The organism is Bradyrhizobium sp. USDA 336 (assembly GCF_044908355.1).
Classification (GTDB): domain Bacteria; phylum Pseudomonadota; class Alphaproteobacteria; order Rhizobiales; family Xanthobacteraceae; genus Bradyrhizobium; species Bradyrhizobium yuanmingense.
The window spans coordinates 3,610,285-3,663,916 of the sequence record NZ_JBIYDC010000002.1 but is presented as its reverse complement, the minus strand read 5'-3'; the positions used below and the strand labels follow the sequence as shown (position 1 = coordinate 3,663,916).

General features: G+C 65.0%; 58 protein-coding genes, 2 pseudogenes and 1 riboswitch (1 of these 61 cut by a window edge). Of the genes and pseudogenes, 24 read left to right on the top strand and 36 right to left on the bottom strand.

Annotated elements, in window-relative coordinates:
• Positions 1-140: 140 nt before the first annotated feature.
• Together ABIA45_RS18165 and bfr are read left to right on the top strand one after the other, a co-directional pair.
• Positions 141-413 (top strand): bacterioferritin-associated ferredoxin, encoded by a 273-nt coding sequence (locus ABIA45_RS18165; protein WP_036013202.1) that lies wholly within the window; start codon positions 141-143, stop codon positions 411-413.
• 133 nt (positions 414-546) lie between these two features.
• Entirely contained in the window at positions 547-1,035 is a 489-nt protein-coding gene (bfr, locus tag ABIA45_RS18160) for a bacterioferritin (RefSeq protein WP_036013205.1), read from the top strand.
• Positions 1,036-1,129: 94 nt separating this feature from the next.
• Here the strand turns inward: bfr and ABIA45_RS18155 are convergent, their stop codons facing one another.
• Positions 1,130-1,732 carry an MSMEG_1061 family FMN-dependent PPOX-type flavoprotein gene (locus tag ABIA45_RS18155; RefSeq protein ID WP_036042123.1) on the bottom strand — a complete coding sequence of 201 codons (603 nt, stop codon included), beginning with the start codon at positions 1,730-1,732 and terminating at the stop codon, positions 1,130-1,132.
• A 77-nt stretch (positions 1,733-1,809) separates the two neighbouring features.
• A complete protein-coding gene (locus ABIA45_RS18150; RefSeq protein ID WP_271541860.1) occupies positions 1,810-2,163 on the bottom strand; it encodes a hypothetical protein in 354 nt (117 codons plus the stop codon).
• A 259-nt stretch (positions 2,164-2,422) separates the two neighbouring features.
• Here ABIA45_RS18150 and ABIA45_RS18145 point away from each other — a divergent pair, with 259 nt between their 5' ends.
• The gene (locus ABIA45_RS18145; protein ID WP_157281655.1) at positions 2,423-2,692 is read left to right on the top strand and encodes a DUF2277 domain-containing protein; all 270 of its coding nucleotides are present in this window, start codon (positions 2,423-2,425) and stop codon (positions 2,690-2,692) included.
• 93 nt (positions 2,693-2,785) lie between these two features.
• The gene (locus ABIA45_RS18140) at positions 2,786-3,001 is read left to right on the top strand and encodes a hypothetical protein (protein WP_157281653.1); all 216 of its coding nucleotides are present in this window, start codon (positions 2,786-2,788) and stop codon (positions 2,999-3,001) included.
• On the opposite strand, the gene ABIA45_RS18135 is transcribed toward ABIA45_RS18140, so the two are convergent.
• From ABIA45_RS18135 to ABIA45_RS18125, 3 genes are all read right to left on the bottom strand, one after another.
• Entirely contained in the window at positions 2,998-3,513 is a 516-nt protein-coding gene (locus ABIA45_RS18135; RefSeq protein ID WP_404543145.1) for a collagen-like protein, read from the bottom strand. The genes ABIA45_RS18140 and ABIA45_RS18135 overlap by 4 nt on opposite strands.
• A gap of 168 nt (positions 3,514-3,681) precedes the next feature.
• Entirely contained in the window at positions 3,682-3,930 is a 249-nt protein-coding gene (locus tag ABIA45_RS18130; protein ID WP_157281651.1) for a helix-turn-helix domain-containing protein, read from the bottom strand.
• Between the two features lie 177 nt (positions 3,931-4,107).
• Positions 4,108-4,875 (bottom strand): SDR family NAD(P)-dependent oxidoreductase, encoded by a 768-nt coding sequence (locus ABIA45_RS18125; RefSeq protein ID WP_271542776.1) that lies wholly within the window; start codon positions 4,873-4,875, stop codon positions 4,108-4,110.
• Positions 4,876-4,986: 111 nt separating this feature from the next.
• Here ABIA45_RS18125 and ABIA45_RS18120 point away from each other — a divergent pair, with 111 nt between their 5' ends.
• Positions 4,987-5,472 (top strand): J domain-containing protein, encoded by a 486-nt coding sequence (locus tag ABIA45_RS18120; RefSeq protein ID WP_404653049.1) that lies wholly within the window; start codon positions 4,987-4,989, stop codon positions 5,470-5,472.
• Positions 5,473-5,551: 79 nt separating this feature from the next.
• On the opposite strand, the gene ABIA45_RS18115 is transcribed toward ABIA45_RS18120, so the two are convergent.
• The 3 genes from ABIA45_RS18115 to ABIA45_RS18105 form a co-directional block, all read right to left on the bottom strand.
• Positions 5,552-5,803 (bottom strand): hypothetical protein, encoded by a 252-nt coding sequence (locus ABIA45_RS18115; RefSeq protein WP_271542772.1) that lies wholly within the window; start codon positions 5,801-5,803, stop codon positions 5,552-5,554.
• Between the two features lie 238 nt (positions 5,804-6,041).
• Positions 6,042-6,302, bottom strand: coding sequence for a hypothetical protein (locus tag ABIA45_RS18110; RefSeq protein ID WP_128263765.1), 261 nt, complete (start codon positions 6,300-6,302; stop codon positions 6,042-6,044).
• Between the two features lie 171 nt (positions 6,303-6,473).
• Positions 6,474-6,857: a RidA family protein gene (locus ABIA45_RS18105; RefSeq protein ID WP_157281647.1), complete on the bottom strand. Its 384-nt coding sequence runs from the start codon at positions 6,855-6,857 to the stop codon at positions 6,474-6,476.
• Between the two features lie 511 nt (positions 6,858-7,368).
• Between ABIA45_RS18105 and ABIA45_RS18100 the strand changes: the two genes are divergently transcribed.
• Positions 7,369-7,803 carry a hypothetical protein gene (locus ABIA45_RS18100; RefSeq protein ID WP_036013234.1) on the top strand — a complete coding sequence of 145 codons (435 nt, stop codon included), beginning with the start codon at positions 7,369-7,371 and terminating at the stop codon, positions 7,801-7,803.
• A gap of 143 nt (positions 7,804-7,946) precedes the next feature.
• Here ABIA45_RS18100 and ABIA45_RS18095 read toward each other — a convergent pair whose 3' ends face one another.
• A complete protein-coding gene (locus ABIA45_RS18095) occupies positions 7,947-8,642 on the bottom strand; it encodes a glutathione S-transferase family protein (protein ID WP_404653046.1) in 696 nt (231 codons plus the stop codon).
• A gap of 232 nt (positions 8,643-8,874) precedes the next feature.
• Here ABIA45_RS18095 and ABIA45_RS18090 point away from each other — a divergent pair, with 232 nt between their 5' ends.
• The gene (locus ABIA45_RS18090; protein ID WP_404653045.1) at positions 8,875-9,420 is read left to right on the top strand and encodes a phosphohydrolase; all 546 of its coding nucleotides are present in this window, start codon (positions 8,875-8,877) and stop codon (positions 9,418-9,420) included.
• 13 nt (positions 9,421-9,433) lie between these two features.
• On the opposite strand, the gene ABIA45_RS18085 is transcribed toward ABIA45_RS18090, so the two are convergent.
• The 9 genes from ABIA45_RS18085 to ABIA45_RS18045 form a co-directional block, all read right to left on the bottom strand.
• Positions 9,434-10,084: a glutathione S-transferase family protein gene (locus tag ABIA45_RS18085; RefSeq protein ID WP_404653043.1), complete on the bottom strand. Its 651-nt coding sequence runs from the start codon at positions 10,082-10,084 to the stop codon at positions 9,434-9,436.
• A gap of 336 nt (positions 10,085-10,420) precedes the next feature.
• Positions 10,421-10,933 (bottom strand): mismatch-specific DNA-glycosylase, encoded by a 513-nt coding sequence (locus ABIA45_RS18080; RefSeq protein WP_404653042.1) that lies wholly within the window; start codon positions 10,931-10,933, stop codon positions 10,421-10,423.
• Positions 10,934-11,020: 87 nt separating this feature from the next.
• On the bottom strand, positions 11,021-12,487 hold the full coding sequence (gene dgt / locus ABIA45_RS18075) for a dGTP triphosphohydrolase (protein ID WP_404653040.1): 1,467 nt from the start codon (positions 12,485-12,487) through the stop codon (positions 11,021-11,023).
• Positions 12,488-12,801: 314 nt separating this feature from the next.
• Complete coding sequence (gene thiC, locus ABIA45_RS18070; RefSeq protein WP_404653039.1) at positions 12,802-14,700, bottom strand: phosphomethylpyrimidine synthase ThiC; 1,899 nt, start codon at positions 14,698-14,700, stop codon at positions 12,802-12,804.
• 180 nt (positions 14,701-14,880) lie between these two features.
• Positions 14,881-15,489: a thiamine phosphate synthase gene (locus tag ABIA45_RS18065; RefSeq protein ID WP_404653037.1), complete on the bottom strand. Its 609-nt coding sequence runs from the start codon at positions 15,487-15,489 to the stop codon at positions 14,881-14,883.
• Positions 15,476-16,258: a thiazole synthase gene (locus ABIA45_RS18060; protein ID WP_404653036.1), complete on the bottom strand. Its 783-nt coding sequence runs from the start codon at positions 16,256-16,258 to the stop codon at positions 15,476-15,478. The genes ABIA45_RS18065 and ABIA45_RS18060 overlap by 14 nt, the downstream gene beginning before the upstream one ends.
• 174 nt (positions 16,259-16,432) lie before the next feature.
• Complete coding sequence (thiS, locus tag ABIA45_RS18055; protein WP_157281625.1) at positions 16,433-16,630, bottom strand: sulfur carrier protein ThiS; 198 nt, start codon at positions 16,628-16,630, stop codon at positions 16,433-16,435.
• Positions 16,621-17,631, bottom strand: coding sequence for an FAD-dependent oxidoreductase (locus ABIA45_RS18050; protein ID WP_404653034.1), 1,011 nt, complete (start codon positions 17,629-17,631; stop codon positions 16,621-16,623). The genes thiS and ABIA45_RS18050 overlap by 10 nt, the downstream gene beginning before the upstream one ends.
• A riboswitch (TPP riboswitch) is annotated at positions 17,619-17,747 on the bottom strand. (Overlaps the previous gene by 13 nt.)
• A 180-nt stretch (positions 17,748-17,927) precedes the next feature.
• On the bottom strand, positions 17,928-18,488 hold the full coding sequence (locus ABIA45_RS18045; RefSeq protein WP_271542750.1) for a lytic transglycosylase domain-containing protein: 561 nt from the start codon (positions 18,486-18,488) through the stop codon (positions 17,928-17,930).
• A 230-nt stretch (positions 18,489-18,718) separates the two neighbouring features.
• Here ABIA45_RS18045 and ABIA45_RS18040 point away from each other — a divergent pair, with 230 nt between their 5' ends.
• A complete protein-coding gene (locus ABIA45_RS18040; protein ID WP_404653031.1) occupies positions 18,719-18,919 on the top strand; it encodes a hypothetical protein in 201 nt (66 codons plus the stop codon).
• A 43-nt stretch (positions 18,920-18,962) separates the two neighbouring features.
• Here ABIA45_RS18040 and ABIA45_RS18035 read toward each other — a convergent pair.
• Positions 18,963-19,766 (bottom strand): annotated as a pseudogene (locus tag ABIA45_RS18035) (histidine kinase dimerization/phospho-acceptor domain-containing protein); the annotation flags it as partial.
• A 242-nt stretch (positions 19,767-20,008) separates the two neighbouring features.
• On the opposite strand from ABIA45_RS18035, the pseudogene ABIA45_RS18030 reads away from it, so the two are divergent.
• Positions 20,009-20,537, top strand: a pseudogene (locus tag ABIA45_RS18030) (PRC-barrel domain-containing protein).
• 79 nt (positions 20,538-20,616) lie between these two features.
• Here ABIA45_RS18030 and ABIA45_RS18025 read toward each other — a convergent pair.
• The 7 genes from ABIA45_RS18025 to ABIA45_RS17995 all read right to left on the bottom strand — a co-directional run bounded on the left by ABIA45_RS18025 (position 20,617) and on the right by ABIA45_RS17995 (position 28,956).
• Positions 20,617-21,447 (bottom strand): ABC transporter permease, encoded by an 831-nt coding sequence (locus ABIA45_RS18025; protein WP_271542747.1) that lies wholly within the window; start codon positions 21,445-21,447, stop codon positions 20,617-20,619.
• Entirely contained in the window at positions 21,444-22,706 is a 1,263-nt protein-coding gene (locus ABIA45_RS18020) for an ABC transporter permease (RefSeq protein ID WP_404653029.1), read from the bottom strand. Before ABIA45_RS18020 ends, ABIA45_RS18025 begins: the two co-directional genes overlap by 4 nt.
• Before the next feature lie 6 nt (positions 22,707-22,712).
• Positions 22,713-23,762 carry an ABC transporter substrate-binding protein gene (locus tag ABIA45_RS18015; RefSeq protein WP_404543124.1) on the bottom strand — a complete coding sequence of 350 codons (1,050 nt, stop codon included), beginning with the start codon at positions 23,760-23,762 and terminating at the stop codon, positions 22,713-22,715.
• A 16-nt stretch (positions 23,763-23,778) separates the two neighbouring features.
• Complete coding sequence (locus tag ABIA45_RS18010) at positions 23,779-24,936, bottom strand: ABC transporter ATP-binding protein (RefSeq protein WP_404655695.1); 1,158 nt, start codon at positions 24,934-24,936, stop codon at positions 23,779-23,781.
• A gap of 290 nt (positions 24,937-25,226) precedes the next feature.
• The gene (locus tag ABIA45_RS18005) at positions 25,227-26,795 is read right to left on the bottom strand and encodes a DUF4403 family protein (RefSeq protein ID WP_404653027.1); all 1,569 of its coding nucleotides are present in this window, start codon (positions 26,793-26,795) and stop codon (positions 25,227-25,229) included.
• A gap of 272 nt (positions 26,796-27,067) precedes the next feature.
• Positions 27,068-27,706 (bottom strand): glutaminyl-peptide cyclotransferase, encoded by a 639-nt coding sequence (locus tag ABIA45_RS18000; RefSeq protein ID WP_057026952.1) that lies wholly within the window; start codon positions 27,704-27,706, stop codon positions 27,068-27,070.
• 29 nt (positions 27,707-27,735) lie between these two features.
• Positions 27,736-28,956, bottom strand: a complete 1,221-nt coding sequence (locus ABIA45_RS17995; protein WP_271542738.1) for a helix-turn-helix domain-containing protein — start codon at positions 28,954-28,956, stop codon at positions 27,736-27,738.
• A 90-nt stretch (positions 28,957-29,046) separates the two neighbouring features.
• Here ABIA45_RS17995 and ABIA45_RS17990 point away from each other — a divergent pair, with 90 nt between their 5' ends.
• Both ABIA45_RS17990 and ABIA45_RS17985 read left to right on the top strand, forming a co-directional pair.
• A complete protein-coding gene (locus ABIA45_RS17990) occupies positions 29,047-29,841 on the top strand; it encodes a thioredoxin family protein (protein ID WP_271542736.1) in 795 nt (264 codons plus the stop codon).
• Positions 29,838-30,104 (top strand): hypothetical protein, encoded by a 267-nt coding sequence (locus ABIA45_RS17985; RefSeq protein WP_271542734.1) that lies wholly within the window; start codon positions 29,838-29,840, stop codon positions 30,102-30,104. The genes ABIA45_RS17990 and ABIA45_RS17985 overlap by 4 nt, the downstream gene beginning before the upstream one ends.
• Before the next feature lie 130 nt (positions 30,105-30,234).
• Here ABIA45_RS17985 and ABIA45_RS17980 read toward each other — a convergent pair whose 3' ends face one another.
• The 3 genes from ABIA45_RS17980 to ABIA45_RS17970 form a co-directional block, all read right to left on the bottom strand.
• Entirely contained in the window at positions 30,235-30,573 is a 339-nt protein-coding gene (locus ABIA45_RS17980; RefSeq protein ID WP_271542732.1) for a GIY-YIG nuclease family protein, read from the bottom strand.
• A 197-nt stretch (positions 30,574-30,770) separates the two neighbouring features.
• Positions 30,771-31,187: a c-type cytochrome gene (locus tag ABIA45_RS17975; RefSeq protein ID WP_404543115.1), complete on the bottom strand. Its 417-nt coding sequence runs from the start codon at positions 31,185-31,187 to the stop codon at positions 30,771-30,773.
• A 111-nt stretch (positions 31,188-31,298) separates the two neighbouring features.
• Positions 31,299-32,021, bottom strand: coding sequence for a L,D-transpeptidase (locus tag ABIA45_RS17970; protein WP_157281595.1), 723 nt, complete (start codon positions 32,019-32,021; stop codon positions 31,299-31,301).
• A gap of 273 nt (positions 32,022-32,294) precedes the next feature.
• On the opposite strand from ABIA45_RS17970, the gene ABIA45_RS17965 reads away from it, so the two are divergent.
• The 3 genes from ABIA45_RS17965 to ABIA45_RS17955 all read left to right on the top strand — a co-directional run bounded on the left by ABIA45_RS17965 (position 32,295) and on the right by ABIA45_RS17955 (position 34,856).
• Positions 32,295-33,347, top strand: a complete 1,053-nt coding sequence (locus ABIA45_RS17965) for a glycosyltransferase family 1 protein (RefSeq protein ID WP_271542728.1) — start codon at positions 32,295-32,297, stop codon at positions 33,345-33,347.
• Positions 33,348-33,380: 33 nt separating this feature from the next.
• Positions 33,381-34,070: a methyltransferase domain-containing protein gene (locus tag ABIA45_RS17960; RefSeq protein WP_404653024.1), complete on the top strand. Its 690-nt coding sequence runs from the start codon at positions 33,381-33,383 to the stop codon at positions 34,068-34,070.
• A 126-nt stretch (positions 34,071-34,196) separates the two neighbouring features.
• Positions 34,197-34,856 (top strand): membrane protein, encoded by a 660-nt coding sequence (locus ABIA45_RS17955; protein ID WP_025034507.1) that lies wholly within the window; start codon positions 34,197-34,199, stop codon positions 34,854-34,856.
• A 306-nt stretch (positions 34,857-35,162) separates the two neighbouring features.
• Here the strand turns inward: ABIA45_RS17955 and ABIA45_RS17950 are convergent, their stop codons facing one another.
• Entirely contained in the window at positions 35,163-36,827 is a 1,665-nt protein-coding gene (locus ABIA45_RS17950) for an aminotransferase class III-fold pyridoxal phosphate-dependent enzyme (protein WP_404653022.1), read from the bottom strand.
• Between the two features lie 35 nt (positions 36,828-36,862).
• Between ABIA45_RS17950 and asd the strand changes: the two genes are divergently transcribed.
• Positions 36,863-37,726, top strand: a complete 864-nt coding sequence (asd, locus tag ABIA45_RS17945) for an archaetidylserine decarboxylase (protein WP_128263736.1) — start codon at positions 36,863-36,865, stop codon at positions 37,724-37,726.
• A 68-nt stretch (positions 37,727-37,794) separates the two neighbouring features.
• Complete coding sequence (locus ABIA45_RS17940; protein ID WP_271542719.1) at positions 37,795-38,376, top strand: NUDIX hydrolase; 582 nt, start codon at positions 37,795-37,797, stop codon at positions 38,374-38,376.
• Between the two features lie 207 nt (positions 38,377-38,583).
• Here ABIA45_RS17940 and ABIA45_RS17935 read toward each other — a convergent pair whose 3' ends face one another.
• Entirely contained in the window at positions 38,584-39,360 is a 777-nt protein-coding gene (locus tag ABIA45_RS17935) for a DUF2147 domain-containing protein (protein ID WP_275508675.1), read from the bottom strand.
• Between the two features lie 194 nt (positions 39,361-39,554).
• On the opposite strand from ABIA45_RS17935, the gene ABIA45_RS17930 reads away from it, so the two are divergent.
• Positions 39,555-40,454 (top strand): DUF2147 domain-containing protein, encoded by a 900-nt coding sequence (locus tag ABIA45_RS17930; protein WP_404653020.1) that lies wholly within the window; start codon positions 39,555-39,557, stop codon positions 40,452-40,454.
• Between the two features lie 198 nt (positions 40,455-40,652).
• On the opposite strand, the gene ABIA45_RS17925 is transcribed toward ABIA45_RS17930, so the two are convergent.
• Positions 40,653-40,832, bottom strand: a complete 180-nt coding sequence (locus tag ABIA45_RS17925; RefSeq protein WP_157287790.1) for a hypothetical protein — start codon at positions 40,830-40,832, stop codon at positions 40,653-40,655.
• Between the two features lie 95 nt (positions 40,833-40,927).
• Here ABIA45_RS17925 and ABIA45_RS17920 point away from each other — a divergent pair, with 95 nt between their 5' ends.
• Both ABIA45_RS17920 and ABIA45_RS17915 read left to right on the top strand, forming a co-directional pair.
• Complete coding sequence (locus ABIA45_RS17920) at positions 40,928-42,130, top strand: extensin family protein (protein ID WP_404653019.1); 1,203 nt, start codon at positions 40,928-40,930, stop codon at positions 42,128-42,130.
• A gap of 134 nt (positions 42,131-42,264) precedes the next feature.
• A complete protein-coding gene (locus ABIA45_RS17915; RefSeq protein ID WP_404543109.1) occupies positions 42,265-42,852 on the top strand; it encodes a histidine phosphatase family protein in 588 nt (195 codons plus the stop codon).
• 18 nt (positions 42,853-42,870) lie between these two features.
• Here ABIA45_RS17915 and ABIA45_RS17910 read toward each other — a convergent pair whose 3' ends face one another.
• Both ABIA45_RS17910 and ABIA45_RS17905 read right to left on the bottom strand, forming a co-directional pair.
• The gene (locus ABIA45_RS17910) at positions 42,871-43,212 is read right to left on the bottom strand and encodes a DUF6665 family protein (RefSeq protein WP_036003457.1); all 342 of its coding nucleotides are present in this window, start codon (positions 43,210-43,212) and stop codon (positions 42,871-42,873) included.
• A gap of 41 nt (positions 43,213-43,253) precedes the next feature.
• Positions 43,254-43,889 carry a TetR/AcrR family transcriptional regulator gene (locus ABIA45_RS17905; protein ID WP_225128345.1) on the bottom strand — a complete coding sequence of 212 codons (636 nt, stop codon included), beginning with the start codon at positions 43,887-43,889 and terminating at the stop codon, positions 43,254-43,256.
• Between the two features lie 191 nt (positions 43,890-44,080).
• Here ABIA45_RS17905 and ABIA45_RS17900 point away from each other — a divergent pair, with 191 nt between their 5' ends.
• The 4 genes from ABIA45_RS17900 (at position 44,081) to ABIA45_RS17885 (ending at position 50,785) form a co-directional block, all read left to right on the top strand.
• Positions 44,081-45,394: an HlyD family secretion protein gene (locus ABIA45_RS17900; protein WP_275496971.1), complete on the top strand. Its 1,314-nt coding sequence runs from the start codon at positions 44,081-44,083 to the stop codon at positions 45,392-45,394.
• Positions 45,395-45,596: 202 nt separating this feature from the next.
• Positions 45,597-47,183 (top strand): DHA2 family efflux MFS transporter permease subunit, encoded by a 1,587-nt coding sequence (locus ABIA45_RS17895; protein WP_157287782.1) that lies wholly within the window; start codon positions 45,597-45,599, stop codon positions 47,181-47,183.
• Between the two features lie 349 nt (positions 47,184-47,532).
• On the top strand, positions 47,533-49,332 hold the full coding sequence (locus tag ABIA45_RS17890; RefSeq protein ID WP_404653018.1) for an ABC transporter ATP-binding protein: 1,800 nt from the start codon (positions 47,533-47,535) through the stop codon (positions 49,330-49,332).
• Positions 49,333-49,384: 52 nt separating this feature from the next.
• Complete coding sequence (locus ABIA45_RS17885) at positions 49,385-50,785, top strand: MATE family efflux transporter (protein WP_404653016.1); 1,401 nt, start codon at positions 49,385-49,387, stop codon at positions 50,783-50,785.
• A gap of 31 nt (positions 50,786-50,816) precedes the next feature.
• Here the strand turns inward: ABIA45_RS17885 and ABIA45_RS17880 are convergent, their stop codons facing one another.
• Together ABIA45_RS17880 and ABIA45_RS17875 are read right to left on the bottom strand one after the other, a co-directional pair.
• The gene (locus tag ABIA45_RS17880) at positions 50,817-51,560 is read right to left on the bottom strand and encodes a sulfite exporter TauE/SafE family protein (protein ID WP_404653015.1); all 744 of its coding nucleotides are present in this window, start codon (positions 51,558-51,560) and stop codon (positions 50,817-50,819) included.
• 311 nt (positions 51,561-51,871) lie between these two features.
• Positions 51,872-53,242, bottom strand: a complete 1,371-nt coding sequence (locus tag ABIA45_RS17875; RefSeq protein WP_404653014.1) for a PLP-dependent aminotransferase family protein — start codon at positions 53,240-53,242, stop codon at positions 51,872-51,874.
• A 79-nt stretch (positions 53,243-53,321) separates the two neighbouring features.
• Here ABIA45_RS17875 and ABIA45_RS17870 point away from each other — a divergent pair, with 79 nt between their 5' ends.
• Positions 53,322-53,632, top strand: the 5' portion of a protein-coding gene (locus tag ABIA45_RS17870; protein ID WP_404543100.1) for a DUF983 domain-containing protein. It continues 130 nt past the right edge of the window; the window shows 311 of its 441 coding nt (coding positions 1-311); the start codon lies at positions 53,322-53,324; its stop codon lies beyond the right edge, outside the window.

Here is a 53,632-nt window from a genome sequence, read left to right as displayed (position 1 = left end):
GCGCAAGAGCTTGATTTAGAGCCGTTCTAGGCTTTGATCAGGCCAGTTTGGAATAGCTTCAAATACCTGTTTTTCCTTTTGCATCCGGCCGGCCTGTTAAATATCGATGATGGCGCATCACCGAAGGGCCGGCCGCTTCCATGATCGTTTGTTCCTGTAATGTGCTGAGCGATGATGATATCCGCGCCGCCGTCGCCGAGTCCGACGACGCCGTGCGGCATGCCAAACAGGTCTATGGCTGTCTCGGCTGCAGCGCCGAATGCGGCCGCTGCGCCCGGACGATCAAGAGTATCATCGACGAAGCGCTCGGCCCCTGTGCGCAGTCCTGCTGCGCCGGCTGCCCGCATAGCCACACCGTGGCCGCCAACGACGAGACCGCCGAACCCGCCGAGTTCGCCCTCGCGGCCTGCTGAAAACTTCCGCAATTCCGGCTGAGCTTTTCCCCGGCTGGGTTCCCGTAGCCGGTTGCTCTCGCTCGCAAAGTGATTTAGAAGCGTTCTAAACTCGGTTTGGGACCGATTTGGACTGCAAGAGCTGGAGTGAACCATGCAGGGCGACGCAAAAGTCATCGACTATCTCAACAAGGCGCTGCGTCACGAACTGACTGCGATCAATCAGTACTGGCTGCATTACCGCTTCCTGGACAATTGGGGCCTGCTGGACATGGCCAAGGTCTGGCGCAAGGAGTCCATCGAGGAGATGGAGCACGCCGACAAGCTCACCGAGCGGATCCTGTTCTTCGACGGCTTTCCGAACATGCAGGTGCTCGATCCCCTGCGCATCGGCCAGAACGTCAAGGAGATCATCGAGTGCGATCTCGCCGCCGAGATGAGCGCGCGGGCGCTCTATCAGGAAGCGGCGACCTACTGTCACAGCGCCAAGGACTATGTCACACGCGACCTTTTTGAGAAGCTGATGAGCGACGAGGAGCACCACATCGACTTCCTCGAGACCCAGCTCGATCTGATCGGCCGCATCGGCCTTGAGCTCTACACCCAGAAGCATGTCGGCGGGCTCGAGGGCGAGGGGCACTAAGCGAGGCCCGGCTCCCTCCATCGTCATGGCCGGGCTTGACCCCGGCCATCCACGTGCTGCCGCACGACGTTTCGTTTTGCGGAACCGCTCTCGGCTACAGCTGCGTCTTGTAGAGCTCTTCCACGGCCTCCTGGCTCGCCGGTTCGCCGAGGCCGGTCTGCTCGTGAATGACCGTGACGATGCTCGGCATCACCGAGCGCTGCACCTTCTCCGACGACCACAGCTTCGAGCGCATCAGCGCCTTGCCGCAGTGGAAATAGACCTCGCTGACCGCGACATTCAGCACCGCGCGCGGCGGCTTGCCGAATTCCACCATCGAGGCGAGCAGATCCGGGTCGGCCGACAGCGTGCCGCGGCCGCCGACGCGCAGCGTCTCCTCGATGCCCGGCACGAAGAACAGCAAATGCACGAAGCCTGAGCCTTCGACCACGTTGCGGAAACTGTCGATGCGGTTGTTGCCGGAGCGGTCGGGCATCAGCAGCTGGTTGGGGCCGGCGACGCGGACGAAGCCGATGCCGCCGCCGCGCGGCGAGGCGTCGACGCTGCCGTCCGCTCCCGATGTCGCGAGCACGCAGAATGGCGACATCTCGATGAATTTCTTCGCATGCGCATCGATCGCGGGCCGTGCCTTCGCGATCACGCGCGGGCTCGGCTTGGCATAGATGGTGGCGAGGTCTTCGGCGCTAAGATCGGTCAACGGCGTGCCTCCGCTTCAGCTAGGCTTCAAGCTACCCGATCGGGCCGTCGCCAGCCAATGGAAATCACCAAGGCGCGTTACACCGCATCCGCCGGCACGAAGCAGCTGATGATGATCGAGCCGCGGTGGTGGACGTACCACACCACGGCCTGGCCGATCGGGTTGCCCTGGTTGCGGATGATGGCGCGTTCGGGCACCTCCATCCATTGTCCCTCGATCGGCACCCAATAGGCGCCATTGCGCACGTCGTATTCAGTGCGATGGCCATCGGAGATGTCACAGCAGGGAACCCCGTTCGGCGCGATCACGCTCTTGAACCAGGCGCGGATGTCGGGCGGAACGTGGTCGTATTGGCCATTGTCGCGCGCGAACGCAACGTTAGCCAGCGCTGTCGCCGCAACCAGCCAAACGCACAGTGCGAGCCTGTGCATGCGATCCTCCTCATCGCGTATCGTGCCATGGGCGCGCGATTGTCCTGCGCGTCTTTCCCTATCGTTGGCACGGATTAAGCCTGAGCCGTCACTGCAATGCATGCTCAAATAATATGCGATGCCGGCGCCCCGCTTATGATGCGCTGCGAGATGCAGCTTGTGGCGATGCGCATCCACCAAGTTGGTCGCAGAAGCGAGAAGGGGGATGTAGGATTTCGGCTCGGACCTTCGTCTTCAGGAAAACGCCGGGAGAAAGTGCATGTGCCGCAACATCAAGACGCTGTTCAACTTCGAGCCGCCGGCGACGGAGGATGAGATCCACGCCAGCGCGCTGCAATTCGTGCGAAAGCTGTCGGGTTTCAACAAGCCGTCGCAGGCCAACGAGGTGGCGTTCGAGCGTGCGGTGGCCGAGGTCTCCGAGGCGGCGCGAAAACTCCTGACCTCGCTGCATACCAATGCGCCGGCGCGCGACCGCGAGGTTGAGGCGGAAAAGGCGAAAGAGCGTTCGCGGCTGCGCTTCGGTGCGTGAGCTCAGGCAGCGTGCTCCGTGATCTGGCTCACGGTATCTGCTGCCTCAGCTTGCGATGATGGCGGCCGGGGTTTTGATCGCCCGGAGCACGACATGAGCCACCCCCTTCTTCCTTTGAAAGCAGGTGCCATCGTCTTCACGCTGCTGTGGACCGCGTGGATGATGTGGTGGAGCGGCTCGTTCTCGAGCGCGAATGTGATCATCCTCGCCCTGTGCGGCGCGGCGGTCGGCTATCTCTGGTATCGCGCCATGCGCTGGCAGTTCGAGCGCATGGGCATGCTGCCGCGGCGCGAGGATCGGCCCGACTAGACCCGTCGGCTATCCTTGCCCTGCTTCTTCTTTTTCTTTTTCTTCCGGTGATCGTCGACGTCATCGCCCTCGTCATCGACGGTTGCCTCGTCGGTCTCCTGGACGGCGGCTTCGAGCGCTTCGCGCTCAGCGGCTTCGCGCTCGCGCTGGCGGCGGCGTTCGTCCCAGGCGTCGAAGAGCTGGTCAAGCCAGGGCAGCACCTGCTCGATCGACGGCAATTGGCCGGGCGGACCCGGCTCGCCGCGCGGGCCTTGCGGCCCCGCCGGTCCCTGCGGCCCGGCAGCGCCGGCTGGCCCACGCGGACCGGCTTCGCCCTGTTTGCCTTGCGGACCGGGCTTGCCGGGCGGTCCGGCCTTTCCGACCGGGCCCGGCTTGCCCTGCGGCCCGGGCTTGCCGCGTGCGCCGTCGGGGCCGCGCCGGCCCGGATGGCCCTGTGGCCCCGGCCGTCCCGGCTCGCCTTGCCGCCCGCGAGGCCCCTGAGGCCCCGGCCGTCGTCCCTGGTCGTCTGCCACGCCACCGCTCCCTTCACCTGGAGCAAGCTACTTAGCGGCGTTTGACGACAGCAGCAATTCTGCCCGCGCATCGTGCCAGGCTTGATCAACATCAATCGGCGGCGCGAGCGGCCGCCTCATCGCGCGTGGCTGCGCAGCGCGTCGTCGCTGTCCGACTGATGTCGTGCGCTAATCCTGACAGGCGGGCACGTCGATGCCGGAGGCGGCATAGAGCCTGATCTTGTTGCGCAGCGTGCGCACGGAAAGGCCGAGCACGCGCGAGGCGCGCGTGCGGTTGCCGTCGCAGCGCGCCAGCGTCTGGAGCACGAGCTCACGCTCGACCTCGTCGACGGTGGCGCCGATCAGAAGCGGAACGATCTGATTCGGGGCAAGGAATTGTGCGTCCGGCCCGGACGCGGCGACATGAACAGTGGTCATCAACACACCTCCCGATCAACGCCCGCTTCCATCGTCGGAAGCGGATCGAGAACCAACGACCCCCAAGCCGTGAATCTACGGTGGTCGGGTTTGGTTAATGAAAGGTTAATTGGAGGGGCTGCACCGAATTGATCTTGAGAATGCCCAGATGCCGCCGCGATTGGCGCGAGTCTCGCCTCACACCGTGCGATAGCCGCCGTCCACCATCACGATGGTTCCGGTGACATAGGCCGACAGGTCGGAGGCGAGGAACACCGCGGGACCGACGATGTCCTCGGGCTTGCCGGTGCGCGCCAGCGGGGTGTGATCGATGAAGGCCTGCACCAGCGCCGGATTGGTCGCGCGCGCATTGGCGTTGAGGTTGGTCTCGATGAAGCCGGGGCCGATCGCGTTGACGCGCACGCCTTCCTTGCCGAGCTCGACCGCGAGCGCCTTGGTGAAGCCGAGCACGCCGTGTTTCGAGGTGGTGTAGGCCGCCGAGCTCGGCGTGCGCAGATGCACGAAGGACTGGATCGAGCCGATGTTGACGATGCGGCCTTTGCTGGCGCGCAAGGGCGCGAGGAACGCCTGCGTCACGTTGAAGACGCCGTTCAGATTGAGCGAGATGATGTCGTTCCAGTCCTTCGCCACCGTCTCGGTCTCCGCGGTGAAGGCGTTGCGGCGGGTGATGCCGGCATTGTTGACGAGGATCGAGACCTGCCCGATCTTGTCCGCGATCTGCCTGGCGAGCGCGAAGCAATCCTCGCGCCTGACAACGTCGAGCGCAAAGCTCTCGGCCTTGCCGCCCGCTGTCCGGATCTCCTGCGCCGTCTCCGCCACCGTCTCGGCGTTGACGTCGAGCAGCACGACCTGCGCCCCCTCCCGCGCATAGCCGGCGGCGATCGCCCGGCCGATTCCGGAACCGGCGCCGGTGACGACGGCGATGTGGTTTGCGAGCAGCGCCATGGCAGTTTCCTCCCGTTTTCGTTTCGAAGTTTCTCGAAACGCTAACGCGAAATTAAGGGGTCGGAAACGGCGGCCTTGGCATATTGATCCTGATTGCTAAACGTTGCGCGCATGATGGAACGGCTCGAAACCTGGAAACTCGCTCTGGAACGCCTGCGGTCCGTGCAAGCGCCTGACTGGGCCGAGGCCGGCCGGCTGGTGGCCGAGATCGCGCGGATGAGCAGCGACGTCACGCTGCGCCAGGCTGCCGAGCAGGCGCTGCCGGTGCTGCGCCAGGCCGTCGACAATGACGATCATAGCGTGACGCTGGCGGCGCAGCGCCGCGTCGGTGTCGTGCTCGAGGTCGTGCACGATCTGTCCGCGCCGCGCTTCGGCCGCCGCAACGCCGCGCCGAAGAAGCTTTCCAGTGAGGACCGCGCCCGCAAGGTGCTCGGCCTGCCGCTCGCGGTGCAGCTCACCTGCGAGGACATCAACCAGGCCTATCGCCGCGCCGCCAAGGGCCTGCATCCCGACCACGGCGGCAGCGCCGAAGCCTTCATCGACCTCGCCGCCGCGCGCGACATCCTGATCCATCCCGGCGCGCACAAGGACGCGTGAGCGTCTCGGGCCTTCGAAAAGCAAACCGGGCAAGGACGCCCGCGTCCTTGCCCGGTTCTTCGTCCGCCGATCGATTACCTTACCACTTGCAGCTACCGCTCTTGAGCGCGGCGTCCTTCACCGCGAGCGCATCGACGAAGGTCGGCACGCTGGCGCTGGCGCGGTGATAGCCGGCCGGCCACGGCGTGGTCGGGATGCTCTCGTCCCAGATCTGGCAGAAGCCGGTGTCCTGCCAGCGGATCAGATGATAGCTGGCTTCGGCCGGGCTCGCGGCGACGAACGCGGTGACGGCAAGACCGGCGGCAGCGCACAGCATGGAAATACGACGCATGATCAGCTCCTCAAATGAATGATGTGATGCGCCTCCCGACAATGACGGGGAGGGGTGGTGCGGGACGCGCTTGGCATGCGCCCCGGACAAGATGTGAGTAGTTCCACCCGCCGCCGAGGTTCAAAGAATGTGCGTGGGACAGGTCTGATTGCGGCCGGGGAAACGCTTCAGGCCACGCAAAGCAAAAGGGCGGATCGCCCGCGCGACCCGCCCTTCAAACGCTATTCTCGCGTCCGGCTCAGAGCGTGCACTTCCGCTCGGCGCGCATCTTGATCTGCAAGTCCGAGGCTTGCTGGAAGGTCGGGAGCGGCTTGCTGACGACCTTGTAGGTCGAGACACCAAACTGGAACGGCTTGTACTGCAGGTCCTCGTTCCAGACCTGGCAGATGCCGGTGTTGTCCCAGCGGATCACGTAATAGCCGACCTTCGCGGAGGCGGGCACGGCGAACACGGAACTAGCGATGCCGGCAACGGCACTGAGCGCGAGAAGGCGACGCATGAAGTATCTCCTGGTGGGACATGGGTGGTGGGACATGGGACCGAAAAAATTCGTGCGGTAAAAGCAGGTCCTTTGCAAGCCGGGGAGCTGCCATTCACGGACATGTCAGGCGTGCCATGAGCATTTGGTTTGGACGCGTGCCCGATAGGTCACACGCAGCTGACTAGGCTCCTACTTGGCCAGCGAAGCGACCGCCTCGATCTCGATCAGCATCTTCGGATCGGGCAGCGCCTGCACCACGCATGTGGTGCGCGCCGGGTAGGGCGGCGGGCCGAAGGCGCCGGCATAGAGCGCGTTCATCGCGGCGACGTCCGAGGCGCGGGTCAGGAGCACGTTGACCTTGACGAGATCATGCATGCCGGCGCCGGCCTCGCCCAGCACGCGCTTGATGTTGACGACGACATTGGCGAACTGCGCCTCGAAGCCGTCGGGCAGCGCGCCATTGGCATCGAAGCCGGGAATGCCGGAGACGAACAGGAGGTCGCCAACCCGCGTCGCAAAGGACAGCGGCGGCGCCTTGACGTGCGGCGGGGGCGCGAAATGCTGGATCGGCATGGGATCACCTCGGGACGTGGCTGAGGCAGGAGCGTAGCGGCTGGCGCGGGCTTCTCAAAACACAAAGTGCGAAAACAACCCCATGCACAGTAGGGATAGTGCGGAGATCGTTGGGGTTTTCGGAAATTCGGGATTGCGGAAGTGCGCGTTTGCTCCGTCGGGCAAAACAGGGGTAGTATGGCATGCTGGCGATGGTGGTCTTCGCCTCTCCCCGCGTGCGGCCTGCGCGTGGTGAGAGAGCAGGCCATTCACCCCGTCATTGCGAGGAGTCCTTGCGACGAAGCAATCCAGACTGCCGCCGCGGAGCGATTCTGGATTGCTTCCGCCTTCGCCAAGGCTTCGGCGGACAAGTCGCTGCGCTCGCAATGACGGAGCATGAGGACCTTCCGCAAGTCTCGCCGCCGCCTTGTTTGCGGAAGCGCCCGCCGATCATGTTGCCGCCCCGATCGATCAGGTACATTCGCTCGGTCTGATTCGAATCCTCCTTTAAAAACAGCTCCCGGAGACCCCCATGAAGCTCGCATCCACCCTCCGCGCCGCGTGCGTCGCCATCGTCGCCCTGGCTGGCCTCTCGACGACGGCGCAGGCCGACAGCGGCTTCGTGACGCTGACGATCTACAAGGCGGGCTGGATCATCGGCGGCTCCGGCGGCTCGGGCGTGCTGAACTTCCGCGGCCGCTCGTACGGGCTTTCCACCGGTGGCCTCGACTACGGCCTCGTGTTCGGGGGATCCAAGACCGTGCTGCGCGGCCGCGTCTCCAACATCAACCGTCCCTCCGATGTTGCCGGCGTCTACGGCGCCGCCGGTGCCGGCATCGCCGTCGGCTCCGGCGCCCGCGCCATCGTCCTGACCAACCAGAAGGGCGCGGTGCTGGAGCTGTCGGGCACGCAGGTCGGCCTGATGGCGAATGCGGATCTCAGCGGGCTTGCGATCACGATGCGGTAAAAGACGGTGCCGTAGGGTGGGTTAGCCCTGCGGATGCGCGAAGCGAATTCGCAGGGCGTAACCCACCATTTCTGCCGCCTTGGAAAGAGAGGAGGCGGGTTACGCTTCGGACAGCGCTTCGCGCCGCCCGAGGCTAACCCACCCTACGATTTCCCGACCATCGCATGCACCCGCTCGCAATGCGCGACGATGTTGGCGTGCGCATCGACGAAGGCCTTCAGCGGCGTCGGGATCGAAAAGTAATAGATGTTGGCGATGAAGCCGTAGATGCCGGCATCAACGCTCGTCGGCGCCGCGCCGTGCACGAAGCCTTGCGCCGGCACGATGTCCGTCAGCACCTGCAGATCAGCCAGCCCCCGCGCGTAGGCCTGCTCGGGCGTGTAGCGGCCGATGCCCTGGAAGTGATAGCGCTGCGCGTTGTAGGCCTTCGCCTTCTCGAAGCCGGCAGCCTCGATCTGCGGATGCTGCGCGATGAAGGCGTCGCGGAACGCCGGATAAAAGCGCTCGTCCTTCCAGCGCGAATAGGACATCACCCAGTAGAGATCGTCCAGCATGCGCGTGACGAGATGGTTGGTGCGTCGCTGTTCCGACGACAGGTCGGCATCGATCGTCAGGCGATATTTCGCGATCGCATGCGCGATGATGGTCTCGCTGTCGCCGATGATCTCGCCGTCGTCGACGATGTAAGGCAGCTGCCCGCGCGGCGCGGCCGAGGCATCGAAGACGTGCTCATGCACGAACGGCACGCCCGCGAGCTTGAGGAAGGCGTAGACCTTGAGGCCGTAGCCGTTGTTGTCGGCGACGCCGAAGAGCTCTGGGTAGGAGTAGAGGGTCAGCATGGGCGGGCTCCTCCGGGGTGGCGGAGGCCAGCATGCTAGGGAGGGGAAACGGATGCAATCCTCGTAGCCCGCATGAGCGCAGCGACATGGGGGAATGGGCTCCCGGATATCGCTTACGTAAGAGCGCCATTTGCGAACTGCCTTTTGCGCAATAGGATGACCGCAATCCTCTGGTCCGGGAGATCACGATGGCCATCAACAAGGACAAGATCGACAACGTGAGACCTCGCCCATGACCCGCGACGAATTGGTCGCTGCCTATGCGGCACCCGGCCGCCACTATCACAATCTCGCACATATCGAGGATTGCCTGGCGGCGCTCGCGCGCGCCGAGGGTCTTTCGGCCGCCGAGCGCGAGACGCTGTCGGAAGCGATCTGGTGGCACGACGCCGTCTACGATCCGACGCGAACGGACAACGAGGAGCGCAGCGCGGAGCTCGCCGAGCAGCACGTCCGCGCCGAGCTTCGCCAGGAGGTCGGCCGCCTGATCCGGCTGACCAAAACGCACGACGTTCCCCCGGGCGACCGTCTCGGGGCGATCCTGATCTCGATCGACCTCAGCATTCTCGGCGCCGATAACGCCCGCTACGACGCCTATGCCGCCGCGATCCGTCGGGAGTTCAGCCATGTCGCCGAGGACGACTATCGGGCCGGCCGCGCCCGCGTGCTGCGCTGTTTCGCGGCACGCGAGGTCATCTTTCCCGACCCGGTCTTCGCCGCGACTTTCGACCGCCAAGCCCGTGCCAACCTCGCCCGCGAGCTGGCCAAGCTGAGCTGAAGCGGCAACCCGCTTACGAACGCGCCGCGGCGTTGAACACCGCCAGCTGCGCCTCGAACGCCCGCCTGAACGCCGGCCGCGCCTCGCCGCGAGCGACATAGGCGGCAATGTCGGGGTATTCGTCGAGCAGGCCTGATGTGTTCAGCCGCCGCAGCACCGTCACCATCATGAGATCGCCGGCTCTGAAGGCGCCGTCGAGCCAGTCGGCCTTGCCGAGGCGGCGGGACAATTCGCCGAGCCTGATGCGTACCCGCTCCTGCAAGCCTGGCAGGCGTTCGGCGTACCAGCTCTTGTCGTGCTCGAGCAGCATCGCCATGGAGAGCTCGACGATCGGCGGCTCCACCGTGTTCAGCGCAGCGAACATCCATGCGATCGCGCGGGCGCGCGCGTTGGCGTCCTTTGGCAGCAAGCCGCCGTGACGTTCCGCGATGTGGAGCACGATTGCGCCGGACTCGAACAGCGTGAGATCGCCGTCCTCATAGGTCGGAATCTGCCCGAACGGATGTAGCGCAAGATGTGCGGGCTGCTTCATCGCGGCAAAGGAGAGGAGGCGAACGTCGTAGGGCTGGCCAACCTCTTCCAGCGCCCAGCGCACCCGCATGTCGCGCGCGTGGCCCTTGCCGCGGTCGGGCGAGGATTCGAAGGCGGTGATGGTGGGAGGCATCTGGGGCTCCGGGGTGATCGTTTCCAGAGGACGAACGACGATGCGGTTTTCCGACAGACACTGTGCGAAATATCGGTGGTGGCGTGCCCCGGACGCAGCGCAGCGCGCCCCTGGCGATGCGAAGCATCGTCCAGTGCGGCGTGATGCGCTGCAGAGCCGGGGCCCATGGCGAACGCGCGCCGGGGCTTCTGGGTCCCGGGTCTGCGCTACGCTTGCCCGGGACACGAGAGCAAGGTCCCGTAGGGTGGGCAAAGGCGCTCTTCGCGCGCCGTGCCCACCGTCCTGCCGGACCCATGGAAAGATCGTGGGCACGGCGCAAGAGCGCCTTTGCCCACCCTACGCGGCGATCCACGCCGCCAGCTCGCGCCACGGCTCAATCGTCCAATGCCCGGACGCCGCACCCGACGGCGACGGCAGCACAAAAATTCCCGGTAGGTTTTCATCCCGCGCCTGCCGTCCCAACGCAATCGCAGCTGACGGTCTGCCGTAAAACAAGCTCGCCGCCTTCTTGCTCGTGAACGCAATCGTCCGCGGTCGGTACTTGTCCATCTTCGCCCGAAAGCCCGGCACGTCGATCGTCTCCGCCGCGATCTGGTGATCCATCCCGGCGCCCGTCTTGCAGAGATCAGTGAAGCCGATCCCGAGCTCGATCAGCGAAGCAAACTCGCCCGGCTGATAGCGCCGCGGCGTGATCCCGGCCTCATGGATCGCGCGCCAGAAGCGGTTGCCGGGATGGGCGTAGTAGTGCCCGAGCTCCGCCGAGCGCGTCGAGGCGGCGGTGCCGACGAAGACGAGGCGGAGGTTGGGGCGGAGGAGGTCGGGGAGGCGGTGAGGGCGGGGCTCGGGCAAATTAGGAGTTCCGCGCGCTTGGAATGCAAGCGTGCTCTCATCTGCGATCGATTGATTGTTACGCCGCTGCTGCTTACTCGCCCTCGATCAAAGCGGCTTGTGGACTGTGAGATGATTTGTTCCGTAAAGGCGTCCATAGAACTCGAACGCATATCGGTCGGTCATTCCAGCGATGAAGTCGCAGATCGCACGCATCCGAATCATATCAGGAGCACCTTTGCACAGGGCACGAAAATCGTTTGGCAGTAGTCTGGTCCCATCTTCAGCACTCAAAGCTTGAAAAATCGCAGAGACAATATCCTTTCCTCTGTATTCTACGACCTGCAGTCCAGGAGAGCGAATGATCGCATAGTAGGTTATATTCTTCAGTACTTCGACAAAAAGAAACGTTTCGAACCTGAGTCTTGCATTGTGCAGTTGCGGATACGACCTGTTTGGAACGACCTCAATGCCTGACAAGAAATTTTGCACGAGCCCGGATGTGAATTTCGTGCGTTGATGTCCGTCTTGAATGAGCTTCCTTGACAGAGCTTGGATTTCAGATGCTACGACAACGCGTCCCTGAATCTCCTCAAGCTTTCCGCGCAGGCTGATGGAGTTTTCGGTTGGAGCAAATAATATATCTTGAAAGACCTCCAATAACGCGCGGCGCACGAAATTCGCGTCGATCGTCCGAAAGAACGGTTCATTTTCTGGATACTGCTTCTTCGCCCTCTCAATGATTGTTTGAGCGACGGACGCATAGATATCTTGATCGAGGGCAAATAGACCCATCGGCGTAAGAAAACCGGCTTTGAAATTGTCCTCTAGATCGTACGTCGAATAGGCAATATCGTCCGCTATATCCATTATCGAACATTCGATAGTCTTGAATTTGTCTGGGTGGTTGGTTGTCCCCAATACATTTGTTTTGATGTCTCTGACGAGTTCTTTATCCTCGAAGTAGTATCCTTTCCCCACGCCAGGCTTTCTTCTGTCCCCTGCGCGTAGTGGGATTGCACTGTCATACTTCAAGAGTGCGGCGAGGCTTCGGTAAGTTAAATTCAATCCGTATCTTTGATCATTGAATTCTGGATCGAAGGCCGATGACTCTCCGAACGGAGAGCGAATCTTTTTCTCAAGTCTGGTTACAATCCTAAGGCTCTGAGCGTTGCCCTCGAAGCCGCCATGATCTCTCATGCATTCGTCTAGAGCTTCTTCGCCGTTGTGACCAAACGGCGGATGACCTAAGTCGTGGGCCAAGCCCGCGAACTCTACAATATCCGGCTCGATCTTGTTTTGCTTGCTACGAAATTCAACGGCGGTTGCGTTCAGTCTTATCGCTATCGATTTAGCAATTTGTGCCACTTCCAGCGAGTGAGTTAAGCGATTTCGATAGAAATCAGATTCGTGTCCTGGAAAAACTTGGGTCTTCCCTTGAAGGCGACGAAAGCTGGGAGAGTGAATAAGGCGAGCATAGTCCTGTCGCCATGGAGTGCGGAAGGATTCCGGGGTCTTGCCGCTCTGCTCATCCAGTGGCCGAAGCTTGTCCCCAGGTGAATACAAACCTGGCATCGCAGTTTACTCTAAAAGATGGAACTCTACTTCTTTTTTCGTGCAGCCTTTTTCGTGGCAGCTAATTTACCGCGTTTCTTCGTAGGTCCGGCTGCAGTGTTAAGGGCAACTGAAAACGTGGCTGATAGCCAATCTAGATCCGAGCGGACAGCCCTTCTGAGAGACGTGGCTTCTCGGCTTAAATCGGGGGGCCTCAACTTGGTCGCGCCGCCTGCCATATGCCTCTCCCCAATCAGCTGAGTCGCTATCATAGATGAATTTTTGAAAAAGGCATCGTCAAAGTTGAGGTGTGCGGCGCGACCGTCTTTTAACGTTTACAACACCCGATTACTCTCCTTCACCTTCTCCGCATCGAGATACAAGCTCTCGCCCATCTCCTTGAACTTCGCGCTCATCTTCGCCATGCCGTCCTCGGCCGTGCCCTGCATCGACATGCCCACGCTGTTCGGATCGTTCAGCGTCGCGGCATAGTCGCGCACGTCCTGCGTGATCTTCATCGAGCAGAATTTTGGGCCGCACATCGAGCAGAAATGGGCGACCTTGTGGGCTTCCTTCGGCAGGGTCTCGTCGTGGAAGTTTTTCGCGGTGTCGGGATCGAGGCCGAGGTTGAACTGGTCGGTCCAGCGGAATTCGAACCGCGCGCGGGAGAGGGCGTCGTCGCGCAGTTGCGCGGCGGGGTGGCCCTTGGCGAGGTCGGCGGCGTGGGCGGCGATCTTGTAGGTGATGACGCCGGTCTTGACGTCGTTGCGATCGGGCAGACCGAGATGCTCCTTCGGCGTGACGTAGCAGAGCATGGCACAGCCGAACCAGCCGATCATGGCGGCGCCGATCCCTGAGGTGATGTGGTCGTAGCCCGGCGCGATGTCGGTGGTCAGCGGCCCAAGCGTGTAGAACGGCGCCTCGCCGCACTCCTTCAGCTGCTTGTCCATGTTGATCTTGATCTTGTGCATCGGCACGTGGCCGGGGCCTTCGATCATGACCTGGCAGCCCTTGTCCCACGCGATTTTTGTTAGTTCGCCGAGCGTCTCCAACTCGGCGAACTGCGCGCGGTCGTTGGCGTCGGCGATCGAGCCCGGACGCAGGCCGTCGCCGAGCGAGAACGAGACGTCATACTTGCGCATGAGGTCGCAGATCTCGTCGAAATGCGTATAGAGGAAGCTCTCCTTGTGATGCGCGAGGCACCACTTCGCCATGATCGAGCCACCGCGGCTGACGATGCCGGTGACGCGGCTGGCGGTGAGGTGGATGTACTGCAGGCGCACGCCGGCGTGGATGGTGAAATAGTCGACGCCCTGCTCGCACTGCTCGATCAAGGTGTCCTTGTAGAGCTCCCAGGTGAGCTTGACCGGATCGCCGTTGCACTTCTCCAGCGCCTGGTAGATCGGCACGGTGCCGATCGGCACCGGCGAGTTGCGCAGGATCCACTCGCGCGTGGTGTGGATGTTGCGGCCCGTCGAGAGGTCCATCACGGTGTCGGCGCCCCAGCGGATCGCCCACACCATCTTCTCGACCTCTTCCTCGACCGACGAGGTCACCGCCGAATTGCCGATATTGGCGTTGATCTTGGTCAGGAAGTTACGGCCGATGATCATCGGCTCGAGCTCTGAGTGATTGATGTTCGAGGGGATGATGGCGCGGCCGCGCGCGATCTCGTCGCGGACGAACTCCGGGGTGATGAAGGCGGGCACCGCGGCGCCAAAACTCTCGCCGTCGGCGAGCGCGGCTTCGGCGCGCTCGAGCTGGGCCTTTCGGCCAAGGTTCTCGCGTTCGGCGACGTAGATCATCTCCTTGGTGATGATGCCGGCGCGGGCGAATTCGAGCTGGGTCACCTTGTGGCCGTCGAGCCCGCGCAGCGGCTTGTGATAGGCCGAGAAGGCGCGCGCGGCCTTGTCGGCGGAGACGCTGCCATTGTCCTCCGGCTTGATCTGGCGGCCCTCATATTCCTCGACGCCGCCGCGCTCCAGCACCCATTGCTTGCGGTTGCGGGGCAGGCCGGCGTTGACGTCGATGGTGACGGAGGGGTCGGTGTAGGGGCCGGAGGTGTCGTAGACCGGCAGGTTCGGCTCGCCGGCGCCTTCGGAGAGAATGATCTCGCGCAAGGGCACGCGGATATCAGGCGCGGCGTCGGGCGTTGCGAAGATTTTTCGCGAGGAGGGCAGCGGGCCGGTGGTGACGGCGGGAACGGTTTTTTCGGGATTGGAGCGGATGTTCATGGGATCCTCCGGTTTAATTCGTTAGTTTCGCTGCGCGAGAGGCAAATTCCGGTGTCATCCCCGCGAAGGCGGGGATCCAGTACTCCGAGGCGGTGCAGCTGGAGCCGAGACGCCGCGGAGTACTGGATCGCCCGGTCAAGCCGGGCGATGACAGTTGATGGTGTGGAGAAGGCGTGCGCATCACGCCGCCTCCGCAGCCAAACCGAGCCATTGCCGCACGCGGGCATCGGGGTCGGGGTTCTGGGTGACGTCGCTCACCACCGCGATCGAATCCGCGCCCGCCGCAAAAATCTCCGCGGCGTGCTCGAACTTGATCCCGCCGATGGCGACCAGCGGGATGGTGCCAATGCGCTTTTTCCATTCGGTGATTTTGGGAATGCCCTGCGGCTCGAAGCGCATCGATTTGAGCGTGGTGAAGAAGATCGGGCCGAGCGCGACGTAGTCGGGCTTGGCTTCGAGCGCGGTGGCAAGCTCGGCGTCGTCGTGGGTGGAAATGCCGAGCTTGAGGCCGGCCTCGCGGATCGCGCCGAGGTCGGCCTCGGCCAGGTCCTCCTGGCCGAGATGCAGATATTCTGCGCCGGCGACGATCGCGGCGCGCCAATAATCGTTCACGACCAGCTTGGCCTGCGTGCCCTTGGTGATCGCCAGCGCGTCGCTGACGATCTGCAGCGCCTGGGAATCGTCGAGCTCCTTGGCGCGCAGCTGGATGGTGCCGACGCCGAGCTTGGTCAGGCGCTCGACCCAGGCAAGGCTATCAACCACGGGATAGAAGCGATCAGGATACGGCATGCCAGAACGGGGTCCCAACGACAGGGGTGGAGGGCGAGGCGAAGTCGCGGGCGTTCATCAGCCCGGCCTCGTAAGCGGTGCGGCCGGCCTCACAGCCGAGGCGGAAGGCGTTGGCCATTGCGACGGGATCGGCGGCTTTGGCAATCGCGGTATTGAGCAGCACGGCGTCATAGCCGAGCTCGAACGCCTGCGCGGCGTGAGAAGGCGCGCCCAGGCCCGCGTCGACCACCAGCGTGATGTCCGGCAGCCGCTCGCGCAACAGTTTGAGTGCATCGCGGTTGGTGATGCCCTTCGCGCTGCCGATGGGAGCGGCCCACGGCATCACCACCTTGCACCCCGTTTCGACCAGGCGGCTCGCGACCGAGAGGTCCTCGGTGCAATAGGGGAAGACTTCAAAACCGTCCTTGATCAGGATGCCGGCGGCTTCGACCAGGCCGACGACGTCGGGCTGCAGCGTGTCGTTGTCGGCGATGACCTCGAGTTTGATCCAGTTCGTGCCGAACAATTCGCGGGCGAGCTTGGCCGTCGTCACCGCCTCGCGCACGGTGCGGCATCCCGCGGTGTTCGGCAGCACGGTGACGTCGAGCTCGCGGATCAGCTTCCAGAACGCATCGCCGGTCTTGCCGCCGGCGGATTCGCGCCGCAGCGAGACCGTGACGATGTTGGCGCCGGAGGCGCGGATCGCGCCTTGCATGATCGCAGGCGAGGGATACAGCGCGCTGCCGATCAGGAGGCGGGAGGCGAAGGTTTTGCCGTAGAAGGTCACCATGTGGCAGGTGTCTCCGCAAGTGCAGGAGTCATCCCCGCGAAGGCGGGGATCCAGTACGCCGCAGCAGCGCGGCTGGAACCGTGAAGCCGCGGGGTACTGGATCGCCCGGTCAAGCCGGGCGATGACAGTGGGGTGTAGGGAATGCGCCGGTGGGACAAATAGACAGCCATCACCTCACCCTCCCTGCCGCGGCGTGATGATCTCGATCTCGTCGCCGGCCTTGAGCTGCGTCTCGGCCCAGCGGCTCTTCGGCACGACGTCGTAATTCAGCGCGATGGCGAAATGGCTGCCTTCGTAGTCGAGCTCGGCGAGCAGCGCGTCGACGCTGGCTGCGCTGACCTCGCGCGGCTCACCGTTGACGATCAGGCGCATTGCATTACCTCGTTGTCGATCTGGCCGCGCTCGACATAGGCGAGCGTCAGCTCGGCGAGCGCCGGCGCGATCAGGAAGCCGTGGCGGTAGAGGCCGTTGACGCTGATCTTGCGATCGCGAATGCCGATGCGCGGCAAATTGTCGGGAAAGGCGGGCCGAAGCCCCGAGCCGAACTCGACGATACGGGCCTCGCCGAACGCCGGGTGCACGGTGTAGGCCGCGCCCAAGAGCTCCAGCGCGGAGCGGACGCTGACGCCGGTGTCTTCCGCCTCGATCGAGGTCGCGCCCAGCATGAACAGGCCGTTCTCGCGCGGGATCACGTAGAGCGGCCAGCGCGGGTGGATCAGCCGCACCGGGCGCGCCAGCTGCACCTCGTCCGTCTCGATCAGGATCATCTCGCCCTTGACGCCGCGAAGCTCGCTCTGCTCGTCGCGGGCACCAAGGCCGCGGCAGTCGATGACGATGCCGTCAAGCTCGTTCGCAGTGACGTCGCTGCAGAACTTGATGGTGCCGCCGGCAGCCTTGATGCGCTCGTGCAGCTGCGGCAGCACGCGGCGCGGCTCGACATGGCCCTCGGCGGGGAAGAACAGCGCATCGCGGAAGCGGCCCTCCAGCGACGGCTCGAGCGCGGCAAGGCCGGCGGCATCGAGCCGGCGGTGATGCTCGGTCATGCGCGCAAACCGCTCGAAATCGTTGCGCTCGCGCGGATGGGCGACGACCAGCGAGCCGTTGAACGGCGTGTCCGGCAGCTCGCGCCGCCAGAGATCGAGCGAGCGCAGCCCCAGACGGCTGATGATGGGCTCGGCGACTTCGGCCTCGCAATAGGGCGCGAGCATGCCGCCGGCCCAATGGCTGGTGGCATCCGTCATCGCCTCGTCACCACGCTCGTGCAAGGTGACGGCGTGACCGGCCTGCGCGAACAGCAGCGCCTGCCAGGCGCCCGCGATGCCTGCGCCGATGATGGATACCGGTGAATCCGGTCGCTTGGTGGTCTGCAACATCCCTGTCCCTTCGCCGGCATGACCCGGATCAGGTTCAAAGGGTCACCGCGGTCCTGGGCGGTATTGCCCATTTAGCGGTATCTCAGCTCCTCCTCGGAGCACCCCTCGGAACGGTGGTAATGTATGCCAGCGGGACGGGGTGGTCAACGCGTGTTGGCGCGGAACCCGACCGTGCCCCGGACGCAGCGCATCACGCAGTGGTGCGCTGCTGAGCCGGGGCCCATTGTTGTGTAGGGGCTGGGTCCCGGCTCTGCGACGCAACGCTCGCGCGTTGCGTCTCGTCCGGGACACGAAGGCTACTTTAATGCCTGCGCCCGCGCGTTGCGGACGCGCTGGGCGAGCTTCCTCTGCGCCGGCGCGGCGAACATCGGCTGCGGATTGCCGTTCGGCTCGAGCCAGGGTTGGGCCATAGTGCCCTGGCCCATGGTGTCGCCCATACTCGCGACCTGGACGGCCTCCTGCCGCTGGCGCTTTGCAGCGTAGTAATAGCCGCCCGCGAAATAACGCACGGCTCGCGCGTGATCGCCATTGGCGGCGCGGTAGGCGCCGGCGAGGTACTTCACCGCATAAGTGAGGTTGGTGTTGGGATCGCGCAGGCCGGCGGCATCGCCGGTGTAGCCGACCCCGCGGGCGGTCGCGAGCTTGATCTGCATCAGCCCGATGGTGCCGCCGCGGCCGACGACGTGCGGCTGATAGCGGCTTTCACGCATGATGACGCGATGCACCAGCGCTTCCGGCACGCCGTTGGCGCGGGCATGGGCGGCGACCATCTCGGCATATTCGGCTTGCCCGGCGAAAGCTGCCTGCGGCAACGTCAATCCGGCCGCGAGCAGCGCGACAATTCGTAAGATTTTCATCGAAGTATTCCTCGGCAGAACGGACCCGCACCCCAGCGCGTTAGGCCGTGGGAACACGGCGATGATGTGGCGAAATGTCACCAGCGGCGATTTTTGCCGGCTCGTCGCGTTTACGACTCAAACCTGGGTTAAGCTTGGGGCTGGTGAAGCGCTTACGCGACAGCGGGTCTGTCCATTTCGCGCATTCGCCCAACAATCGCTACTCAAAACCAGCACTCGGGAGGACGTCCATGACCCCTGCAGACATCGACGACATTCCCAAGCAGAACCCTTGTGCACAATGTGGCACACCGATCCCGTTTCCTGACTGGATCGAGCCGGGCGAAGGCCGCGTCTCCTATCTCTGGACCTGCCGCGCCTGCAATTACCGCTTCGAGGCGGTGGCGATCTTCCCGCACGAGGCCATCGAGCACCCGCCGCTCGCGGCTTGATCAGGCGGCGCGGCGCCTGCGAGACCGGCAATTTCATCCGCACGACCAGGTTGGTGACGCCGCGATGCAGATCGTCGGGGCGCGCGGCGGCGGTCGCGGACGCCGGCCCGACATAATGCACGACATGGCCCATATCGCCGAACTGATCGGCGACGAGCTGCAGCGTGCTGGCGATGTCGACCAGCGTCACCGCCTCGACCTTGCGGTCGTCGCGCAAGAGCGACAGCACCGATTCCAGCATCGCACGCATCTGGTCGAGATCCATCAGCATGCGCTTGCGGTTGGCTTCGTCCTCGATGAACTCGGCGCGCAGGCGCAGCCGCGTGATCGGCGTGCGCAAATCGTGGCTGATCGCGGCCAGCATTTGCGTGCGGTCCGACATCAACCGCACGATCCGCTCGTGCATGCGGTTGAGCGCGCGCGCCACCGCGCGGATCTCCTCCGGGCCGCGCTCGGGCAGCGGCTCGGCGGCGCCGTCGAGGCTGAAATTCTCCGCCGCCGCGGCGAAGGACGACAGCGGCCTCGTCAGCGCGCGCGCCGCCCACAGGCCGAGCACGGTGACGCAGATGAAGGCGCTCATCAGCGCCATCAGCCAGGGCGCGCCAGAGAACAACGGCCGCGGGGCGCCATCGACATGGCCCGCGATCACGGTGCCGTCGGGCAATTGCACGCCGATACGGGGCTCGATGCTGCCTGAACCCAGCCGTCCGGTCTTGTAGGCGCGGCCGAGATGGCGGCGCATCCAGCGCAGATGCAGGCTGTCGCTCTCCGCGAGATCGGCCGTGCTGGGCGCCAGCATCTCGATGCCGAGCCCGGGGAAGGCGCGCGCGAGATCGGTGACGAGCCTCGCCGCGCTTCTGATCGACTATAAGAGCTGACCTCGGCGACGCCGGGTCAGCGCGGTCCTCGCCGCGGTCCTGCCTTGCCCCAATGCGCATGATCGTCGGCGGGGAACCGTGCATCGCAAAATGTTCCTGAGTGACGCAGGAACAGTTCGCGCATGGCGCGACGAAATTGCGGCACGCACGGAACTGCGCCCGATCAGAGCGGTTTTCTCCGCACGAGTTTTCTGTGAAGGAGAGGACAACCATGTTGATGAAATCGATCGTCACCGGCCTCGCCGGTACCGCGCTACTTGCGACCGTCGCAATCGCGCAAACGCCGCCCGCCGCCACCACCGACAAGGCGGCCCCTGCGGCCACCGCAACGACCACGACGGCTTCCGGCCAGTGGCGCACCTCGAAGATGGACGGCCTGAAGGTCTACAACGAGGCCAACGAGAACATCGGCACGATCAATGACCTGCTGATGGACAAGAACGGTGACATCAAGATCGCCGTGATCGGCGTCGGCGGCTTCCTCGGCATGGGCGAGCATCTGGTCGCCGTGCCCTACGAGAAGCTGAAGTTCGTCAACGAGCCCGTCGCCTATACCGGCACCGGCGCGAACACCGGCGCCCGGCCCCGCTGGCACGACGACCGGCGCTGCGACCGGTACCGACAGGCCCGCAGCGACCGCATCGACGTCGTCCGCGTCAAAATGGTATCCGGACCACGCCGTGTTCAATGCCAGCAAGGACGAGCTGAAGAACATGCCGCAGTTCAAGTACGCGGAGTAATGCGGCTCGCGTAACTGCCTGAACGAAGCGCGCCTGGTTTTCACCGGGCGCGCTGTCGTGTCTTCGACCTCCTGCGTCCTCAACCCCCGCTGCCCTTGAGCCGTTCATTGCGTCGGCGCAGGGCTTCCAGGGTGGCGAGCAAGATGACCGAGACGGTCGTCAAGATCACGGCAGCTGCCGTGATGGTCGGGCTGATGTTCTCGCGGATGCCGCTGAACATCTCGCGCGGCAGGGTCCGCTGCTCGGGACCCGCCATGAACAGCACGATCACCACCTCGTCGAAGCTGGTTGCGAACGCGAACAGCGCGCCTGATGCCAGACCCGGCAGGATCAGCGGCAGGATCACGCGACGGAACGCGTAGATTGGCGAGGCGCCGAGCGAGGCGGCGGCGCGTGCCAGGTTGGTGTCGAAGCTCTGCAGAGTCGCCCCGACCGTGATCACCACGAAGGGCGTCGCCAGCGCGGTGTGGGCCAGGATCAGACCGAGATAGCTGCCGGTCAGCCCGATCGGCGCGAAGAAGAAGTACAGGCCGACCGCGGTGATGACCCCGGGCACCACCACCGGCGACAGCACGAAGGCCAGCACGAGCGGCTTGAACCGGCTCTTCCACTGCGCCAGCCCCAGCGCGGCCAGCGTGCCCAGGACCATGGACAACAGCGTCGAGGCGACGCCGATGATCATGCTGTTCTTGAGCGAGTTCATCCAGCGCGGCGAATTGACGAAGTCGTCGTACCAGCGCAAGGAAAGACCCGGCAGCGGATAGGTGAGGTACGAGCTTGAACTGAAGGACAGCGGCATGATCGCGAGGATCGGCGCGATCAGGAAGATGAAAACCAGCGTGGAGACAACGATAGTCGCGGTCCACGCGATGCGCTGGCTGGGGGTGCGCAAGGAGGAATTGTCGCTCAATTCTTCATCCCTCCGGTGACCTGCTGGCCCTGCACCAGCTTGCCGTAGACGAGAGCGAGCAGAACGGTGGCCAGCAGCAGCACCGCGCCCAGCGCCGAAGCAAGGCCCCAATTGGCCGTCTCGGTCGTGTAGAGGGCGATGAAGTAGCTGATCATCTGGTCGGCGGCGCCGCCGACGAGGGCCGGCGTGATGTAGTAGCCGAGCGCCAGGATGAAGACGAGCAGGCTTCCCGCGCCGATGCCAGGCAGGGTCTGCGGCAGGTAGATCCGCAGGAAGGCGGTGAGGGGCGGTGCTCCGAGCGAAGCGGCGGCCCGCATGTAAGCGGGCGAGATCGCCTTCATGCTGCTGTACAGCGGCAGGATCATGAACGGCAGCAGGACGTGGGTCATGGCGACGCAGACGCCGAAGCGGTTGTAGATCAGGCGCAAGGGTGCGTCGATGATGCCGAGCCAGAGCAGACTGTCGTTCACGACGCCCTTGCTCTGCAACAGGACGATCCAGGCGCAGGTGCGAACCAGGAGCGAGGTCCAGAACGGCAGCAGCACGAAGATCATCAAGAGGTTCGACCGGCCGGGCGGCAGCGTCGCCAGGAGGTAGGCGACCGGAAAGCCGAGGATCAGGCAGAGCGCCGTGACACCGAGGCTGATGAGGAAGGTGCGGAGGAAAATGTCGCGGTAGATGGCCTGATCCGGTGGTGCGGCGACGATCGCGCCGTCCGCGTTTCGCGTCAGGTCGAGCGCGGCAAGCAGGTAGAAGCCGGTGATCGGGCCGCTCGCGTCCTTGATCGTGGTCCAGGTGGCGCGTTCGCGCCAGGCGGGGTTGATCTTGCCCAGCGTCTCCCTGGCCGTACCGGGCTCAGGCACCGCCTTCAGATTGCGTCCCGTGCTGGTCAGGATCGTGCGGAAGCCGTTCAGCGCGTAGTTGAGCCGTTTGGCCGCAATCGCAAGGGTGCCGGCGGCGCGCGCCGCCAGGATGTCGCTTGCAAGCGCCGCATAGGCGTTTTCATCCGGCAGGTCCTTGCCGTCCCAGCTGGTAAGAGCAGCGACCGTCTGCGGCAGGACCTGACGCACCTCCCAGTCCTCGACCGAGCGCCACAGCATGCCGGCGATGGGACCTGCGAAGGTGAAGAGCAGAAACAGCAGAAGCGGCAGGACCAGCGCCAATGCCTTGACCTGGCGTGTCCGCTCCGCGCGCCTCAAGCGGCGTTTGAGCGGCACCTCGGTCTTGGCGTCAGCGCCAGTCAGAAGCGCGTTCGTCATTGATCGCTATTTCGCGGCCCATTTGTTGAAGCGCTCGGTCAGGCGGTCGATGTTCTCGAGCCAGAAGCCGACGTTGATCTCGACCGCGTTCTTGATGTTGTCAGGCGCCGTCGGCAGGTCCTTCAGGACGGCGGGCGCGAGCCGGCCGGCGGCGTCCTTGTTGGAGGTGCCGTAAGCAATGTTCTCCGACAGCTTGGACTGGTTCTCCGCCTTGCCGACGAATTCCAGGAACTTGTAGGCCGCGTCCTTGTTCGGGCTCCCCTTCAGGATGACCCAGCTGTCGAGTGTGAACAGCGCGCCGTCCCACACCATGCCAAAGTTCTTCTTCTCGTTCTTGTTCGCGGTGTCGATGCGGCCATTGTAGACCGAGGTCATCGCCACCTCGCCGGAGGCGAGCAATTGCGGCGGCTGCGCGCCGGCCTTCCACCAGACGAGGTCGCCCTTGATAGTGTCGAGCTTCTTGAAGGCGCGCTCGATGCCTTCGTCGGTCGCCAGCACCTTGTAGACGTCCTTCGGTGCGACGCCGTCGGCCATGAGGGCGATCTCCAGCGTGGTCTTCGGACCCTGACGCAGGGCACGCTTGCCGGGAATCTTCTTGGTGTCGAAGAAGTCGGCCCAGCCTTTCGGGGCCTCCTTCAGCTTGTCCTTGTCGTAGCCGAGCACGAAATCGTAGAGGATGGCGCCGACGCCGCAAGGATTGACCGACGGCGGGATATAGGCGGCCTCGCCGCCGATCTTGGAATAGTCCAGCTTCTCGAACAGGCCCTCTTCACAGCCGACCGCGAGCTCATCGCTCTCGACCTGGACGACGTCCCAGGTGGCGGCACCTCCCTGCACCTTGGCGCGCAGCACGCCGACGCCGCCGTCCCAGGATTCATCGTTCATCGCGATGCCGGATGCTTTCTTGAACGGCTCGAAATAGACCTTCTTCTGGGCCTCCTGATACGCACCGCCCCACGAGACGACGGTGAGGTCACGCGCCTCCGCGACATTGGCCAGCGCAGCACTGGCGCCCAGTGCCGCGGCGAAACCCAGAGCAATCTTGCGCTTCAGCATGGTCTTCGTTCCTTCTTCATGTGAGTTGCGTTGACATCGAGTGTTCAGCTTTGCCGCCGGCAGACCAGACGGGATCGAGGGCGAGGCAGTCCTCCGGGCGGAAGGTGATGAACACGCTTTCGCCAGGTCTTAGGCCGTGATGCGCTCCCGGCTGAAGCTTGACCATGAACTCGGCGTTGCCGGCCACATCCAGCACGGCCAGCGCGTGGTCACCGAGATAGATGGTGTTCTGCACTTTTGCCGGCAGCCGGTTCGGTCCCTCACTGGAATTGCCATTGGGAATTATTGCGACACGCTCCGGCCGCACCGACAGGGAGGTCGATGCGCCTGCGCCTGACACGTTGACCGCCCGTGCGGCGACTGTGCCGCCACCGGCCAGCGCGACGCGGCAATAATCCCTTTCGACGGTTTCCACGGTGCCGGCGAGCACATTGTTCTCGCCGATGAAATGGGCGACGAAGCTGTTCACGGGATGCTCATACAGCGCGTCGGGGCGGTCGATCTGCTGCACGATGCCGTCGTTGAATACGGCGATGCGGTCCGACATCGTGAGCGCTTCGCTCTGGTCGTGGGTGACATAGACGACCGTGATGCCCATCGTCTCGTGCAACTGCTTGATCTCCAGCTGCATCTGCTCCCGCAGCCGCTTGTCCAGCGCGCCCAGGGGCTCGTCCATCAGCACGAGCTGCGGATTGAACACCAGCGCGCGGGCCAGCGCCACCCGCTGCTGCTGACCGCCGGACAATTGCCCGGGCCGCCGGTGCGCAAAAGTTTCCATCTTGATCATGCGCAGCGCCGCGCTGACGCGCTCTTGCGTTTCCGCCTTGCTCGACTTGCGCACCGACAGCGGGAAGGCGATGTTTTCAGCGATCGTCAGGTGCGGAAACAGCGCGTAGTTCTGGAACACCATGCCGATGTCGCGCTTGTGCGGCGGCACGTTCTTGATCGGCCGCTCGCTGAGGTAAATCTCGCCATGGGTCGGCACCTCGAAGCCGGCCAGCATCATCAGCGTGGTCGTCTTGCCCGATCCCGACGGGCCGAGCAGGGTGATGAATTCGCCCTTCCTGATGTCGAGGTCGAGGTTCTTCACCACGAGATGCTCGCCATCATAGGTTTTTTGAATGCCGGAAAAACGCACCAGCGCCGGCGCAGGCGTGACCATGCCGGCTTCCATGTTGTCCTCGCGTTGTCCCCTACAATGCGCGTGCGAGATTAGCATCCTGCAGCGAGAATGCCAGCGGCGCAAGCGACGAGGAATTGTGCGGGTCCGGCGAGTGGCGGGGCTATCGCATATGAACAGTGCACGTCTGGCACGATAGTCCCCACATCGTCATGGCCGGGCTTGTCCCGGCCATCCACGCCTTGCCGCGCAGCACAAAGAACGTGGATGCCCGGGACAAGCCCGGGCATGACGACCTCGGTGAAGGTTCAAATGCAAATAGCCCTGCGATTCGCAGGGAAGCGCTACATCCCCGACAGCTTCGTCACGAATACGTTCAGCGAGCCGCCGGCTTCCGCAACCACGCGCAGAGTCTTGGAATCGAAGGCGATGTCGGCGAGAGTGAGGCTCTCGATCCTGGCCTCGACCTTGAGGCCGTCCTCGCTCTTCTGGTAGTCGGCGATTGCGGCGGCGATCTTCTCGCGGGCGTTGGCGGCGATCGGCTTCAGATCGAGCGTTGCCCTCTGCAGCAGCGCCTGCTGCATCTGCGGGACGACGGCGCGGGCGGCGGCACCCAACAGGCCGAAGGCCGCCTCGGATTCCACCGCGAGCTGGATGTCGGTGAGCCGCAGCGTCTGCTGCGCCTGGTCGAGCACCGGCCGGCCCCAGATGTGCACATTCGCCTCGGCGCCGAGGCCGAACCAGCTCTTCTTCTCCTTGGCGCGCACCAGAAGCGAGATCAGCAGTTGGTCGCCCGAGGGCACGACGTTGGCGCTCTTGACGGTGACGTCGACCGGGCCGGAGCCGTCCTCCGGATAGGTGCGGCCGACCATCTGCGCGGCGATCAGCTTGTTGATCTCCGTGAAAGGCACGTCGATCGGCACGCCGATGTTCACGCCGGTGCCGGTCGGCGGTACGATCGAGATCTTGTCGGGGAACGGACAGTCCGGCTTGGTCGGCGTCGAGGTCACGCGTGTCTCGGCTTCGAGGCCGAGCAGCAAGGTCACGGCCTGCGCATCGACGCGCGGCTGCGCCGCGATCGCGCGCACCGGCTTCATCTCGAGCCAGAGCGGCGGCAGCGCCGCCGAGGCGCCAGATCCTTGCAGCGGGATCGAGCGGCAGGCCTTGATCCATTGCGCTTTGGCATTCTCGCGCAGCGAGGGATCGTTGCGGATGCGCTCGGAGACGGCGTTGATCTGCTCGCCGACGGTCTTGTCAATCAGCGGCTTGACCTGCGCGGGCACGTTGACCTTGGCGCCGGCGACGTTGAGGTTGGTGTCGCCGAGATTGACCTGGGCGCCGAGATTAGGCTCCAGATACCAGGCGGCGGCGAGCTTCGGGCGCGAGGTAACGACGACGTTGCCCTTGATCTCCGCGCTCGCGTTCAGGTTCTTGATGTTGACCGCGCCGATCCGCTTCGCGGCGTCGCCGCCGAGCACGCTGCCGAGCGCATCGCCAAGCGCGCCTGTGGCCTTCGACGACAGCGAGCCGGTCACGTTGAGCTTGCCGGTGAGCGGGGTCGAGATCGTCAGCACGTCCTTGTCGCCGGCTGCCGCCATCGGGCCCCGGACGGCGGACCAGCCGATATCGGCATTCTCCAGGATCTGCGAGATCGGGTTGTCGGCCTTGCCGGCGAAATTGCGCGGCGCGGCCCTCTCGGCCTGCTCGCGGATCGCCGACAGCGCGATGGCGACCGGCGCGATCACGATGGAGCTCTTCGAGGCCGGCGGCAGCGGCGGCAACTGAGCGACCGGCGGCGCCGAATCTGTCGCGCGCGGCGCCAGTAATTCCATCGCCTTCAGGCTGATGAAGAACGACGCCGCGAGCACCGCGACACCGATCAGGATAGTCTTCACATTCCACGTCAGACGCATCAATCCCCCAAGTCGCCCCGACGGGGATTCTACAGGGCGGGCGAGGAGGGCGCTAGAGCGCACCCGTTGGGTGGAATTGGGGCGAAACCGCAGCGTGAGATCTGCGACTGCGGCCATCCTTCGAGACGCCCGCCGTTGGCGGGCCCTCAGGATGAGGACCGTGTGTGTGCGGCGCTGGTTTCAGCGAGCGCCGATGTTGCTTAGCCTCATCCTGAGGAGACCGCGAAGCGGTCGTCTCGAAGGACGAGGCTAAGCGCTCAGCTCACCGTGAACTAGCTTTGCCGCGGGCGCCGGACCGCTCTCACCTTGCCGCGATTGCCGCCGCCGCAGAAGAAACGGTCACCGCCGTCCGATTCCAGGCCTGACACGATCGTACCGGCGGGCATGTCGATCTGCTCGATCACTTGTCCCGTTTCCGGGTCGATCCGACGCAAATCGCTCTGTTCGTTCTCCCAGGTGCCGTGCCAGAGCTCGCCGTCCACCCAGGTCACCCCGGTCACGAAGCGCTTGCTCTCGATGGTGCGGAGGATCTTCCCCGTTTCGGGGTCAATTTGATGGATCTTGCGCTCGCGATATTGCCCGACCCAGAGCGAGCCCTCGGCCCAGGCGAGGCCGGAATCGCCGCCGCCGCCGGGCGCCGGAATGGTGCCGAGCACCTTGCCCGAGGCCGCATCGATCTTCTGGATGCGGTCCTCGGCGATCTGGAATAGGTGCCGTCCGTCGAACGCCGTTCCCGCATGCGCGGCGACGTCGATGGAGCGCGCGATCCTGCCGTCGGCCGGATCGAGCGCGTTCAGCTTGTCGCCGGAGGCGAACCAGACTCGCGTGCCGTCATAGGTGACGCCATGCACGGCTTCGACGCCTGGAAAGGGGCCATATTCCGTGACGATCTCGGCGGCTGAACGTTTCATGTGCTTGCTCCCTGTGCTTAACGCGCATCCTACGTCTTCAGGAGCGGCGTGGGGAGTAACAAGCCTGTCGGGAAACCCGGAACGGGCGGCGTCATCCAGCGGCGCGCCCGTCCGTGTCCGTACGACTGCACCTTGCCCGACCGCGCCAGCTCCTCGAGCGCGCGCTGCACGGTGCGCGGACTGATGCGAAGCGCAAGCGCGAGCGCCGAGCTCGACCATGGCTCGCCGTCGGTAAGAAAGGCGAGGACGGCGGCGTGCCTCTCCTCAACGGGCCGCGCCAGCACGAGGACGTCGCGCGTCTTCCGCGGCGCCAGCACGAAGCCTTGCTTCGTCGCGCTGATATCGGCCAGCGGCGCGAGCTTGGTGCGGAGCCGTCCGATCTCGACGCGCAGGCGCGCGCGGTGCGATTCGTCGGCGTGCCCGGCTCGAAAGGCGCCGGATATCAGCGTCTCGCGCGAGACATCCGCAGGCCATGCTTGGGCCAGGAGACGCGCGAGCGCGAACAGCACGGGGCGCGTTCCGAGCGACACCGCGACGCCTTGCCTGCGCACGACGTGATGAAAGGTATCCACGACCAGCGCCGTCGAGGTCGCCAGACGTTCGACCTCTCCCAGCAACAGCGGATGTTCGCTGCCGCGGGCGATCAGGCGTGCTGCCGGCGTGTCGAGGATCAGGCTCGCGCTGTCGACCTCGGCCACGAGCGCCGGAATGGCTGCAAGGCGCGCTGCGTGAGCCGCGCGGCCAAGCGCCGTGCGCGCGTCGTTCGTTCTGAGCCGCCTGATGGCGATGCCGGCGAGCACGAGCTCGCGGACGACCTGCGACGCGGGCGGGAGCATGGCGGGACGGACTTCGGCGAGCGTGCGCTCGGCCTCGTCGAGGCGCCCGACCAGAAGCAGGCGGCGGGCCTCGACATGGCCTGCATGGGCGGCATTGACGAGATCGCCGTGCTGTTCGAGCGTCGCGCGTGCCGCCGCGAGCGTCTTCACCGGCCAGTTCAGATCGCGTGAGACCAGCGCGATCTCGGCTTCGGCCACCAGGCATCTTGCGCGTGCCACCGCCTCGCGCGGACCGAAGGCGCGCGCGGCGGTGCGCAGCAGCAACTTGGCCTTGGCGAGATCGCCGAGCTGCGCCATCGCGATGCCGCGCAGCGCCAGCGACGGCGCATCGTTGCGCAGCGCGACGCGGTTCAGGGCGCCGAGCGGATCGCCGGCCTCTAACGCGCGCGCAGCGGCAGTGATCAGCGATTCCATGTCAATCCCGCCACACTTGTTACTCCCGCACCGTGGCCGCTTGGTGCCAGAAATCGTTGGCAGGACGTCGAGCAAAAGCTTTGGAGAGTCATGATGACATCAGCAGAAAAAGCAGGAACCAACGGAAAGACCGCCATGCAGACACCGCCGGTGGTGTCGCCGCAGGACTGGGAGGCGGCCCGTCTGCAGCTGCTCGTGAAGGAGAAGGCGCATACCCGTGCCCGCGACGCCTTGGCCGCCGAGCGGCGCCGCATGCCATGGATGGCGGTCGACAAAACCTATGCGTTCGAGGGCCCCGGCGGCAAGCTCAGTCTGCACGAGCTGTTCCAGGGCCGGCGGCAACTGATCGTCTATCGCGCCTTCTTCGAGCCCGGTGTGTTCGGCTGGCCCGATCACGCCTGCCGCGGCTGCTCCATGGTGGCCGACCAGGTCGCCCATGTCTCGCACTTGAATGCCCGCGACACCACGCTGGTGTTCGCGTCGCGCGCGCCGTACGCCGACATCGTCAGGTTGAAGCAGCGGATGGGCTGGACCATGCCCTGGGTCACCATCACCGACAGCTTCGATGCCGATTTCGGCGTCGACGAATGGCACGGCACCAACGTGTTCTACCGCGACGGAACGCGCATCTTCCGCACCTATTTCGTCAAGAGCCGCGGCGACGAGCAGATGGGCGGGACCTGGAACTATCTCGACATCACCCCGCTCGGCCGCCAGGAGGTGTGGGAGGACTCGCCTCCGGGCTATCCACAGACCCCGACCTACAAATGGTGGAACTGGCACGACAGCTACGAGGAGGGCGCCGCGCCCGACAAGCGATGGGTGGAGATCTCGGACGCCGGCGAGAAAGCCTTCCGCGAGGAGGCCGCGGGAGAACGGAAATGACCGGCCCGGTCAGCGCGGTCCCCGGCGCCAGCCCCGACGCTGTGGCGGCCGCGCGCCACCTCGCCAGATGGCTGGCGCTGGCGGCCACGCCGACCTTCGCGATCATGGCCGTGATGACGGCTTTGGCCGAGGGTGGGTCCGCGGAGATGCTGTGCGGCGCCGGGCAGGGCTCTCTGCTCGGCGGGATGGTGCCGATGTATCTCTTGATGAGCGCGTTTCATGCCGCGGCGTGGCTGAGGCTGATGGCGGAGCGGCGGCGGTAGCGGCCGGTGAAGCGATCCGCCGGTGCGAACGCCTCGTCCTTCGAGACGCGCGCAAGGGCGCGCTCCTCAGGATGAGGCTATCTGGCATTTGGCGAGTGGCGCAAGTACTGGATGACTGCGAGCCACACACTCAGTCCTCATCCTGAGGGCCCGCCGTAGGCGGGCGTCTCGAAGGATGATGTGATCCTCGCTTTGCCAGCTCATGCAGCTCGGCGAAGCCGCCGCGCATGAACGCCTCCTTCTTCGCGCGGCTCCATTTCTTGAGCTTGCGCTCGCATTCGATCGCGTCGGTGATGTGGTCGAACCATTGGGAGAAGATCAGCGTGACGGGGCGACGAGACATCGTGTAGCCCTCGAACGTGCCGGCGTTGTGTTGAGCGACCCTAATCTCGAGCTCGGTGCGCGTCGTGCCGATGTAGTAGCTGCCGTCCGCGCATTGGAGAATGTAGAGCCACGCGCCGTCGGTCATCGTGAACGCCTCGTCCTTCGAGACGCGCGCAACGGCGCGCTCCTCAGGATGAGGCTAATCTGGCAGTCCTGCCTTGGCGCAAGAGGATTGATCATGACCGGGAAACGTCTCGGCAGCCAATCGAAGCAGCAGACTCAGTCCTCATCCTGAGGGCCCGCCGCAGGCGGGCGTCTCGAAGGATGCGCCGCAATCACCGGTCACTGCGACATTGCCTTCAGATGCGTTACCACTTTCGCCGCCTCCTCCGCCGAGATGCCGCCATAGGGCTGCATCTTGTGGCCGGACACGACTTCGTCCGGCTTGACCATGAAGCGGGTGAGCTTGTCCTGGTCCCAGGCGAAGCCGGCTTCTTTCATGGACGAGGAGTAATTGTAGTCCGGCAGCGAGCCGGCCTTGCGTCCGACGATCTTGTTGAGATTGGGACCGAGGCGATTGTCGCCTTCCTTCATGGAATGGCAGGTGCGGCAGGAATTGTTGAAAGCCTGCTTGCCGGCGTCGTCATTCGCGGGTTGCTGCGCGCGCGAGGCGTGCGCGGACACGAGCAGCGTCAGTGCTCCGGCGCAGGCGAGGGCGTGCAGCCATGGGCTTGGCGAGGGTTGCCTTCGTGGTCGCATTTGCGCCTCCATCGGGGATTGCGCCGCAACAGGCGCAACGGGGATGTCGAGGGCAAACGAAAACGGCCCCGGTGGGTTCCGGGGCCGTTCGCGTTACGTTGTCCTGTCGCTTCAGCGGCTCGCGGCGCCGAGGTCTGCGCGGCGCTCGGTCATCGGCAGCACGATCACCTTGGTGCCGACGTTGACGCGGGAATAGAGGTCGGTGACGTCCTCGTTGGTCATGCGGATGCAGCCGGAGGACACGCGCTTGCCGATGGTTTCAGGGGCGTTGGTGCCGTGGATGCGGTAGATGGTGCCGCCGAGATACATGGCGCGCGCGCCGAGCGGATTGCCGGGGCCGCCGGCCATGTGGCGCGGCAGATAGGGCTGGCGGGCGATCATCTCCGGCGGCGGCGTCCAGGCCGGCCACTCGGCCTTGCGGCTCACTGACTGGATTCCGGACCAGGTGAAGCCGTCGCGGCCGACGCCGATGCCGTAGCGCAGTGCCTGGCCATTGCCGAGCACGTAATAGAGATAGGTATTGGGCGTATCGATGATGATTGTGCCCGGCGCTTCGCGCGTCGCGTAGGAGACGGTCTGGCGGCGGAAGCGGGCCGGCAGCTCGACCGCGTCCTGATCCTCAGGCTCGGTCTGGTAGGTCGGCGCCTGATAGGGCTGATACGGCTGATAGGGCTGCAGCGGCTGCGGCGCGGTCATCGGCGGCAGCGGCTGGAAGAACGGGAAGATCTGCACCGGCGCGGCCTTGGCTGCACCAGCGAACGCGATTGCGGAAACCGCGACGGCACTGAGTGCAACGGCGCGCGAAAACGTCTTGAACGTGTCCAGATTGAACATGTGATCGCCCCTGTTTGCTCGGTGTTTTGCTCACCGCGGCACCGTTGCGGTGCTCCGTTGCCTAAAGTCCTAACGGCAAAACGTTTCGGGACATTTGCGCGGAAAACCGAAAACGGTTTCACGGCGGCAAGAATTGTTTCATGACAGTTTCGTGGCTCCGCCGGCTCGTTAACGAACAAAACAGCACGCCGACACTTCTGTGACGTCACACGCCTGAAATAACCTTCGTTGATGGTCGATGCCTGAGAATCATCAAACTCTCGGGATCTTCCCATGCGGGTATTAATCGCGACGGACGCCTGGCATCCGCAGGTCAACGGTGTGGTCCGCACCCTGACCTCCCTAGCGAATGCGGCCAAGGCCCTCGACGTCGAGATCGACTTCCTCACCCCCGACGGCTTTCCGTCCTGGCCGCTGCCGACCTATCCGGGCCTGCGCTTCGCGCTGCCTTCGGCGAAGGAGATCGCGCGGCGGATCGAGAAGGCCGCGCCAGAGGCGCTGCATATCGCGACCGAGGGCCCGATCGGCTGGGCGGCGCGCGCTTATTGTCGCCGCAACCGGCTCGCCTTCACCACCTCCTACACGACCCGCTTTCCGGAATACGTCTCGGTGCGGACCGGCATCCCGGCGGGCGTCGGCTACGCGGTGCTGCGCCACTTCCACGATGCCGCTGCCATGACCATGGTGGCGACGCCCTCGCTGCGGCAGGAGCTGTCCGAGCGCGGCTTCAAGCGGCTCGGCTTCTGGACGCGCGGTGTCGACACCGGGCTGTTTCATCCCGACGCTCCGGCACAGCTCGACCTGCCGCGCCCGATCTTTATGACGATGGGGCGCGTGGCGGTGGAGAAGAATCTCGAAGCGTTCCTCTCGCTCGATTTGCCCGGCACCAAGGTCGTCGTCGGCGACGGCCCGCAGAAGGCGGCGCTGGAGAAGAAATATCCGGACGCAGTCTTCCTCGGCGAGAAGAAGGGGGCGGATCTCACGGCCCATCTCGCCGCGGCCGACGTATTCGTGTTTCCGAGCCTGACCGACACCTTTGGCGTGGTGCAGCTCGAGGCGCTCGCCTGCGGCACGCCGGTTGCGGCGTTTCCGGTGACGGGACCGAAAGACGTCATTGCCGATCACCCGATCGGCGCGATCGACCACGATCTGGGCTCCGCCTGCCTGCGCGCGCTCACGATGTCGCGCGAGACCTGCCGCAATTTCGCGCTGGAGCGCTCCTGGGAGAACAGCGCGCGCCAGTTCGTCGGCAACCTCACCTCACTGCAGCCCAGCCGCGTCCTGCGCGCCTCGCCTCGCATGGCGCGGCGGCCGGTGCGCGGCTGACCGTTTATTCGAACCACAGCGAGAACCTCATCGATGGCTAAGATCATGAACTTTGACGGCACCCAGCAGCTCGACCTCACGCGCGGCACGGTCGAGCAGGCCTATGACCGCTGGGCGCCGGTCTACGATCTCGTGTTCGGCGGCGTATTCGCCAAGGGCCGGCAGGCCGCGATCGCGGCCACCAACAAGATCGGCGGCCGCGTGCTCGAGGTCGGCGTCGGCACCGGCATCTCGCTGCCGCTCTACGCGCCGAACCTGCGCATCTTCGGCACCGACATTTCGGAAGCGATGCTGGACAAGGCGCGCCGCCGCGTGACGGAGCAGAAGCTGAAGAACGTCGAGGGCCTCGCGGTGATGGACGCCGAGAAGCTCGAATTCCCTGACAATTCCTTCGACGTCGTGATGGCGCAATACGTCGTCACCGCCGTGCCGAACCCGGAGAAGGCGCTCGACGAATTCGCCCGCGTGCTGCGTCCGGGCGGCGAATTGATCATCCTCACCCGCGTCAGCGCCGACGCCGGCATGCGCCGCTTCATCGAGCAGAAGCTGCAGCCGGTGGTGCGTCCGCTCGGCTTCCGCACCGCCGAGTTCGCCTGGTCGCGCTATGCCAAATGGCTCGCCGGCGCGCACGGCATCGAGCTTGCCGAGCGCCGCTTGATTCCGCCGCTGGGACACTTCTCGCTGGTGCGCTTCCGCAAGGTCGACGTCGCCAAGGCGGCTTGATCTGCAAGCTCACGCGTCGCGTGCGTCATCGCGCCGCTGCACATCGTCACATGACAAAATGATGATGTCACACGGCCTACATCGAATCCCTGTAATCCTGAACCCGAAAGCATTTTGGGGAAGAGCATGATCAAGAATTATCTCGAGCAGCTGCGGATCCAGCGCTGGGACGACCATCGCTACTATCACCACAGCCGCATCAATCAGAGCCTGCACTTCGTCAGCGCGCTGAGCTTCCTGTTCGCCTATGTCTGGCTGTTCATCGATCCCGTCGTCTCCGCGCTGGTCGGCTGGTTGGTGTCGATGACCTCGCGCCAGGCCGGCCACTTCTTCTTCGAGCCGCACACCTACGACCACATCAACCAGGCGACGCACGAGTACAAGGAAGAGATCAAGGTCGGCTACAATTTGCAGCGCAAAGTGGTGCTGATGGCGATCTGGGCGCTGTCGCCGCTGGTGCTGGTCGTCGATCCCACCCTGTTCGGCATCTTCACGCCCTGGCAGAGCGCGACCGACTTCATGCGGCAGGTGGCGAAGATCTGGCTCGTGGTCGGCGGTGGCGGCCTGCTGTTCCGCACGGTGCACCTGTTCTTCATCCGCGACGTCGAGACCGGCCTCGTCTGGATGACCAAGATCCTGACCGATCCCTTCCACGATCTGATGCTCTATCGCGGTGCTCCGCTCGCCCTGATGCGCGGCGAGCTGATGGATCCCGGCCTGCACCTCAATCCCGAGCACACGCTGGGCTTCATCGACGAGCCCGTGCTCGAAGAGCAGCACGCTTGAAGCGCGCGGCGCACGCGACAGGCTCCGATGTCTGATGGCTACGTCATGCCCGGGCTTGTCCCGGGCATCCACGTGTTCGGGGCTGCGAACGCGGTGCTTCCTTCACCTCTCCCCGCGTGCGGGGAGAGGTCGAATTTGCGCGGAGCGCAAATTCGGGTGAGGGGGGCTATCCGCGGGGACGCTGCCAGATGGTCGTGCGTCAATGCTCACCGCACGCGCGGAGAGCCCCCCTCACCCCGACCCTCTCCCCGCAAGCGGGGCGAGGGAGAAGGGCGAGCGGTGATCGGGGCTAAGTGTCAGAGAGCCTCAGCGCCCGAAGCGCTTGGCCAGCATCTCTTTCAGGATCTGGCGCTTGATCTGCTTGTTGGTGAGCACGCCATCGTGCCAACAGAAGCCGTCGGCCTTCATCTTCTGCGCGGCGCGGACGAAGCGCTCGGCGACTTCGGTGAAGCCGGCGTCGGTGTAGTTGAGGCTGAAGATCAGCCGTCCCGTGCCGACCCAGCTCAACGCCAGCCCTTCGGCGCGCAGGTAATATTGCAGCATCCAGTTGTAGCGGGACGGCGTGGTGTATTTCACCGTCCAGATCGAGGAGAAGTTGGCGAAGCGCACCGGCAGGTCGGCATCCTGCATCATCTGGTTGAGCTTCTTCACGCGCCCGTTCCAGGTCTCCTCCAGCCCGTCATAGACGGCACGGAAGTTCGGGCTGGCGAGGCGGCTCAGGAACTCGTCCATCGCCGTCATGACGTAGGGGTGCGAGTTGAAGGTGCCGCGGGCGAAGCAGATGTCGGCGGGACGGTCGTCGCGGAAGCGCCGCATCAATTCGCGCTTGCCGCAGACCACGCCGACCGGCAGGCCGCCGGCGAGGCTCTTGCCATAGGTCACCATGTCGGCCTTGACGCCGAAATATTCCTGGGCGCCGCCGGCGGCGAGGCGGAAGCCGACGAAGACCTCGTCGAAGATCAGGACAATACCGCGCTCGCTGCAAACCTCGCGCAGCTTCTTCAGCCATTCGGTGTAGGCCGCGCGATCGAAATTGCCGCCGCGGGAGGAATCGACCAGCGAGGAATCCCCGGGCGCGTTGGCGTTGGGATGCAGCCCCTGCAGCGGGTTGACCAGAACGCAGGCGATGTCCTTGCGCGTGCGCAGGACATGCAGCGTCTTCTCCGACATCTCGGCGAGGGTGTAGGTCTCGTGCGCAGGAATGGGATTGCCGACACCCGGCTGCACGTCGCCCCACCAGCCGTGATAGGCGCCGGCGAAACGAACCAGGTGCGTGCGCTTGGTGTGGTAGCGCGCCAGCCGCACAGCCTGCATCACGGCTTCGGTGCCGGACATGTGGAACGAGACCTCGTCGAGGCCGGAGATTTGGCAGAGCCGCTGCACATTCTCGAGGATGACGGGATGGTACGGCCCGAGCACGGGTCCAAGCGCGTGCGCGCGCTTCTCGGCGCCCTCGATGCACTCCTTGTAGAAGTCGTTGCCGAAGATGTTGACGCCGTAGGAGCCCGTGAGGTCGTAGAAGCTGTTGCCGTCGACATCGGTGACGGTGACGCCGCTGGACGATTCCATGAAGGTCGAGGTCCCCAGATGCTCGCGGACGAGGCGCGAGAACTGGAACGGCACGCGATAGCTTTCGGTGAAGTTGAGATCGGAGATCTGCTCCGCCGCTTCCTTGGTCATCGCGCGGCCCTTGGGGTAGCGCTCGGCGTAGAGCCTGGCGAGACGGAAGAAGGCGTCCTTGCGTTGCGCTGCGATGTTCGCCGGCGCACCGTCGCAGGCGAAGTATTGATCGCCCTCGAACTCGTAGAACGGCAGCAGCCGCGCCACCCGGCGCGACATCTTGGAGTGCCCGGCGAGCGAGCGGTGCTTGGCGCGGGAGAGTTCGACCCGCGCCTTGATCTTCGGGAGGACGGCGGCAGCGGACGCTGCGGCGGCCACGGACATCGAGAGAATCGGGAGTGTCGTTTCCATGACAACAAGCGCTAAACCTGCGAGCTGACAGATTCATGACAGTCAAAGCCCTCATCGCCTCTTTCACTCAGCAGGAAGACCTCAACTTCCTGTTGACCAATCGCATCCCCCGCGCGGCCCTGACCCGCTTCATGGGCTGGTTCTCCAAGATCGAGAATCCCCTGGTGCGGGACTTCTCGATCGCGCTGTGGAAGCTGTTCTCCGACCTCGATCTGTCGGAGGCAAGCAAGACGCAGTTCAGGAGTCTGCACGACTGCTTCACCCGGGAGCTGAAGCCGGGCCTGCGGCCCTTCGATCCTGATCCTGCGGTGGTGGCGAGCCCCTCCGACGGCATCGTCGGCGCTCACGGGAAAATCGCGGACACCGAGCTGTTCCAGGTCAAGGGCGCGCCCTATTCGCTGCTCGATCTCGTCGGCGATTCCGCGCTGGTCGAGCAGCACCGCAACGGCTCCTTCGTCACGCTGCGGCTGACGTCGAGCATGTATCACCGCTTCCATGCGCCCTATGACGCGCACATCGAGCGGGTCACGCTGATCCACGGCGACGTCTGGAACGTCAACCCGATCGCGCTCAAGCGCGTCGAGCGTCTGTTCTGCAAGAACGAGCGGGCGGTGATCCGCACGCATTTGTCGACCGGCGAAGCCGTGACGCTGGTGCCGGTGGCGGCGATCCTGGTCGCGAGCATCCGCCTGCACTTCCTCGACATGGTGCTGAACGCGCAGACGCGCGGCCCGGTCAATTTTCCCTGCGACGTCAACGTGAGCAAAGGCGAGGAGCTCGGCTGGTTCGAGCACGGCTCGACCATCATCATCCTCGCGCCCGGCGATTTCTCCTTCTGCGACGGCATTGCCGAGGGCACGCGCATTCGCGCGGGTCAAGCGCTGCTCAGGAGAAAGTAGTCTTCAATCCGCCGCCCCCGCCGCCTATATCGTCGGGTGGGGACGATTCGATCGATACGGATGTGACGATGGCGCGGGCGCCGGTCATGGCGGCGGGTGGTATTGTGTTGCGGCGCGCGCCGGTGCCGCTGGTTGCAGTCGTGCGCCAGCGCAAGCGCAACGAATGGGTCCTGCCCAAGGGCAAGCTCGACGACGGCGAGACGCCGAGGGAAGCCGCGCACCGCGAGGTGCTGGAGGAGACCGGCCACGACGTCGCCGTGCACGAATTTCTGGGCACGCTGGTCTATCAGTCCGGCGGGCGCTCCAAGGTCGTGCATTACTGGCGGATGGAGGCCGACGGCGGGCCGGTCCGCAAGCTGATGAACGACATCAAGGCGGTCGACTGGTTGACGCTGGACGACGCGATCGCCCGTCTGTCGCGCGAATACGAACGCGTCTTCCTGACTCAGATCGGACCGATCGCGCTCGCGGCGGCAGGGCTGGCGCCTCTGTCCGTCCCGGAGCAGGTTTCCGAGCCGGTGTCGCCGTTGGCGAAGGACGACATCCATGCATCTTTGCAGACGCTGACACAAGCGGAAGCAGCTTCTGTCGATGAGTTGCGGCATGGCCTGTTGCAGAAGGTGAAGGCTTGGCTGCGCGGCGAGGCGTGAGTTCTCTCGACCTCGCCCCGCTTGCGGGGAAAGGTCGGATTGCATCGTAGGTGCAATCCGGGTGAGGGGGACTCTCCGCGAGTCTCACTGTCACTATTTCTGCCGAAGCAGCCCCTCACCCCAACCCTCTCCCCGTAAGAACGGGGCGAGGGAGCGCACCGAGCGCGCTCACGTGCGTCGAACGTGTTTGAGCCGACCCTCCGCGCGTCAGCTGACGCGCTTCCAGGTCTGACCGCCGCAGAACATGCCGCCGAAGGCGCAGCCCTGCACGCGCATCACGTTCGGACCTTTCATCGAGATCGTGGAGTCGTAATTGCGTCCGGAGTTGGGATCGCGAATGCGGCCGCTCCACTTCGATCCTTCGGGCTTCATGTTGATCAGGATGCGCTCATTGGTCTTCTCGGCATAGCCGCAGAGATTGGCGCCACACTGCTCGACGCGGACATTGCCCTTGTTCTCTTCGGTCGCCCAGATGCCGATCGGCGAGTTCGCTGCGGCCACGGGCGCGGCAGCCACCGGAGCCGGCGCGGGAGCCGCGGCGACGGGAGCGGTGGCAGCAACGGGCGCGGGCGCCGCAACCGGAGCAGGCTGCGAATTGTCGAAGCCAATAGAGGGAGCGGCGGCAGCGGTCGCGGCTGGGGCAGCGGGCGCGGCTGGCGCTGCCGGCGCAGTCGCTTGCGGCACCGGCTGCTGCTGCACGGGAGCCGGCGCGGGCTGCGCCGTCGTGGGCGCCGGAGCCGGCGTGGTGTCCTCGTCATCGTCCTTGGAGCCGCCAAGGCCCTTGAGGTTGATGTTGTTCAGCTTGATCGGCTTGTCCGACAGGCCCGGCGCGACGATGGTCACGCAGTTGAGCGAAGCGCAGTTGCGCGGCGTCTCGATGCGGATGTGCTGGCCCTCGATCTGGAACGAGATCGAATTGCCGGCATGCGCGGCGGCGGTCGAAGCCAGGAAGAGGGCGGTGGCGGCGATGGAGAGCTTGTTCATGACAACCTCCGAAAATAGCGCGGTCCCGATATGGACTGGTGTCGCTGGTGGATGAAGCGTGGTTCGACCCTACGCCGCGGCGGTCGGGCGTTCTGTGATGGGCGTCACAACGAGCGAACAACGCCTGGGTGATGCAGCGCACATTCAGCCTCGCCTGCGCTGCGTAACGTCGTCGCGACCTGAGGGAAACGCAGATGCAGCGGCTTGCAACCTGGCTTGCCACTTGTCTTGCCACATCGATCGCGCTGCTGGCGGTCGCGCCGACGGCGCAGGCCGGCTCCTACACGTTCTCGATCGGCGGCAGCCGGTTCCATGTCGAGGCGCCGCGCAATTGCCGAGCCGCGTCCTGTATTACGGTGGCTCCCAAGCGCAGCCTCAGGCCGACGGGGGATGTCGGCCCGGCACGAACTGTGCAGCCGGCGCCCGCGCCGATGGTCCAGGCGCCGCAGCCGGCTTGTCCGGCGGCAGCGGTCAAGCCGCCACAAGCGGCTGTGGTGGTGCCGCCACCGGCGCCTCCCGCCCTTGCCGCGGCGACATCGCAGCCCGTTGCACCGCCGCCGGCGCCAAGCTTGGAGATTGCAAGAATGGAGACGCTGAGCCCCGGTCCGCCGCGGGTTGACCTGGAGCGCACCGATCAGCCGAAGACCGCCGCGCTCGAACCGCCGCGCATCGAGCCGCCGGTCATCGTTCCGAGCACCGAGATCAATCAGACCGTAGCGGTGGCGCAGATCAGCACTGACACGGGCCACGCGCTGCTCGGCGAATGGGAGAGCCTAGGTGCCAAGGGCACGGTCCGCATCGAGCGCTGTGGAGCTGCGTTGTGCGGTTACGCGCTCAGTGAAGCGTCGAGCCGCGGCGAGAGCGTGCTCGTCAACATGAAGCCGAGGAAGCGCGATGTCTGGGCCGGCAGCATCTACAGCCGCTCCAGCGGCAACACCTACTACGCGAGGATGACGCTGAAGGGCTCCGGCAAGCTGCACGTCGAAGCCTGCGCGCTCGGCCGCTTCTGGTGCTCCGGCAACGACTGGACGCGAGTCGATGCGCCACGGGAGGAGATCACCGCCTCGTCGCAGCCATCGCGCACGCGGTCGTAGTGTTTTTCTTACCCTCCCCTGGAGGGGGAGGGTTGATCGCGCGCAGCGCGAGCGGGGTGGGGTGATCTCTCCTCTCGGACACTGTGGATGGGGAGAGACTGTCACCCCACCCCGCTACGCATTCCGCTTCGCTACATGCGCAGCGACCTTCCCCCTCCAGGGGAGGGTAAGCAGCCGCGTTGTGTCGATCGATGCCGTCTAAATCATCCCGAGCACGATGGCGCCGACGAAGGCCATGGCGAGGTAGGCGGTGATAACGCTCAATCTGCCGGCGAACGTCATGAGGTCGCTCCCTCCGTGCGCGTTGCTTGGCGCGCAGCTCTTATGGTTAACAGAAAGTCTCTTTCTGAAAAAGTCAGGCTCGCTGTCGGTCGTCATCGGCAGCAACCGGCCCCGCCGCGCCTGGTATGGTTAAAGAACACTGAAATCAACACGTTGAAGAGTCTTTAAGTAAATTCACCGAACGTGCGTTCATGACGCGCGGAGTTCGTTTGTATCTCGTCGGCTCCATCGTCCTTGTTTCGCTAGCGGGTTGCGGTCGCGGCTTCTTCCAGGCCGAACGCGAACCGTGGCGGGCCGAGGCAGAAGCCGCATGCCTGAAATCGGGCGCAGTCAAGGAAAGTGCGGACATCGTCCGCATCGACCCGATCTCCGGCCCTGGCAGCTGCGGCGCCGAGTTTCCGCTCAAGGTCGCCGCCATCGGCGAAGCCTCCGGCACCTATGGCTTTGCCGACGAGGCGCTGCGCCCCCCCGGCAGCATCGGCAACCAGCCGCGTTGGCCGGTGCAGCCGCAGTCGAATTATCCGCAGAGCCGGGGATATCCTGCATCGTCCTATCCGCAGCCCTCGAACTATCCCGAGAGCGCGGTGCGCCAGCCCGCCGGCTACGGCACCTCGTCCGGGCCGATGTCGCTCAACGCTCCCGGCGTGGCTGCGCAGGAGGACGAGATCGACCTGCCGCCGGAGGGCACCGATGCCGCGGGGGCGGCGCGTTACATGAACACACCGAGCTATCCGGCTCGTCCGGCGCCTTACTCGCAGGCGCCGGCACAGCAGCCGCTGCCGCGTCTTGGTCCTGCGCAGGGTAATCCCGTCACGAGCGTCGGTCCCGTCGCGATCAAGCCGACCGCGACGCTCGCCTGTCCGATCGTGTCCGAGCTCGACCGCTGGCTCGCCGACACGGTGCAGCCGTCGGCGATGCGCTGGTTCGGCGTACGCGTCGCCGAGATCAAGCAGATCTCCGCCTATTCCTGCCGCGGCATGAACGGCAATTCGCGGGCCCATATTTCGGAGCACGCCTTCGGCAACGCCCTTGACATTTCCGCCTTCGTGCTCGCCGACGGCCGCCGCATCACCATCAAGGACGGCTGGCGCGGCATGCCGGAAGAGCAGGGCTTCCTGCGCGACGTGCAGGCTGGGGCCTGCGCGCACTTCACGACCGTGCTGGCGCCGGGCTCCAACGTCTTTCACTACGATCACATCCATGTCGATCTGATGCGCCGCGCCAGCCGCCGCCTGATCTGTCAGCCCGCCGCGGTGTCGGGCGAAGAGGTCGCCTCGCGCGCGCAATCGCGCAGGCCCTATGCGAGTGCGCGCGAGCCGTCGGTGACCGGTTCGCTCGGTGCTCGCAAGAGCACGATGCACAAGCGGGAAGACGACGAGTACATCGACGAATAGGCATGACCTTGCGGAAGTCATCTCCCGCCGTCATTGCGAGCGGAGCGAAGCAATCCAGACTATCACCGCAGCGGCAGTCTGGATTGCTTCGTCGCAAGGGCTCCTCGCAATGACGAGGAGAGACCGGATTCACTATGACCGCTGGCATCGTCCGCTATCTCACCCACCCGCAGGTGCAAATCGATCCCGATGTGCCGGTGCCGCAATGGGGCCTGAGCCCGGTGGGTCGCGCGCGCACCGAAGCTTTGGCGAATGCAGGCTGGCTCGCAAGCACGACGCAGATCGTCTCCAGTGGCGAGCGGAAGGCGATCGAGACCGCCGAGATCATTGCCGCTCGGCTCGGACTCATGATTGAGATCCGCGAGGCCATGCACGAGAACGACCGTTCGGCGACCGGCTTCCTGAAGCCGGCCGAGTTCGAGCAAGTCGCCGACCAGTTCTTCGCCGCGCCTCATCTCAGCGTGCGCGGCTGGGAGCGCGCTGCGGATGCACAGGCGCGGATCGTGCGCGAGGCCGAGGCGGTGCTGGCGCGACATCGTCCCGGCGACGTCCTGTTCGTCGGCCACGGCGCAGTCGGCACGCTGCTGTTCTGCCACATTGCGGGCCACCCCATCGCCCGCATCCACGATCAGCCCGCCGGCGGCGGCAACTGCTTTGCGTTCGCGCGGGAGGGGCGGCGCGTCCTGCACGGGTGGCGCGCAATGGAAGACATCGGAATTTGATCCCAGCGGAGCCGGAGTTCATCCGGCGGCCGGCTTCCGCGGCGCGGGTGCCAATCCCATGCAGCGCTGCACCTCACCCGGGACGTTGTAGGTGCGCATGATGTGGCGGCTGTCGCGCAAGCCGGACGCCTCGCGTTGCACCACGAACATCCAAAGCGCCTGGCCAGCTTCCAGCACCAGCTTGCGCCTGGCCGGTTGCATCGCTTCCGGCACATCGGTCGCTGCGTGGGCGGCGTCGAACTCGCGCAAGCGCGACAGGCTCTGTTCGAGGGCACGGCCCATCCGTCCAAGCGCGGAAGCCTGTTCCTGGACGATCTCGTAGTGGAGGATGTCGACCGGCGGGCGAAGATCGCGAGACATGGCCGCAATATAACCGCCCGGCCCACAGGCGCAACGCGCGGCTACTTCGCCTTATACGCCGCCAGGAACATCCGCGTTGCGCTCTCGACCACCGCACTCATGCGCTGTTCCGACGGCGCGGGCGCCGCCTGGAACACGAAGGGCAGGAACAGCGAGGCCTTGCTGAGCTCCATGAACTGCGAGGCGGCGAGATCGCAATCGTCGATCGCGAGATCGCCCGAGGCGACACGGGCCTTGAGATAGTCGGAGAGGCGGTTGATGCTCTTGTCCAGCACGCGCGCATAGTAACGGCGGCCGACATCCGGCATGCGCTCGGCGATCGCCATCACGGTGCGGATCGCCGATCCGCCACCGGGGCGGCAGACCAGGTGAAGATAGGCGAGGCCGAACTCCTTCAGCGTCGTCTCGGCCTCGCGCTCGGGATCGAAACTGAACACGACCTGGCCATGCTGGAGCGCCTCCTGTTCGACGATGGCTTCGAACAGCGCGAATTTGTCGGCGAAATAGACGTAGAGCGTGCCCTTGGAGACCTGCGCGGCGCGGGCGATCTCGCCCATGCTGGCGCCGTCGAAGCCAAGATCCATGAACACCTTGCGGGCACCGTCCAGAATCTGGCGGCGCTTGGAATTGTCCTCGTCCGGGACGACGTGCAATTGTTCGCCGGCAGCTACAACCATTGGTTTAGGGTCTCGGAAGCTTTTTGGTTCGGATCAGGGCCATGAAACGCCAACTAAGGCTTCGCGGCAGTAAGGTCTGCAGGACACGATCTCTATATTGACCGAACCGTTCGGTCAATGGTATTTGAGATCCAGCGAGGAGACCGCCCGCAGCAGCGGGCGCCCTCGGTTGCGTTTTTGGGGAGGCCTGGATGGCCGCATCGAGAGACCAGACGGCTCGCGTCCTTCGCCAGGAAGCGGTGGAGGACCAGGCGGGTGGTGATGCTGTCTCCGAGGCATCCGCACTCCCTGCCGAGCAGCTGCGCCCTCATGTCGCCGAGGAAGCGAAGCGTCCGACCCGCGAGGCGCCGGAGGGCCCGGTGACCGACAAGCCGCCGGCACCCGCGACGGAGGTGCCTGCCGCCGCTGCGCCCAAATCCGGCAAACGCAAATTCGTCCTGACCGGCGTCGGCCTCGCGCTCGCGCTCGCCGTTGCGGGCTATGCCGGCTATTACACGCTGGTCGGCCGCTTCTACATCTCGACCGACGATGCCTATGTCCGCGCCAACAACACCATGCTCGGCGCGCGCGTTGCCGGCCATATCTCCGCGATCCTCGCCGGCGACAACACGCCCGTCCAGGCCGGCGACATCATCTTCCGCATCGACGACGGCGATTACAGAATTGCGGTTGAAGCCGCCGCGACCAAGATCGCGACCCAGCAGACCACCATCGATCGCATCGGCCGCCAGGTCGCCGCACTCGACAGCCAGGTCGTCCAGGCCAGGGCGCAGCTCGTCTCCGCGGAAGCGGGCCTCAAGCGCGCCGACCTCGATTACGAGCGCCAGCAGGCGCTGAGCAGCAAGGGCTTTGCCTCGCGCGCCACCTTCGAAAGCTCGGAGGCCGGACGCGACCAGGGCGCCGCCGCGGTCAAGGCCGCACGCGCCGCCTATGAGGTTGCCGTCAGCAATGTCGACGTCGCCAAGGCGCAGCAAGCCGAAGCGCAAGCGCAGCTCGCCGAGCTCAAGACCACGCTCGCCAAGGCCGAGCGCGACCTCAGCTTCACCGCGGTGCGTGCGCCGGTCAACGGCACGTTCTCGAACCGCCTGGTCAACACCGGCGACTTCGTCGCGGTCGGCCAGCGCCTCGGCAACATCGTGCCGCTGGATGAGGTCTATATCGACGCGAATTTCAAGGAGACGCAGCTCAAGCGCATCCGTCCCGGCCAGCCGGTGACGATCAAGGTCGATGCCTATGGCATGCGCAAGTTCTCCGGCGTGGTCGACAGCATCGCGGCGGGCGCGGGCTCGGTGTTCACGCTGCTGCCGCCCGACAACGCCACCGGCAATTTCACCAAGATCGTGCAGCGCGTGCCGGTTCGCATCCGCGTGCCCAAATCAGTGGCGAAGCAGAACCTGCTCCGCGCCGGCATGTCGGTCTACGCCACCGTCGACACCAACAAGGGCGCCGCCGACGCCGACACCGAGGTCGACCTCGACCATCCCACCGCGGTCCATCCGCAGTAGGGACGATGACATGAGCCGCGCCGCTGCCCCGAATGCAGGTGCGCTCCCTCTCCCGCTTGCGGGAGAGGGCTGGGGAGAGGGTGTCTCCTCCAGGGAGACTCCCCAAGAGGAGAAAGCCCTCACCCGCCGCGCTCTTCGAGCGCGTCGACCTCTCCCGCAAGCGGGAGAGGTAAGAGCCCGCCGCTCCAGTCCGAACTGACACATGGCCACCGCCACTACCGCTTCACCTGCCATGATGGCGGATCCCGCTTCGGAGCGCATTGCGCCGAAGCGGCTGTTCGCGTTCATCATCATGGTGTTCGGGATGTTCATGTCGATCCTGGACATCCAGATCGTCTCGGCCTCCTTGAGCGAAATCCAGGCCGGGCTGTCGGCGAGCTCGAGCGAGGTGTCCTGGGTTCAGACCGCCTATCTCATCGCCGAGGTGATCGCGATCCCGCTGTCGGGCTTCCTGTCGCGCGCCTTCGGCACGCGGCTGCTGTTCGCGATCTCGGCGGCGGGCTTCACCGCCGCAAGCCTGCTTTGCGGCTTCGCCACGACGATCGAGGAGATGATCCTCTGGCGTGCGCTGCAGGGCTTTCTCGGCGCCGGCATGATCCCGACCGTGTTCGCTTCGGCCTACACCGTCTTTCCGCGCACGAAATTCCACATCGTCGGACCCATCATCGGCCTCGTCGCGACGCTGGCCCCGACCATCGGGCCGACGGTCGGCGGCTACATCACCGACCTGATGTCGTGGAACTGGCTGTTCTTCATCAACGTCGTGCCCGGCATCGGCATCACGTTGGGCGTGCTGGCGCTGGTCGATTTCGACGAGCCGCATTTCGAGCTGCTCGAGCGCTTCGACTGGTGGGGCCTATTGTTCATGGCCAGCTTCCTCGGCACGCTGGAATACGTGCTGGAGGAAGGATCGCAACATCAATGGATGCAGGACACGTCGGTCGCGATCTGCGCCTGGATCAGCGGTCTCTCGGCCATCGCCTTCTTCTGGCGCGTGTTCACGGCGGCCGAGCCGATCGTCAATCTGCGCACCTTCTCCGACCGCAATTTCGCCGTCGGATGTACGCTGCAATTCTGCATCGGCATCGGCCTCTACGGCCTGACATACATCTACCCGCGCTATCTCGCCGAAGTGCGCGGCTACAGCGCGCTGATGATCGGCGAGACCATGTTCGTCTCCGGCATCACCATGTTCCTGGTCGCGCCGCTGGTCGGCCGGCTCATGGCGAAGGTCGACATGCGCTACATGATCGCATTCGGCCTCATCGTGTTCGCGATCGGCTCCTACCAGATGACCTTTATCACGCGCGAATACGATTTCTACGAGCTGCTGGTGCCGCAGATCCTGCGCGGCATCGGCATGATGTTCGCGATGGTGCCGACCAACAACATCGCGCTCGGCACGCTCGCGCCCGAGAAGGTGAAGAACGCGAGCGGCCTGTTCAACCTGATGCGCAATCTCGGCGGTGCGGTCGGCCTCGCCGTCATCAACACCGTGCTCAACGAACGCACCGACCTGCACATCGTCCGCCTGCAGGAGCGGGTGACCTGGGGCAACGCGACTGCGACCGAAACCCTGACCATGTTGATGCAGAAGTTCCAGGGGCTCGGCGATTCCGCGCTGATGGCGATGAAGCAGCTCAGCCAGATCGTGCATCGCCAGGCCGTGGTGATGAGTTTCGGCGACGTCTTCCTCATGCTGGCGCTGTTCTATCTCGGTCTCAGCCTGCTGGTCGCGCTGCTGAACAAGCCGGCTTCGCCGTTCGGCGCCGGCGGCGACGCGCACTAATTTGCAACACTCGTGCGTGATCTCGCGCGAGGCCCGTTGCAATCGGCTGGCGACACATCTATAAAGCGCACCCATTCATTCGAACCGGGGAGAGATTTGCATGATTTCGTCGCAATCGCAGATCGTACGCCCGCGCTCGATGATGACCTCGATCACGTTCTGGCTCGGTATGTACGCGGCCTGTTAGAGGCCTCTTCCGCCAGCTTCGATTGGGCCAAGGTTTTGGCCAAGCGTCCCGATCGCTTCGTTTCCCAAGTCAAAATCAGTCTTACGTGACGCCGTCTCGGCCCTCGCGGCCGGCCTGCGTCCACCGATGGAGCCGGCCCGCGCGAAGCGGCCGGATGATGCCATGACCGCTCTGTCCAAGAAGCCTGCGGCGATTCGCGTCGTGCTTCCCTTCGTGTTCAAGCATTGGCTGAAGCAGCCGGGGCGCGGCCTCGTCGTGGCCGGCGGCCTGCTCGGCGCAACCGCCGCCGATTTGTTCATGCCGGTCTTCTCCGGCCACCTGATCGACGCGCTGACCCGAGGTCCGTCCGACCCCGATGCCCGGCACGCGGCGCTGGTCGCGTTCGGCGCCATCGTGGCGCTGGGTGCGGCCTCGATGGTGCTGCGGCTCGCGGGATTGCAGGCGATCGTGCCGTTCACGCTGCAGATCATGTCCGAGGTCGCGCAGGAGGCGTTCACGCGCGTGCAGCGTCTCTCGACCGACTGGCACGCGAACTCCTTCGCCGGCTCCACGGTCCGCAAGATCACCCGCGGCATGTGGGCGCTCGACCTGCTCAACGACACGCTGCTGTTGGCGCTGCTGCCCTCGTTCGTCGTTCTGATCGGCTCGATGATTCTGCTCGGCCTGCACTGGACCTCGCTCGGCGCGGTGATCGCGCTCGGCGCGCTGGCCTATGTCACGATGACGGTGCTGTTCTCGACCCGCTACATCGCGCCGGCCGCGCGCGTCTCCAATGCCTGGGACACCAAGGTCGGCGGCACGCTGGCGGATGCGCTGACCTGCAACGCCGTGGTGAAATCCTTCGGTGCGGAGCTGCGCGAGGATGCGCGGCTCGCGCGCGTCATCAACCGCTGGCGCGTGCGGGTGCGGCGGACCTGGTTTCGCTACAACTACACCGCCATGGCGCAGCTCACTCTGCTGCTGGCCTTGCGCGCCTCGGTGATCGGCGGCTCCGTATTGCTGTGGGTCTCCGGCTACGCCTCGCCCGGCGACGTCACTTACGTGCTGACGAGCTACTACGTGATCCACGCCTATTTGCGCGACGTCGGCATGCACATCAACAACCTCCAGCGCTCGGTCAACGACATGGAGGAGCTGGTGGCGATCCACGACGAGCCGATCGGCATCGCCGATGCGGCCGATGCGCAGCCGATCGCGATCGAGGGCGGCGAGATCGTGTTCGACGACGTCACGTTCCAGTACGGCGGCCATCGCACGCCGCTCTACGACGGGTTGTCGCTGACGATCCGCGCCGGCGAACGGGTCGGCCTCGTCGGCCGCTCCGGCTCCGGCAAGACCACCTTCGTCAAGCTGGTGCAGCGGCTCTACGACGTCACCGGCGGCCGCGTGCTGATCGACGGGCAGGACATCGCGCTGGCCACGCAGCAATCGCTGCGCAGCCAGATCGCGATCGTGCAGCAGGAGCCGATCCTGTTTCACCGCACGCTCGCCGAGAACATCGCCTATGGCCGGCCCGGCGCCAGCTTGGAAGTGATCGAGCAGGCGGCGCGGCTTGCCAATGCGCACGACTTCATCCTGCGCCTGCCGAAGGGCTACGGCACCCTGGTCGGCGAGCGCGGCGTGAAATTGTCGGGCGGCGAGCGGCAGCGCGTGGCGCTGGCGCGCGCCTTCCTGGCGGATGCGCCGGTGCTGATTCTGGACGAGGCGACCTCGAGCCTGGATTCGGAATCCGAGGCGCTGATCCAGGAGGCGATGGAGCGGTTGATGCAGGGCCGCACCTCGATCGTGATCGCGCATCGGCTGTCGACGGTGAAGAGCCTCGATCGCATCCTGGTGTTCGATCGCGGCGAGATCGTCGAGCAGGGCACGCACGCGGTGCTCGCGCGCAAGCCGGACGGCATCTATCGCAGCCTGTTCGAGCGCCAGGTGGTGGAGCTCGGACAGATCGCAGCAGCGGAATGACGCGCGTGGCCGGCGGACGAATGCCGGCCACGTTGCGTGAGGATGGAATGACATGAAAGACCTGACACACGGCTCCATCGTGAGACATATCCTGATCATGACGCCGCCGATCATGGCCGGCATGATCTCGATCATGATCTGCCAGCTGGTCGACCTGTACTTCGTGTCTAGCCTCGGCGATGCCGCGGTTGCGGGCGTCGCGGCGGCGGGCAACGCCGGCTTTCTCGTCAACGCTTTGATGCAGGTGCTCGGCGTCGGGACAGTGGCGCTGATTGCGCATGCGGTGGGACGCAAGGACCGGCGGGACGCCAATCTGATCTTCAATCAGGCGGTCGCGCTCTCGGTGCTGGCGGGCGTCTTGACCCTCGTGATCGGTGCGGCGCTGTCGCGTCCTTACATGCGTTCGATTGCCGCTGACCAGGCCACGATCGAGGCGGGGACCACTTATCTGTTGTGGTTCATGCCGGCGCTCGCGCTGGAATTTGTCATGCAAGTCATTGCCTCCGCCCTAAGCGGGACCGGTATCGTTCGCCCCGCTATGTTGGTGCGGATCCTTGCCGTCATCATCAACATTGCACTGGCGCCGGTACTGATCTCGGGCTGGGGCACCGGTTATCCGCTCGGTGTCGCCGGCGCCGGACTGGCGAGCACGATCGCGGTGGGCGCCGGCGTCCTGATGCTGCTGGCGTATTTTCGCAAGGTCGAGCGCTACGTTGCATTCAATCCGGTGCAGTGGCGTCCGCAGCCGCGCTACTTCAAGCGCATCCTCAATGTCGGTCTGCCGGCCGGCGGCGAGTTCGCAATGATGTTCATCTTCATGGCGGTAGTTTACTACGTGCTGCGCGACTTCGGCGCGGCGGCACAGGCCGGATTCGGTATCGGCCAGCGCGTGCTCGCCCTCATCCAGATGCCGGCGCTCGCGGTTGCACTGGCGGCCGGGCCGATCGCAGGCCAGAATTTCGGCGCTGGCGACGCCGCGCGGGTGCGAGAGACTTTCGTCAAATCGGCGCTGATCGCCACGGTCGTGGCGGTCGGCTTCATGATCCTCGCGCAGCTGAAGCCGGAGCTGCTGCTGGCCGGATTCTCCAACGACCGGGAGACGATGGAGGTCGCCTTCCTGTTCCTGCGGATCATCTCGCTCAACATGGTGGCGCAGGGCCTCATCTTCACCTGCTCCAGCATGTTCCAGGGCCTCGGCAACACCAAGCCTGTGCTGCTGAGCTCGCTGACGCGCGTGTTCACCTATTCGGTGCCGGTGCTCTGGCTGTCGACGCGACCCGGATTCCGCATCGAGCACGTCTGGTATCTTTCGATCGCGGCGACGACGCTGCAGGCCGGCTTGAGCCTGTGGCTGCTGCGCCGCGAGTTCGGCAAGCGCTTCGCGCCGCGGGACCAGCCTGCGGAGACCGTGGAAGCCGAGGCGGTCGCGCCTCCCGCGCGTGCTCCCGCGTAGAGAAAATGACCGCCCGCCAGTTCGCGGCGCTTCAATGCCCGCCAAGGCTATTCCAGACGAGCGTCAGGCCGGACAGGAACAACAGGCCGAGAACGACATCACCGAAATGCTTGTCGTTCAGCGCGTGATAGACGCGCGCGCCCGCCCAGGCGCCGACCAGCGTGCCCGGAAACGCGACGGCCGCGAGCCAGACCACCTTGAAAGCGACGAGGCCGGAGGCTGTCTGCAGCACCAGTGCGGTGGCGAGTACGGTGAAATTGAAGAGCTGGAAGATGCCGCGCCGCTCGTGCTTGTTCCAGCCGCGGATGTTGGCCCAAAGGATCGGCAGCGGGCCGGACAATCCGGCAAGTCCGCCCAGAATGCCGCCGGCAAAGCCGATCGCACTGTCTGCGACCCGGCCGCCGATTTTGATCGCGAGCGGCCTCTTGTTCAGATACAGCGCGCTCGAAAAGATCAGGATCAGGACGCCGACGCTCAGCCTGAACACCTCCGGGTCCGCGGAGGCGACCATCATGGTCCCGAGCGGCACGCCAATCAGTCCACCGATCAGGAACGGCCAGACCAGCGAGAGATCGAAATTCTTCCACATCGAGGGCAGCGTCGAGGTCTGCGCGATGACCGAGCAGATCAGCACCAGGGGCACCGCGAGCGAGGGCGGCAGCACGTAGAGCCAGATGCCGAGCGCCATCAGCGCCGTGCCGAAACCGGCCAGTCCCGAGACGAAGCCGCCGGCGAGCGCGCCGAGCAGCAGCAGGACGTAGGTGAGCGTTTCCAACGAATTGTCCTTCGCAAGGGGCGACCCTGAACGGTTGATCGCGCGGCTCGCATAACATGCCTGTCGGCATCGAGGTCAATCCATGCCGCATGCAAGCGTGGTCTGCGGCCGCTTCACCGTCGGTGATCTGAAGTGCGATGAATGTAGCCCGATTGCTACGAGGGAGGTGCGCTCCCTCGCCCGCTTGCGGGAGAGGGTTGGGGAGAGGGTGTCTCCACAACGGGACAATCCCCCAGAGGAGAAAGCCCTCACCCGCGCCTTCGGCGCGACCTCTCCCGCAAGCGGGAGAGGTGAAGGAAGCCATTTCCGCACTAGACGATCTGCCTGGTGTCGGCAGGCTTCTGCAGCGCGCCGACCAGGATACGCAGCGCTTCCGTCAATTCCGATCTGTTCCGGGCCGCGCCGAGCGAGACGCGTGCCGCATGCGGCGGCGCCCCGTCGACGGTGAAGGCATCGCCGGCGACGACGGCAAGCCCGTTCCGCAGCAGATGTGCCGCGACGTCGGGGCGTCCTTCCGGCAGCCGCAACCAGAGATGATGCGCAGCGGGCCTGGCGAGGAACTGAAAGCCTTTCAGTGCGCGTTGCGCGAGCTGCTGGCGTCCGACCGCCTCGTTGCGGATGGCGCTGATGATGCGGTCGGCGATGCCGTTTTCGATCCAATGCGTTACCAGCGCGACCATCAGGGGCGCCGGCATCTGTACGGTCGCCTGCAGGGAGGTGCGCATGTCCCGCTGCGCGCCGCTGTCGGGCGTCACCAGATAGGCAACGCGCAGCGCCGGCGCGATGCATTTTGACAGCGTGGTCGCAAGATAAGTCCGCTCCGGAACGAGGTTCGCGATCGGCGACGCCGAACGGTCGAACAGCCCGTAGGCGTCGTCCTCGATCAGGATGGTGGCGGCATCGCGGATGATCTTCGCAATAGTGCCGCGCCGGTCGGCGGAAAGCGTCGCCGTGGTCGGATTGTGCAGCGTCGGAATGAGATAGACGGCTTTCGGCGTATGCGCGCGGCACGCCTTTGCCAGCGCATCCGGCAGGATGCCGTCCTCATCCATGGGGACACCGACGAGCTTGACGCCGAGCAGTGCCGCGGCGGCCTTGATGCCGGGGAAGGTGAGCGCTTCGGTCAGCACGGTGTCGCCGGGGCGCGCAAGATGGGCGAGCAGGTTGAAGAGGATCGTCTGGGCGCCGGGAAAGATCACCAGCCTGTCGGCCTGCGCATGCGGAACGCGGGCGCGCATCCAGCGCGCCGCGACCTCGCGCTCATGCGCGCTGCCACCGGGCGGCTGATAGTTCAGATATGCCGTCAGGCCCGATTGCGCGCGCAGGGCCTCCAGTCCGGCAATGATGCGCTCGTCGAGCTGCGCCTCCAGCGGGTGCGGCGGCACGTTCATCGACAGGTCGATCGCGACCGGGTGCGGCAGGTCGACCGCGCGCCGCGCGCTGGTCTCCGACACGAACGAGCCCTGTCCGACCCGGGCTTCCATGATGCCGCGGCGCCGCGCCTCGGTGTAGGCGCGCGTCACCGTGGTGAGGTCGATGCCGAGGGCCTTTGCCAGCGCGCGCTGCGTCGGCAACTGTTGACCGCGCACCAGCCTGCCGGCGGCAATGTCCGCCTCCATGGCCTCGACGATGCGCTGGTAGCGCGGGCCCGAAAGCTCCGAGATTGTAGGGATCCATTCCATGCAATTTAGGCCCATAACCTTTGAATGTATGGATACAAGATAGTATTGTATGGATCATCGAAAAGGAAGAGGTGTGGTCATGTCTGTCTCTCCGGCGACGGTCTCTCTGGCCAAGGCGATGTGGCGCGGTTTCAGCGGCAAATGCCCGAATTGCGGGGAAGGGCACATGTTCGGCCGCTTCCTGAAAGTGGCGGAGGCTTGCGACCATTGCGGCGAGGAGCTGATCCACCAGCGCGCCGACGACTTTCCCGCCTATCTCGTGATGGTGGTGGTCGGCCATCTCGTGGTCCCGGCGATCCTCGCGGTCGAGACCGCCTACGCCCCGCCGGAATGGCTGCAACTCGCGGTGTGGCTGCCGGTGACGCTGTTGGCCTCGCTCGCGCTGCTGCA

Bases quoted from the DNA above. Each gene is read 5' to 3' on its own strand.
- ABIA45_RS17965 (WP_271542728.1), top strand. From the start codon at position 32,295: ATGCGGGTATTAATCGCGACGGACGCCTGGCATCCGCAGGTCAACGGT.
- ABIA45_RS18060 (WP_404653036.1), bottom strand. From the start codon at position 16,258: ATGGTGACCTTCTACGGCAAAACCTTCGCCTCCCGCCTCCTGATCGGC.
- ABIA45_RS18040 (WP_404653031.1), top strand. From the start codon at position 18,719: ATGACCCCTGCAGACATCGACGACATTCCCAAGCAGAACCCTTGTGCA.
- ABIA45_RS17940 (WP_271542719.1), top strand. From the start codon at position 37,795: ATGGCGCGGGCGCCGGTCATGGCGGCGGGTGGTATTGTGTTGCGGCGC.
- ABIA45_RS18000 (WP_057026952.1), bottom strand. From the start codon at position 27,706: ATGAAACGTTCAGCCGCCGAGATCGTCACGGAATATGGCCCCTTTCCA.
- ABIA45_RS18105 (WP_157281647.1), bottom strand. From the start codon at position 6,857: ATGCCGATCCAGCATTTCGCGCCCCCGCCGCACGTCAAGGCGCCGCCG.
- ABIA45_RS18015 (WP_404543124.1), bottom strand. From the start codon at position 23,762: ATGCTGAAGCGCAAGATTGCTCTGGGTTTCGCCGCGGCACTGGGCGCC.
- ABIA45_RS18020 (WP_404653029.1), bottom strand. From the start codon at position 22,706: ATGACGAACGCGCTTCTGACTGGCGCTGACGCCAAGACCGAGGTGCCG.
- ABIA45_RS17925 (WP_157287790.1), bottom strand. From the start codon at position 40,832: ATGACGACCGACAGCGAGCCTGACTTTTTCAGAAAGAGACTTTCTGTT.
- ABIA45_RS17975 (WP_404543115.1), bottom strand. From the start codon at position 31,187: ATGCGACCACGAAGGCAACCCTCGCCAAGCCCATGGCTGCACGCCCTC.
- ABIA45_RS18085 (WP_404653043.1), bottom strand. From the start codon at position 10,084: ATGCCTCCCACCATCACCGCCTTCGAATCCTCGCCCGACCGCGGCAAG.
- ABIA45_RS17895 (WP_157287782.1), top strand. From the start codon at position 45,597: ATGGCCACCGCCACTACCGCTTCACCTGCCATGATGGCGGATCCCGCT.
- ABIA45_RS17980 (WP_271542732.1), bottom strand. From the start codon at position 30,573: ATGACCGACGGCGCGTGGCTCTACATTCTCCAATGCGCGGACGGCAGC.
- ABIA45_RS17955 (WP_025034507.1), top strand. From the start codon at position 34,197: ATGATCAAGAATTATCTCGAGCAGCTGCGGATCCAGCGCTGGGACGAC.
- ABIA45_RS17950 (WP_404653022.1), bottom strand. From the start codon at position 36,827: ATGGAAACGACACTCCCGATTCTCTCGATGTCCGTGGCCGCCGCAGCG.
- ABIA45_RS17935 (WP_275508675.1), bottom strand. From the start codon at position 39,360: ATGAACAAGCTCTCCATCGCCGCCACCGCCCTCTTCCTGGCTTCGACC.
- thiC (WP_404653039.1), bottom strand. From the start codon at position 14,700: ATGAACATCCGCTCCAATCCCGAAAAAACCGTTCCCGCCGTCACCACC.
- ABIA45_RS17875 (WP_404653014.1), bottom strand. From the start codon at position 53,242: ATGGAATGGATCCCTACAATCTCGGAGCTTTCGGGCCCGCGCTACCAG.
- ABIA45_RS18010 (WP_404655695.1), bottom strand. From the start codon at position 24,936: ATGGAAGCCGGCATGGTCACGCCTGCGCCGGCGCTGGTGCGTTTTTCC.
- ABIA45_RS18130 (WP_157281651.1), bottom strand. From the start codon at position 3,930: ATGACCACTGTTCATGTCGCCGCGTCCGGGCCGGACGCACAATTCCTT.
- ABIA45_RS18090 (WP_404653045.1), top strand. From the start codon at position 8,875: ATGACCCGCGACGAATTGGTCGCTGCCTATGCGGCACCCGGCCGCCAC.
- ABIA45_RS18125 (WP_271542776.1), bottom strand. From the start codon at position 4,875: ATGGCGCTGCTCGCAAACCACATCGCCGTCGTCACCGGCGCCGGTTCC.
- dgt (WP_404653040.1), bottom strand. From the start codon at position 12,487: ATGCCAGGTTTGTATTCACCTGGGGACAAGCTTCGGCCACTGGATGAG.
- ABIA45_RS17885 (WP_404653016.1), top strand. From the start codon at position 49,385: ATGAAAGACCTGACACACGGCTCCATCGTGAGACATATCCTGATCATG.
- ABIA45_RS18140 (WP_157281653.1), top strand. From the start codon at position 2,786: ATGAGCCACCCCCTTCTTCCTTTGAAAGCAGGTGCCATCGTCTTCACG.
- ABIA45_RS18045 (WP_271542750.1), bottom strand. From the start codon at position 18,488: ATGAAAATCTTACGAATTGTCGCGCTGCTCGCGGCCGGATTGACGTTG.
- ABIA45_RS17890 (WP_404653018.1), top strand. From the start codon at position 47,533: ATGACCGCTCTGTCCAAGAAGCCTGCGGCGATTCGCGTCGTGCTTCCC.
- asd (WP_128263736.1), top strand. From the start codon at position 36,863: ATGACAGTCAAAGCCCTCATCGCCTCTTTCACTCAGCAGGAAGACCTC.
- ABIA45_RS17960 (WP_404653024.1), top strand. From the start codon at position 33,381: ATGGCTAAGATCATGAACTTTGACGGCACCCAGCAGCTCGACCTCACG.
- thiS (WP_157281625.1), bottom strand. From the start codon at position 16,630: ATGCGCCTGATCGTCAACGGTGAGCCGCGCGAGGTCAGCGCAGCCAGC.
- ABIA45_RS17985 (WP_271542734.1), top strand. From the start codon at position 29,838: ATGACCGGCCCGGTCAGCGCGGTCCCCGGCGCCAGCCCCGACGCTGTG.
- ABIA45_RS18100 (WP_036013234.1), top strand. From the start codon at position 7,369: ATGAAGCTCGCATCCACCCTCCGCGCCGCGTGCGTCGCCATCGTCGCC.
- ABIA45_RS17990 (WP_271542736.1), top strand. From the start codon at position 29,047: ATGATGACATCAGCAGAAAAAGCAGGAACCAACGGAAAGACCGCCATG.
- ABIA45_RS18005 (WP_404653027.1), bottom strand. From the start codon at position 26,795: ATGCGTCTGACGTGGAATGTGAAGACTATCCTGATCGGTGTCGCGGTG.
- ABIA45_RS17905 (WP_225128345.1), bottom strand. From the start codon at position 43,889: ATGGTTGTAGCTGCCGGCGAACAATTGCACGTCGTCCCGGACGAGGAC.
- ABIA45_RS17970 (WP_157281595.1), bottom strand. From the start codon at position 32,021: ATGTTCAATCTGGACACGTTCAAGACGTTTTCGCGCGCCGTTGCACTC.
- ABIA45_RS18165 (WP_036013202.1), top strand. From the start codon at position 141: ATGATCGTTTGTTCCTGTAATGTGCTGAGCGATGATGATATCCGCGCC.
- ABIA45_RS17910 (WP_036003457.1), bottom strand. From the start codon at position 43,212: ATGTCTCGCGATCTTCGCCCGCCGGTCGACATCCTCCACTACGAGATC.
- ABIA45_RS18110 (WP_128263765.1), bottom strand. From the start codon at position 6,302: ATGCGTCGCCTTCTCGCGCTCAGTGCCGTTGCCGGCATCGCTAGTTCC.
- ABIA45_RS18150 (WP_271541860.1), bottom strand. From the start codon at position 2,163: ATGCACAGGCTCGCACTGTGCGTTTGGCTGGTTGCGGCGACAGCGCTG.
- ABIA45_RS17900 (WP_275496971.1), top strand. From the start codon at position 44,081: ATGGCCGCATCGAGAGACCAGACGGCTCGCGTCCTTCGCCAGGAAGCG.
- ABIA45_RS18120 (WP_404653049.1), top strand. From the start codon at position 4,987: ATGATGGAACGGCTCGAAACCTGGAAACTCGCTCTGGAACGCCTGCGG.
- ABIA45_RS17995 (WP_271542738.1), bottom strand. From the start codon at position 28,956: ATGGAATCGCTGATCACTGCCGCTGCGCGCGCGTTAGAGGCCGGCGAT.
- ABIA45_RS18050 (WP_404653034.1), bottom strand. From the start codon at position 17,631: ATGTTGCAGACCACCAAGCGACCGGATTCACCGGTATCCATCATCGGC.
- ABIA45_RS18065 (WP_404653037.1), bottom strand. From the start codon at position 15,489: ATGCCGTATCCTGATCGCTTCTATCCCGTGGTTGATAGCCTTGCCTGG.
- ABIA45_RS18145 (WP_157281655.1), top strand. From the start codon at position 2,423: ATGTGCCGCAACATCAAGACGCTGTTCAACTTCGAGCCGCCGGCGACG.
- ABIA45_RS17930 (WP_404653020.1), top strand. From the start codon at position 39,555: ATGCAGCGGCTTGCAACCTGGCTTGCCACTTGTCTTGCCACATCGATC.
- ABIA45_RS17915 (WP_404543109.1), top strand. From the start codon at position 42,265: ATGACCGCTGGCATCGTCCGCTATCTCACCCACCCGCAGGTGCAAATC.
- ABIA45_RS17920 (WP_404653019.1), top strand. From the start codon at position 40,928: ATGACGCGCGGAGTTCGTTTGTATCTCGTCGGCTCCATCGTCCTTGTT.
- bfr (WP_036013205.1), top strand. From the start codon at position 547: ATGCAGGGCGACGCAAAAGTCATCGACTATCTCAACAAGGCGCTGCGT.
- ABIA45_RS18115 (WP_271542772.1), bottom strand. From the start codon at position 5,803: ATGCGTCGTATTTCCATGCTGTGCGCTGCCGCCGGTCTTGCCGTCACC.
- ABIA45_RS18095 (WP_404653046.1), bottom strand. From the start codon at position 8,642: ATGCTGACCCTCTACTCCTACCCAGAGCTCTTCGGCGTCGCCGACAAC.